The organism is Kitasatospora aureofaciens, assembly GCF_001188955.3.
Taxonomy (GTDB): domain Bacteria; phylum Actinomycetota; class Actinomycetes; order Streptomycetales; family Streptomycetaceae; genus Kitasatospora; species Kitasatospora aureofaciens.
Genome location: NZ_JPRF03000013.1, coordinates 115,344 through 171,863, shown reverse-complemented (window position 1 = coordinate 171,863; position 56,520 = coordinate 115,344). Strand labels below are relative to the sequence as shown.

General features: G+C 74.2%; 52 protein-coding genes (2 of these 52 running past the window's edge). 26 read left to right on the top strand and 26 right to left on the bottom strand.

The features are described 5' to 3' along the window. Positions 1-461 carry the 5' portion of an FAD binding domain-containing protein gene (locus HS99_RS06785; protein ID WP_030282937.1) on the bottom strand. 427 nt of this gene lie to the left of the window's left edge, so 461 of the gene's 888 nt are visible here — the first part of the coding sequence; its start codon is at positions 459-461; its stop codon lies beyond the left edge, outside the window. Between the two features lie 374 nt (positions 462-835). On the opposite strand from HS99_RS06785, the gene HS99_RS06780 reads away from it, so the two are divergent. Further along, entirely contained in the window at positions 836-2,455 is a 1,620-nt protein-coding gene (locus tag HS99_RS06780) for a PucR family transcriptional regulator (RefSeq protein WP_030282935.1), read from the top strand. Between the two features lie 277 nt (positions 2,456-2,732). On the opposite strand, the gene HS99_RS06775 is transcribed toward HS99_RS06780, so the two are convergent. Beyond that, positions 2,733-3,860, bottom strand: a complete 1,128-nt coding sequence (locus HS99_RS06775; RefSeq protein ID WP_030552175.1) for an alpha/beta hydrolase — start codon at positions 3,858-3,860, stop codon at positions 2,733-2,735. A 310-nt stretch (positions 3,861-4,170) separates the two neighbouring features. On the opposite strand from HS99_RS06775, the gene HS99_RS06770 reads away from it, so the two are divergent. Genes HS99_RS06770 through HS99_RS06755 form a run of 4 tightly spaced genes read left to right on the top strand, consistent with a single transcriptional unit; the run spans position 4,171 to position 8,193 of the window. Continuing rightward, complete coding sequence (locus HS99_RS06770) at positions 4,171-5,190, top strand: sugar ABC transporter substrate-binding protein (protein ID WP_046386853.1); 1,020 nt, start codon at positions 4,171-4,173, stop codon at positions 5,188-5,190. Beyond that, positions 5,187-6,227 carry an ABC transporter permease gene (locus HS99_RS06765; protein WP_030282928.1) on the top strand — a complete coding sequence of 347 codons (1,041 nt, stop codon included), beginning with the start codon at positions 5,187-5,189 and terminating at the stop codon, positions 6,225-6,227. The genes HS99_RS06770 and HS99_RS06765 overlap by 4 nt, the downstream gene beginning before the upstream one ends. Next, entirely contained in the window at positions 6,224-7,090 is an 867-nt protein-coding gene (locus tag HS99_RS06760) for an ATP-binding cassette domain-containing protein (RefSeq protein WP_046386851.1), read from the top strand. Before HS99_RS06765 ends, HS99_RS06760 begins: the two co-directional genes overlap by 4 nt. Continuing rightward, a complete protein-coding gene (locus tag HS99_RS06755) occupies positions 7,087-8,193 on the top strand; it encodes an ROK family glucokinase (RefSeq protein ID WP_030282924.1) in 1,107 nt (368 codons plus the stop codon). The genes HS99_RS06760 and HS99_RS06755 overlap by 4 nt, the downstream gene beginning before the upstream one ends. A 107-nt stretch (positions 8,194-8,300) precedes the next feature. Here the strand turns inward: HS99_RS06755 and HS99_RS46340 are convergent, their stop codons facing one another. Continuing rightward, positions 8,301-9,005 carry a hypothetical protein gene (locus HS99_RS46340; RefSeq protein WP_030552171.1) on the bottom strand — a complete coding sequence of 235 codons (705 nt, stop codon included), beginning with the start codon at positions 9,003-9,005 and terminating at the stop codon, positions 8,301-8,303. A gap of 308 nt (positions 9,006-9,313) precedes the next feature. Between HS99_RS46340 and ggt the strand changes: the two genes are divergently transcribed. From ggt to HS99_RS06735, 3 genes are all read left to right on the top strand, one after another. Continuing rightward, complete coding sequence (gene ggt, locus HS99_RS06745) at positions 9,314-11,107, top strand: gamma-glutamyltransferase (RefSeq protein WP_030552169.1); 1,794 nt, start codon at positions 9,314-9,316, stop codon at positions 11,105-11,107. Between the two features lie 134 nt (positions 11,108-11,241). Further along, positions 11,242-12,045: an exodeoxyribonuclease III gene (locus tag HS99_RS06740; protein ID WP_030282918.1), complete on the top strand. Its 804-nt coding sequence runs from the start codon at positions 11,242-11,244 to the stop codon at positions 12,043-12,045. Positions 12,046-12,218: 173 nt separating this feature from the next. Beyond that, entirely contained in the window at positions 12,219-12,806 is a 588-nt protein-coding gene (locus HS99_RS06735) for a hypothetical protein (protein ID WP_030552167.1), read from the top strand. A 73-nt stretch (positions 12,807-12,879) separates the two neighbouring features. Here the strand turns inward: HS99_RS06735 and HS99_RS06730 are convergent, their stop codons facing one another. After that, complete coding sequence (locus tag HS99_RS06730) at positions 12,880-13,596, bottom strand: lysoplasmalogenase (protein WP_046386641.1); 717 nt, start codon at positions 13,594-13,596, stop codon at positions 12,880-12,882. A gap of 234 nt (positions 13,597-13,830) precedes the next feature. Here HS99_RS06730 and HS99_RS46335 point away from each other — a divergent pair, with 234 nt between their 5' ends. Both HS99_RS46335 and HS99_RS44670 read left to right on the top strand, forming a co-directional pair. Next, positions 13,831-15,633: a DUF2398 family protein gene (locus tag HS99_RS46335; protein ID WP_079151517.1), complete on the top strand. Its 1,803-nt coding sequence runs from the start codon at positions 13,831-13,833 to the stop codon at positions 15,631-15,633. 172 nt (positions 15,634-15,805) lie between these two features. Then, positions 15,806-15,958, top strand: a complete 153-nt coding sequence (locus HS99_RS44670) for a hypothetical protein (RefSeq protein WP_157846539.1) — start codon at positions 15,806-15,808, stop codon at positions 15,956-15,958. Positions 15,959-15,992: 34 nt separating this feature from the next. Here the strand turns inward: HS99_RS44670 and HS99_RS06720 are convergent, their stop codons facing one another. The 3 genes from HS99_RS06720 to HS99_RS06710 form a co-directional block, all read right to left on the bottom strand. Continuing rightward, positions 15,993-16,172, bottom strand: a complete 180-nt coding sequence (locus HS99_RS06720) for a hypothetical protein (protein ID WP_030281081.1) — start codon at positions 16,170-16,172, stop codon at positions 15,993-15,995. A 193-nt stretch (positions 16,173-16,365) separates the two neighbouring features. Continuing rightward, positions 16,366-16,758, bottom strand: coding sequence for a MerR family transcriptional regulator (locus HS99_RS06715; protein ID WP_223885917.1), 393 nt, complete (start codon positions 16,756-16,758; stop codon positions 16,366-16,368). Between the two features lie 49 nt (positions 16,759-16,807). Further along, on the bottom strand, positions 16,808-17,593 hold the full coding sequence (locus HS99_RS06710; protein WP_030551415.1) for an alpha/beta fold hydrolase: 786 nt from the start codon (positions 17,591-17,593) through the stop codon (positions 16,808-16,810). Between the two features lie 216 nt (positions 17,594-17,809). Between HS99_RS06710 and HS99_RS06705 the strand changes: the two genes are divergently transcribed. Beyond that, a complete protein-coding gene (locus tag HS99_RS06705) occupies positions 17,810-19,069 on the top strand; it encodes a sulfite oxidase (RefSeq protein ID WP_050366444.1) in 1,260 nt (419 codons plus the stop codon). An 89-nt stretch (positions 19,070-19,158) separates the two neighbouring features. On the opposite strand, the gene HS99_RS06700 is transcribed toward HS99_RS06705, so the two are convergent. The 5 genes from HS99_RS06700 to HS99_RS06680 form a co-directional block, all read right to left on the bottom strand. After that, positions 19,159-19,809, bottom strand: coding sequence for a TetR/AcrR family transcriptional regulator (locus tag HS99_RS06700; RefSeq protein WP_030281094.1), 651 nt, complete (start codon positions 19,807-19,809; stop codon positions 19,159-19,161). 223 nt (positions 19,810-20,032) lie between these two features. Then, positions 20,033-20,944, bottom strand: coding sequence for an acyl-CoA thioesterase (locus tag HS99_RS06695; RefSeq protein ID WP_305953100.1), 912 nt, complete (start codon positions 20,942-20,944; stop codon positions 20,033-20,035). 139 nt (positions 20,945-21,083) lie between these two features. Then, the gene (locus tag HS99_RS06690; protein ID WP_078938782.1) at positions 21,084-22,262 is read right to left on the bottom strand and encodes an MBL fold metallo-hydrolase; all 1,179 of its coding nucleotides are present in this window, start codon (positions 22,260-22,262) and stop codon (positions 21,084-21,086) included. Between the two features lie 368 nt (positions 22,263-22,630). Next, on the bottom strand, positions 22,631-23,083 hold the full coding sequence (locus HS99_RS06685; RefSeq protein WP_030281102.1) for a MaoC family dehydratase: 453 nt from the start codon (positions 23,081-23,083) through the stop codon (positions 22,631-22,633). A gap of 101 nt (positions 23,084-23,184) precedes the next feature. Further along, the gene (locus HS99_RS06680; protein WP_063737795.1) at positions 23,185-23,658 is read right to left on the bottom strand and encodes a pyridoxamine 5'-phosphate oxidase family protein; all 474 of its coding nucleotides are present in this window, start codon (positions 23,656-23,658) and stop codon (positions 23,185-23,187) included. A gap of 173 nt (positions 23,659-23,831) precedes the next feature. On the opposite strand from HS99_RS06680, the gene HS99_RS06675 reads away from it, so the two are divergent. From HS99_RS06675 to HS99_RS06615, 13 genes are all read left to right on the top strand, one after another. Continuing rightward, the gene (locus tag HS99_RS06675) at positions 23,832-24,683 is read left to right on the top strand and encodes a hypothetical protein (protein ID WP_030551421.1); all 852 of its coding nucleotides are present in this window, start codon (positions 23,832-23,834) and stop codon (positions 24,681-24,683) included. A 353-nt stretch (positions 24,684-25,036) separates the two neighbouring features. Continuing rightward, positions 25,037-25,444, top strand: a complete 408-nt coding sequence (locus HS99_RS06670; RefSeq protein WP_030551423.1) for a hypothetical protein — start codon at positions 25,037-25,039, stop codon at positions 25,442-25,444. Continuing rightward, positions 25,438-26,367 (top strand): hypothetical protein, encoded by a 930-nt coding sequence (locus HS99_RS06665; protein WP_030551425.1) that lies wholly within the window; start codon positions 25,438-25,440, stop codon positions 26,365-26,367. Before HS99_RS06670 ends, HS99_RS06665 begins: the two co-directional genes overlap by 7 nt. Positions 26,368-26,628: 261 nt before the next feature. Continuing rightward, complete coding sequence (locus tag HS99_RS06660; RefSeq protein ID WP_063737796.1) at positions 26,629-27,309, top strand: SAF domain-containing protein; 681 nt, start codon at positions 26,629-26,631, stop codon at positions 27,307-27,309. Continuing rightward, entirely contained in the window at positions 27,309-28,625 is a 1,317-nt protein-coding gene (locus HS99_RS45760) for a CpaE-like family protein (protein WP_063737797.1), read from the top strand. The genes HS99_RS06660 and HS99_RS45760 overlap by 1 nt, the downstream gene beginning before the upstream one ends. Further along, complete coding sequence (locus tag HS99_RS06650) at positions 28,615-30,213, top strand: TadA family conjugal transfer-associated ATPase (RefSeq protein WP_030551427.1); 1,599 nt, start codon at positions 28,615-28,617, stop codon at positions 30,211-30,213. The genes HS99_RS45760 and HS99_RS06650 overlap by 11 nt, the downstream gene beginning before the upstream one ends. Next, positions 30,213-31,166, top strand: coding sequence for a type II secretion system F family protein (locus HS99_RS06645; protein WP_030551429.1), 954 nt, complete (start codon positions 30,213-30,215; stop codon positions 31,164-31,166). Before HS99_RS06650 ends, HS99_RS06645 begins: the two co-directional genes overlap by 1 nt. Next, positions 31,163-32,041 (top strand): type II secretion system F family protein, encoded by an 879-nt coding sequence (locus tag HS99_RS06640; RefSeq protein ID WP_050366441.1) that lies wholly within the window; start codon positions 31,163-31,165, stop codon positions 32,039-32,041. Before HS99_RS06645 ends, HS99_RS06640 begins: the two co-directional genes overlap by 4 nt. Positions 32,042-32,090: 49 nt before the next feature. Beyond that, positions 32,091-32,381 (top strand): hypothetical protein, encoded by a 291-nt coding sequence (locus HS99_RS06635; protein ID WP_050366440.1) that lies wholly within the window; start codon positions 32,091-32,093, stop codon positions 32,379-32,381. 35 nt (positions 32,382-32,416) lie between these two features. Continuing rightward, a complete protein-coding gene (locus HS99_RS06630; RefSeq protein ID WP_046386603.1) occupies positions 32,417-32,791 on the top strand; it encodes a TadE/TadG family type IV pilus assembly protein in 375 nt (124 codons plus the stop codon). Then, complete coding sequence (locus HS99_RS06625; protein WP_050366439.1) at positions 32,788-33,285, top strand: TadE/TadG family type IV pilus assembly protein; 498 nt, start codon at positions 32,788-32,790, stop codon at positions 33,283-33,285. Before HS99_RS06630 ends, HS99_RS06625 begins: the two co-directional genes overlap by 4 nt. A 167-nt stretch (positions 33,286-33,452) precedes the next feature. After that, the gene (locus HS99_RS06620) at positions 33,453-33,917 is read left to right on the top strand and encodes a TadE/TadG family type IV pilus assembly protein (protein ID WP_046387514.1); all 465 of its coding nucleotides are present in this window, start codon (positions 33,453-33,455) and stop codon (positions 33,915-33,917) included. Positions 33,918-34,009: 92 nt separating this feature from the next. Continuing rightward, complete coding sequence (locus HS99_RS06615; RefSeq protein ID WP_051835494.1) at positions 34,010-37,945, top strand: LysM peptidoglycan-binding domain-containing protein; 3,936 nt, start codon at positions 34,010-34,012, stop codon at positions 37,943-37,945. Positions 37,946-38,005: 60 nt separating this feature from the next. Here HS99_RS06615 and HS99_RS06610 read toward each other — a convergent pair whose 3' ends face one another. Both HS99_RS06610 and HS99_RS06605 read right to left on the bottom strand, forming a co-directional pair. Then, on the bottom strand, positions 38,006-38,317 hold the full coding sequence (locus tag HS99_RS06610; protein WP_050366437.1) for a hypothetical protein: 312 nt from the start codon (positions 38,315-38,317) through the stop codon (positions 38,006-38,008). Positions 38,318-38,332: 15 nt separating this feature from the next. Further along, complete coding sequence (locus HS99_RS06605) at positions 38,333-38,836, bottom strand: HAD domain-containing protein (RefSeq protein WP_030551435.1); 504 nt, start codon at positions 38,834-38,836, stop codon at positions 38,333-38,335. A 382-nt stretch (positions 38,837-39,218) separates the two neighbouring features. Here HS99_RS06605 and HS99_RS06600 point away from each other — a divergent pair, with 382 nt between their 5' ends. Then, positions 39,219-41,264: a hypothetical protein gene (locus tag HS99_RS06600; protein ID WP_030551437.1), complete on the top strand. Its 2,046-nt coding sequence runs from the start codon at positions 39,219-39,221 to the stop codon at positions 41,262-41,264. A 182-nt stretch (positions 41,265-41,446) separates the two neighbouring features. Here the strand turns inward: HS99_RS06600 and HS99_RS06595 are convergent, their stop codons facing one another. From HS99_RS06595 to HS99_RS06580, 4 genes are all read right to left on the bottom strand, one after another. Then, complete coding sequence (locus HS99_RS06595; protein WP_046386510.1) at positions 41,447-42,853, bottom strand: S53 family peptidase; 1,407 nt, start codon at positions 42,851-42,853, stop codon at positions 41,447-41,449. A 296-nt stretch (positions 42,854-43,149) separates the two neighbouring features. After that, on the bottom strand, positions 43,150-43,908 hold the full coding sequence (gene fabG / locus HS99_RS06590; protein WP_030281144.1) for a 3-oxoacyl-ACP reductase FabG: 759 nt from the start codon (positions 43,906-43,908) through the stop codon (positions 43,150-43,152). Between the two features lie 29 nt (positions 43,909-43,937). Then, positions 43,938-45,137 (bottom strand): thiolase family protein, encoded by a 1,200-nt coding sequence (locus HS99_RS06585; protein WP_030281146.1) that lies wholly within the window; start codon positions 45,135-45,137, stop codon positions 43,938-43,940. A 42-nt stretch (positions 45,138-45,179) separates the two neighbouring features. Further along, positions 45,180-46,343, bottom strand: a complete 1,164-nt coding sequence (locus HS99_RS06580; protein ID WP_030281149.1) for an acyl-CoA dehydrogenase family protein — start codon at positions 46,341-46,343, stop codon at positions 45,180-45,182. Between the two features lie 127 nt (positions 46,344-46,470). On the opposite strand from HS99_RS06580, the gene HS99_RS06575 reads away from it, so the two are divergent. Then, positions 46,471-47,121 (top strand): TetR/AcrR family transcriptional regulator, encoded by a 651-nt coding sequence (locus tag HS99_RS06575; RefSeq protein ID WP_030281151.1) that lies wholly within the window; start codon positions 46,471-46,473, stop codon positions 47,119-47,121. 47 nt (positions 47,122-47,168) lie between these two features. Here the strand turns inward: HS99_RS06575 and HS99_RS06570 are convergent, their stop codons facing one another. The 8 genes from HS99_RS06570 to HS99_RS06535 form a co-directional block, all read right to left on the bottom strand. Then, on the bottom strand, positions 47,169-48,254 hold the full coding sequence (locus tag HS99_RS06570; RefSeq protein WP_043387972.1) for a nitric oxide synthase oxygenase: 1,086 nt from the start codon (positions 48,252-48,254) through the stop codon (positions 47,169-47,171). 370 nt (positions 48,255-48,624) lie between these two features. Continuing rightward, entirely contained in the window at positions 48,625-50,049 is a 1,425-nt protein-coding gene (locus tag HS99_RS06565; protein WP_050366436.1) for a sugar porter family MFS transporter, read from the bottom strand. A gap of 199 nt (positions 50,050-50,248) precedes the next feature. Continuing rightward, positions 50,249-51,220 carry an L-histidine N(alpha)-methyltransferase gene (egtD, locus tag HS99_RS06560; protein WP_030281157.1) on the bottom strand — a complete coding sequence of 324 codons (972 nt, stop codon included), beginning with the start codon at positions 51,218-51,220 and terminating at the stop codon, positions 50,249-50,251. A 45-nt stretch (positions 51,221-51,265) separates the two neighbouring features. Continuing rightward, a complete protein-coding gene (gene egtC, locus HS99_RS06555) occupies positions 51,266-52,015 on the bottom strand; it encodes an ergothioneine biosynthesis protein EgtC (protein ID WP_030551442.1) in 750 nt (249 codons plus the stop codon). Beyond that, on the bottom strand, positions 52,015-53,367 hold the full coding sequence (egtB, locus tag HS99_RS06550; RefSeq protein ID WP_030281160.1) for an ergothioneine biosynthesis protein EgtB: 1,353 nt from the start codon (positions 53,365-53,367) through the stop codon (positions 52,015-52,017). Before egtB ends, egtC begins: the two co-directional genes overlap by 1 nt. Then, positions 53,364-54,668 (bottom strand): ergothioneine biosynthesis glutamate--cysteine ligase EgtA, encoded by a 1,305-nt coding sequence (gene egtA / locus HS99_RS06545; RefSeq protein WP_030281163.1) that lies wholly within the window; start codon positions 54,666-54,668, stop codon positions 53,364-53,366. The genes egtB and egtA overlap by 4 nt, the downstream gene beginning before the upstream one ends. A gap of 265 nt (positions 54,669-54,933) precedes the next feature. Further along, positions 54,934-56,184 carry an aminotransferase class I/II-fold pyridoxal phosphate-dependent enzyme gene (locus HS99_RS06540; protein ID WP_078958635.1) on the bottom strand — a complete coding sequence of 417 codons (1,251 nt, stop codon included), beginning with the start codon at positions 56,182-56,184 and terminating at the stop codon, positions 54,934-54,936. Further along, a protein-coding gene (locus tag HS99_RS06535) for an SRPBCC family protein (RefSeq protein ID WP_046387291.1) crosses the window boundary here: on the bottom strand, positions 56,181-56,520 show its 3' portion. It continues 155 nt past the right edge of the window; 340 of the gene's 495 nt are visible here — the last part of the coding sequence; the start codon falls outside the window, past its right edge; the stop codon is at positions 56,181-56,183. Before HS99_RS06535 ends, HS99_RS06540 begins: the two co-directional genes overlap by 4 nt.

Genomic DNA, 56,520 nt, shown 5'->3' with positions numbered 1-56,520 from the left:
CAGTTGCGCTTGACCCCGACGTAGAACTCGTCGATCGGGATCAGCCGGGTGCCGCGCACCGAGGCCGCCTCGACGTGGACGTCCCGTCCGGCCGCCAGCAGCGCCGGGTGGGAGTCACCGGCCGGGGAGGCCGCGCCCAGGTTGCCGCCGACGCCGCCGCGGTTGCGGATCTGCGGTGAGCCGACGGTGTGGGCCGCCAGTGCGAGCCCGGGCAGCGGCCCGGACAGCTCCGAGATGATCCGGGCGTACGGGACGGAGGCGCCGAGCCGGACGACGCTGCCGTCGTTCGTCCATTCGGTGAGCTCGGTGACGCGGTTCAGGTCGAGAATCGCGGATGGCCGGTGCACGTCGAAGTTCAGCTCGACCATGACGTCCGTGCCGCCCGCGATGGGCAACGCGGTCGGGTACTCAGCCTTCGCCGCGAGAGCCTCGTCCCAGGTGGCGGGCCGAAGGAACTCCATGCGGGTGTCTCCTCAAGTGTTCGCCGACCGGGTGTCCGGCGGCGTGTCGCCCAGTGAACCCCTGTGACCGGGGCCACTGGCAGTCACCGATGGCATGAAGCCCCGGCTGTGAGCCCGCCCGGCATCCTGTACGTTCCTCTAAGCAGGAGAATCCCGCAGCCCAGGTGTTGGCCGGGTGCTACCTACGACCGTAATCCGGCCGTGATTCGCGGGCTACGGCCCCGGGACCCGGTGAGCCGCTGGTACGTAACGCCGAGCACGGATGTTCGGGCACACTGTCACCCCCGGACCGCGTGTCCGGCCACCCCACCCCCTCGATCCGGCCCCCTTCCCCGTTCCACCCCCTGGTCCAACCCCCCGTAAGGAGTCCGCGGATGCGTGTCCGTGACCTGCTCGCCCCCGGCGCCCCACGACTGCGCCTGCTCGCGGCCGAGGAGGAGCTGGACCGGCAGGTCAGCGGTGTGATGACCACGGACCTGCACGACCCCGGCCGCTACCTGCACGGCGGCGAGCTGGTGCTCACCGGCATGCTCTGGCGCGGCGGCCCGGCCGACTCCGAACGGTTCGTCCGGACCATCGCGGCCGGCGGCGCGGTCGCCCTGGCGGCCGGCGAGGCCGAGGTCGGCCCGGTGCCCGAGGACCTGGTCGAGGCCTGCCGCCGGCACCGGATGCCGCTGCTGGCCGTCCCCGACGACATCGCCTTCGGCACCGTCACCGAGTTCATCGGCCGTCAGGTCTCCGCCGACCGCGCCGCCGACCTCGCCGCCCTGGTCGACCGCCACCGGCTGCTGGTGTCGGCGGCCGGCGGCGGCGGACTGGACGCCGTGCTGGACCTGCTGGGCGGCGACCTCGACCTGGACTGCTGGGTGCTCGCCCCCACCGGCGCGGTGATCGCCGGCCCGGCCGACCGGCTCACCGCCGAGGACCGCGACCAGCTGGTCCGCGCTCACCTCGCCGCCCAGCGCCAGCGCCGCCGCCCCCCGCACCGGGCCCGGCTGGCCGGAGGCGCCTACTCGCTGCTGCCCGCCGGCGCCTCCGCCGGCGCCTCCGCCGGGCCCGAGGCGCCGCAGACCGGTGCGCTGCTGGCCGACTGGGTGCTCGCGGTGGCCGGTGACGTCACCGAGTGGACCACCAAGCGCCAGCAGCTCGCCGAGAACCTGGCCCGTCTGGTCGCCGCCGAGCGCCACCGCCGCGACGAGGGCCGCCGGCTGCGCCGCCGACTGGCCGACGAACTGCTCGCCCTGCTGCGCCGCGACGCCGACCCGGGCGAGATCAGCCGCACCCTGTACGCCTCCTCGGCGATGGCCGCCCGCTACGAGAGCCCCGAGCCCAAGTCCCAGGCACAGGAATCCTCCTGGCTGGTGCTCAGCGCGGAGGGCACCGGCCTGCCGGAGGGCACGGTACGGGCCGTCCTGGAGGAGGCGCTCGGCGGCACCTCCGACCGCGCCCTGGTCGCCGGGGCGGGCAACGGCGCCGTGGTGGTGCTGCCTGCGCTGGACACCCCGGTGCCCGCCGACACCCTGCGCGAACTGCTCGCCCCGCTGGAGGCCGGGCTCGGCTCGGAGGGCCGGATCACCCTCGGCGTCTCCGCCCCCGCCTCCGAGGCCGGCGGCCTGCGCGGCGCCCTGGAGGAGGCCCGGCACGCCCGCCGGATCGCCGCCGCCCGGGTCGGCCGGGTCTGCGTGGCCGGTCCCGAGGAACTGGCCTCGCACGTGCTGCTGCTGGCCGCCGTCCCGGACGAGGTCCGCCGCGCCTTCCGCAGCAGGCTGCTGGACAAGGTGATCGCGTACGACATCGAGCACCAGGCGGACCTGGTCCGCACCCTGGAGGCCTTCCTGCGCTCGGACGGCTCGTGGACCCGCTGCGCCGGGCAGCTGCACGTCCACGTCAACACCCTGCGCTACCGGATCGGCCGGATCGAGGAGCTGACCGGGCGGGACCTTTCCCGGCTGGAGGACCGGGTGGACTTCTACCTGGCGCTGGAACTGGCCTGACCGGTGGACCGATCGCCGGTCTTGTCGCCGGTCTGATCGTCGGCCTGATCGGTGGACTGACCGCCTTCTGGCAGTCCCGGTCGGGCCCCGGTCGATCCTGACCGTGTCCGATCGGTTCCTGGGAAATCGCCGGGAGAACCGAAAACGGCCGAGGGCCCGCCGCCAACGCTCGCGGCGGGCCCTCGGCCGTGCCGACGGGTCTGACCACCGGTCGGTCTGACCACCGGTCGGTCTGACCACCGGTCGGTCGTGACGGCCGGTCGGTCGTGACGGCCGGTCACTGCACCGGGATGATCCCGGTCAGCCACTCGAAGGCGCTCGGGACCATCCGCTTCCACATGTCGGTGGTGTGCGGGCCGGTGCTCTCCTCGACCTGGACCTTGGTCGGCTCCTTGGCCACGGCGGCGATCGCCTGACCGTCCTCGTAGCCGTCGCCCTTGGCGCCGCTGACGAGCAGGGCGACCTTCGGCGGCTGCTGGGCGGACTTGAGGATGTTGACCGGGTTGCTGGCCTCGCGCAGCTTCGCGTCCTTGCCGACCAGCGAGTCGGGCTCGACCGCCGGGTCGTTGTAGCCGGACATCGCGATGCCGGCCCGGTAGCGGTTGGGGTGGGCCAGCGACAGCTTGGCCGCGCAGTGGGCGCCGGCCGAGTAGCCGGCGATCGCCCAGCGGTCCGCGGACGGGTCGGCGCGGAAGTTGTCCATCACCATCTGCGGGACGTCGCGGGTGATCCAGGCGTCCGCGTTGATCTTGCCCGGGATGTCGGTGCAGCCCGCGTCCTGGTGGCTGCCCAGCAGCAGGGTGCGCGGCGAGACCAGGATGAACGGCGCGACCTTGCCCTGCTGCATCAGCGGCTTGAGCTGCTCGGAGACCTTGAGGGTGCCGTACCAGGTGGAGGAGGAGCCCGGGTAGCCCGGGATCAGCTCGACCACCGGGAACTTCTTGTCCTTGAACGCCGGGTCGTTGTACTGCGGCGGCAGCCACACCAGAACCTCGCCGTCGACGCCCGACACCTGGCCCTTGAGCTCGGTCTTCTGGACGTCGCCGGGCACCGCCGGGTCGTTCACCCCGCCGAACTTCTGCAGCACCTTCGGGGGCTGCTTGGCGGCGTCGCCGGACTGGCCGTTGCCCGCCGGGTCCGCCGGCGGCACCGAGGGCACCGCGCGGACGTGGTCACCGGTCCCGAGCAGGTCGTCCCAGTTGCCGTAGATCAGGTTCGCGTTGTTCACCATCACGAAGACCATCAGCACGGCCGTGACCTGACAGAACATGATCATGACGATCCGGGAGAGAGTGCGCACGGGCTGCGGGCCGCGCACCTTCCCCCAGAACAGCAGCGCCACCGTGATGGACACCGGCACAAGGACGACGGTGAGGATGAAGAATGGCGTACCTGTCAGTTCCATCGAGTTCTCGTATCCGGGTCGCTCGCCGCTCGGGCCCCAGGCGCCCGAACGCACGTCAATGGCATCAGACGGCTGGGAACCGATGATCGGTTGCCGTCCGAATCTGTGCGGAACCTGAGAGGAACATCACGTTTCCGAGCTGTTCCTGCTTCGGGTCGGCGCCTAGTCTGTCACCCGGACGGCGGTGCTCCGGACCAGATGTTCAGCGAACTTCCAGGAAGGTCCCCCGGGGCACCTTACCTCCCGGCCCGTGCGCGCCGCCGGGCGAGGCGGTGCGATCCCGCGCAGCCGGGCCAGAGAGACTATGGGGATGAGCACAACCCGCTTTCGCCCGTCCCGCCGCTTCTGGCCCGTGTGCGCCGTCCTGGCCCTCGCGGTCACCGCGGCCGGTTGCAGCAGTACCGGAGGCAGACGCGCCGAGGAGGCCCGCGCCAAGGCCGTGGCCGCCGGTGGCAGCGCCGTCACCACCCCGCGCTGGAAGGTCGCCATGGTGACCCACGCGGGCCCCGGGGACGCCTTCTGGGACAGCGTGCGCAAGGGCGCCGAGCAGGCCGCCGCCAAGGACAACATCACCTTCCTGTACTCCAACGACGCGCAGACCCAGAACCAGGTCCAGCTCGTCCAGGCCGCCATCGACCAGAAGGTCGACGGCCTGCTGGTCACCCTCGCCAAGGGCGACGCGATGGCCGACGTCCTCGGCAAGGCCAGGGCGGCCGGCATCCCGGTGATCACGATCAACTCCGGTCAGGAGTTCTCCGCGAAGTTCGGTGCACTGACCCACATCGGTCAGGACGAGTCGGCGGCCGGTCAGGCGGCCGGGGCGGAGCTGGCCTCCCGCGGCCGCAGGAACGTGCTCTGCGTGATCCACGAGCAGGGCAACGTCGGCCAGGAGGAGCGCTGCTCGGGCGCCCAGTCCAAGGCCGGCGGCAGCTTCCAGGTGCTCTACGTCAACGGCACCGACATGCCCGACGCCCGGGCCGCGATCTCCGCCAAGCTCCAGGCCGACCCCTCCATCGACACCGTGCTCACCCTCTCCGGCCCGATGGCTGCCACCGGGATGCAGGCCGTCCAGGACGCCCACCGCGGCGTCGAGCTGGACACCTTCGACCTGGGACCGCAGGTGGTGGCCGGGCTCAAGTCCGGCACCGTCGGCTTCGCCGTCGACCAGCAGCCCTACCTCCAGGGCTACGAGGGCGTCGACCTGCTGTGGCTGTACAAGTCGAACCTGGACATGCTCGGCGGCGGCAAGCCCGTCGCGACCGGCCCGCAGATCCTGACCAAGGACAACGCCGACGCGCTCGCCGAGTACGTCGCGAGGGGGACCAGGTGAGCGCCTCGACCACCCCCGACCTGCTCGTCCAGGACCGCCCGGCGGCCCTGCGGCGGCTCCTCGCCCGCCCCGAACTGGGCTCGCTGATCGCCGCCGTGGCGGTGTTCGCGGTCTTCGCCGCCGCTGCCGAGCCCTTCCTGCGGGTCTCCTCGCTGGGCACCGTCCTCTACGCGGCCTCCACCATCGGGATCATGGCCGTGCCGGTCTCACTGCTGATGATCGGCGGCGAGTTCGACCTGTCGGCCGGAGTGCTGGTCACCACGGCCGCGCTGACCTCCTCGATGGTCTCGTACCAGTTCACCGCCGTCACCTGGGTCGGCGTCCTGGTCTCGCTGGCGACCACGCTGGCGGTCGGCTGGTTCAACGGCTGGATGCTCGGCCGCACCAAGCTGCCCAGCTTCATCGTCACCCTGGGCACCTTCCTGATGCTGACCGGCGCCAACCTCGGCGTCACCAAGGCCGTCTCCGGGACGGTCTCCACCAAGTCGATCGCGGACATGCAGGGCTTCGAGACCTGCCGACTGCTGTTCGCCTCCGAGGTGAACATCGGCGGGCTGACGGTCAAGGCCACCGTCTGGTGGTGGCTCGGCCTGCTCGCGGTCGGCAGCTGGGTGCTGCTGCGCACCCGCTTCGGCAACTGGGTCTTCGCCGTCGGCGGTGACGCGTCCGCCGCCCGCGCGGTCGGCGTGCCGGTCGCCCGGACCAAGACCGTGCTCTACCTGGGCGTCGGCTTCGGCGCCTGGGTGCTCGGGCAGCACCTGCTGTTCTCCTTCGACACCGTGCAGTCCGGCGAGGGCGTCGGGAACGAGCTGATCTACATCGTCGCGGCCGTCATCGGCGGCTGTCTGATCACCGGCGGCTACGGCTCGGTGGTCGGCTCCGCGCTCGGCGCGCTGATCTTCGGCATGGCCAGCAAGGGGATCATCTACGCCCAGTGGAACCCGGACTGGTTCAAGTTCTTCCTCGGCGCGATGCTGCTGCTGGCCGCGCTGCTCAACGCCTACGTCAAGCGCCGGGCCGAACGGGGGCCGCGATGAACGACGCACTCTCCCCGGGCGGCGAACTCCTCTCCCTGGTCGGCGTCGGCAAGTCCTACGGGACGGTCCGGGCCCTGGAGGACGTCTCGCTGACCCTGCGGGCCGGCGAGATCAGCTGCGTGCTCGGCGACAACGGGGCCGGCAAGTCCACCCTGATCAAGATCATCGCGGGACTGCACCAGCACGACGAGGGCACCTACACCGTCGGCGGCGAGGAGGTCCGGTTCGACTCCCCGCGCCAGGCCCTGGACCTCGGCATCGCCACCGTCTACCAGGACCTGGCCGTCGTGCCGCTGATGCCGGTGTGGCGCAACTTCTTCCTCGGCTCCGAACGCGGCATGCGCCGCTGGGGCGGCCTGCGGCTCGCCGCCGACGGCATGCGCGCCACCACCCGTGAGGCGCTCGCCAGGATGGGCATCGACCTGCACGACGTCGACCGGCCGATCGGTACCCTCTCCGGCGGGCAACGCCAGTGCGTGGCGATCGCCCGCGCCGTGCACTTCGGCGCCAAGGTGCTCATCCTGGACGAGCCCACCGCGGCGCTCGGCGTCAAGCAGTCCGGGGTGGTGCTCAAGTACGTCACCGCGGCCCGCGACGCCGGGCTCGGAGTCGTCCTGATCACCCACAACCCGCACCACGCCCACCTCGTCGGCGACCACTTCACCCTGCTCAAGCGGGGGCGGATGGCCGGCAGCCACCCGCGCGCCGAGATCGGCCTGGAACAGCTCACCACCGAGATGGCCGGCGGCTCCGACCTCGCCGAGCTCTCGCACGAGCTGGCCCGGCCGTCCGTCGCCGACCCGCTCGAGCCCCCTGTTTCCCGTGAGACCCGCGAGACCCGTGAGGAGCGTCCGCAGCCGTGACCAGCCCCCAAGGCACCACCCGGCCGGCCGTCCTGCCCACCCTGCTGGGCCTCGGCCCGCGCGCCGAGCGCCGCCGCCGCGCCCTGCCCGCGGGGATACTGCGGCTGCCCACCATCGGTGTCGACATCGGCGGCACCAAGGTGGTCGCGGGGGTGGTCGACGGCGAGGGCAAGGTGCTGGAGAAGCTGCGCACCGACACCCCGCACAAGAGCAAGAGCGCCAAGGTCGTCGAGGACGTCATCGTCGAGCTGGTGCTGCAGCTCGCCGACCGGCACGACGTCCATGCGGTCGGCATCGGCGCGGCCGGCTGGGTCGACGCCGACCGCTCCCGGGTACTCTTCGCCCCGCACCTCAACTGGCGCAACGAGCCGCTCCAGCAGGCGCTCAGCGAGCGGCTGCGCTTCCCGGTGATCGTGGAGAACGACGCCAACGCCGCCGCCTGGGCCGAGTGGCGCTTCGGCGCCGGGCGGGGCGAGGACCACATGGTGATGCTCACCCTGGGCACCGGCATCGGCGGCGCGGTCGTCCGGGACGGCTACGTCGACCGCGGGAAGTACGGCCTGGCGGGCGAGTTCGGGCACATGCAGGTGGTGCCCGGCGGGCACCGCTGCCCGTGCGGCAACCGCGGCTGCTGGGAGCAGTACTCCTCCGGCAACGCGCTGGTGCGGGACGCCCGCGAACTGGTCGCCGAGGAGTCCCCGGTGGTGCAGCCGCTGCTCGCCCGGGCCGGGGGGACGGTCGAGGGCATCACCGGTCCGCTGGTCACCGAGGCCGCCCAGGACGGGGACCCGACCGCCGTCGAGCTGCTCTACGAGGTCGGCACCTGGCTCGGCGTCGGCATCGCCAACCTCGCCGCCGGCCTCGACCCGGGGCGCTTCGTCATCGGCGGTGGTGTCTCCGAGGCCGGCGACCTCCTCCTCGGCCCGGCCCGGGACACCTTCCGGCGCACCCTGACCGGCCGCGGCTTCCGGCCGGAGGCCACCATCGTCCACGCCGCCCTCGGCAACGAGGCAGGCCTGGTCGGCGCCGCCGACCTGGCCCGCCAGGTGGCGCGGCGGTTCCGGACCATCAAGCGGCGACGGGTGGAGCGCAGCGCGCTGTAGCGGTGGGGCGCCGGGCGGCGGCCGGGCGCGGATGACAACTGACAGATTTCAGCGAACAGATGACGTCATCTGTTCGCTGAAATCTGTCATCTGAAAGTCCTCAGTCGTCAGCCCGCCGACTTCCAGCGGTCCCGCCCGTCGGTGCCGGGGCCGCAGACCATCGGGGTGCCCTTCGTGGTGACGCCGGTCGCGCCGGCCGGGGAGCAGAAGGCGCCCGGGTGGACGGTTCCGGCGGACCCGCCTGCCGAACCGGACCCACCGGCGTCGGACCCGCCTCCGGAGCCCGACCCGCCGGAGGTCGAACCCCCCGAGCCGGACGAGCCTCCCGTGCCGGACCCGCCCGAGCCGCTCCCGCCACCGCTGCCGGTGGACGAGCCGCTCCCGCCGCCCGTGTTTCCGCCGCCGCCCGGATCGGCCGGCCGGGCGGTGGGGTGCGGCGTGGGCCTGGGCGCGGTCGGGGCCGGTGGCTCGGTGTGGTTCTGCGGGGCCTGGGTCGGGGCGGGCGGTTCCGGTGCGGTGGTGGCCGGCGGCGTCTCGGCCGGCGTCGGCGTTGCCGTCGGTGTCGGGTCCGGGGCGGGCGTCGGCGTGGCGGTGGGCGTCAGGCCGGCGGACGGGCCGGTCGTCGCCGCGACCGGTGCGGGGGTGGGTGCGGTGGTGGCCGGCTGGGGGCCGACCAGCGCGCCGAGCCACACCAGGCTGCAGAACGCCGCGACGACCGTGCTGATGAGCCTGCGCCAGAGCGGTCGGGGCCGCCAGGTCCAGGCGATCGCGAAGGCCGCGACCGGGAAGACCAGGAAGCTGGCGGCGTGCACCCCGCGGCGCTGCCACCAGGGGCGGAGCGGCGGAACCGCCGGTGGCTGGGAGGGCGGGGGCGGGGGTGGTGGCGGATACACGGGGGAGCCGGGTCCTTCTCGTGGTGGGGACGTGGCGAACCCTCACACCGTATACAGATCGCATAAAGAGACGTTCCGAATCGTGCGGAACCGAATCCGGAACGTGACCTCCGATTGTCCTGGCCTGTCGGTACGTCAACTACCCATGGGTAGCGATGCGGTGTGGTTGTCGGATTGTCGCTCCTGTGGAACAACTGGTGAGTTGACGTCGAATCAGGAGGACTCGGATGAGGGCTCTGACCCGTCTCGCGCCACCACTGCTGCTCGCCACCGCACTGGTCTGGGCCACCACCGGTCCCGCCGGCGCCGCGGCACCGCCGACTAAGGCACCGGAGGCGGTGGGGTGGGGTGGGGCGGTGGCGTCCGTGGACGCGGACGCCACCGCCGCCGGGATCGAGGTGCTGCGCAAGGGCGGGAACGCGGTGGACGCGGCGGTGGCCGTCGCCGCGGCGCTCGGGGTGACCGAGCCGTACTCCTCCGGGATCGGCGGCGGCGGGTACTTCGTCTACTACGACCACGCCACCGGACAGGTGCACACCGTCGACGGCCGGGAGGTGGCCGGCCACACCGCCGACAGCGGACTGTTCCTGGAGGACGGCAAGCCGCTCGCCTTCGCCGACGCCGTGACCAGCGGCCTGTCCGTCGGCGTCCCCGGCACCCCCGCCACCTGGGACTCCGCCCTGCGCCAGTGGGGCACCCGCTCGCTCGCCCAGGCCCTGGCACCCGCCGAGCGGATCGCCGAGAACGGCTTCGTCGTCGACGACACCTTCCGCGGCCAGACCGCCGACAACTACGGCCGGTTCAAGGACTTCCCGGCCACCGCCAAGATCTACCTGCCGAACGGCAAGCCCCCGGAGGTCGGCTCCGTCCTGCGCAACCCCGACCTCGCCGCGACCTACAAGCTGCTCGCCAAGGACGGCGTGAAGGCCTTCTACCAGGGCGAGTTGGCCCGGGACATCGTCAACACCCTGCAGCACCCGCCGGTCGACCCGGCCTCCGGCCGCAACGCCCGCCCCGGAAAGGTCGACACCGCCGACCTGGCCGCCTACCAGGTCCGCCGCCAGGCGCCCACCCACGTCGCCTACCGCGACTACGACGTCTACTCGATGGCCCCTTCCAGCTCCGGCGGCACCACCGTCGGCGAGGCGCTCAACATCCTGGAGGACGGCGAACTCTCGGACTACAGCAGCACGCAGTACTACCACCACTTCCTGGAGGCCTCGCGGATCGCCTTCGCCGACCGCAACCGCTGGGTCGGCGACCCGAGCTTCAACGACGTCCCCACCAAGCAGCTGCTCTCCGAGCGCTACGCCGCCTCCCGGGCCTGCCTGATCAGCCCGGACCACGCCCTCAGCAGCCCGCTCGCCCCCGGCGACCCGCGCCACCCGGCCGACTGCGCCGACACCGGCCAGGCCGTCGCCGAGCCGTACGAGGGCCCCAACACCACCCACCTCACGGTGGCGGACCGCTGGGGCAACGTCGTCTCCTACACCCTCACCATCGAGCAGACCGGCGGCAGCGGCATCACCGTCCCCGGCCGGGGCTTCCTGCTCAACAACGAGCTGACCGACTTCGACTTCGCACCGCTCACCGCCGGAGTCCCCGACCCCAACCTGCCCGGTCCGGGCAAGCGGCCGCGCTCCTCGATGTCCCCGACCGTCGTGCTGCGCGACGGTGAGCCGCTGCTGGCCACCGGCAGCCCTGGCGGCGCGACCATCATCACCACCACCCTCCAGGTGCTGCTCGGGCGTCTCGACCGGGGGCTGAGCCTGGAGCAGGCCATCGCCGCGCCGCGCGCCAGCCAGCGCAACACCGCCGTCACCCAGGCCGAGCAGGGCTTCCTGGCGCTGCCGGAACGGGCCGGGCTGGAGGCCCTCGGGCACCGGTTCGCCAACGGCGGCGAGATCGGCGCCGCCACCGGGGTGGAACGGCTGCCGGACGGCCGCTGGGTCGCCGCCGCCGAACCGGTGCGGCGCGGCGGCGGCTCGGCCGCGGTGGTCCGGCCCGCAGGCTCGCGCTGACCCGGGCGGGCGCCCGTCCCGGAGGCTGACCGGGCCGGGTTGTCGGCGCCGGGCGGTATGTTCGGGGTGGGCCTCCCTCCGGGGCGGGCCCACCCCCGTCCGTACCGACCGAACCACCGGGAAGGCCGCCCGCCGTGACCGTCCGCATCGCCACCTGGAACATCAACTCCGTCACCGCGCGGCTGCCCAAGCTCCTGGAGTGGCTGGAGAGCGCCAGGCCCGACGTGCTCTGCCTCCAGGAGCTCAAGTGCGCGGCCGACGCCTTCCCGTACGAGCAGGTCCGGGAGCTCGGCTACGAGACGGCCGCGCACGGCACCGGCCGGTGGAACGGCGTCGCGATCGTCTCCCGGCTCGGCCTGGAGGACGTCGTGCGCGACCTGCCCGGCCAGCCCGGCTACCTGGCCGACGGCGCCCTGCTGCCCGACGTCGAGCCGCGGGCCATCGCCGCCACCTGCGGCCCGGTCCGGGTCTGGTCGGTCTACGTGCCCAACGGCCGCGAGGTCGACCACGCCCACTACCGCTACAAGCTGGAGTGGCTCGAGGCGCTGCGCAAGGCCGCCGCCGCCGACGCGGCCGGTCCGCGCCCCTTCGCCGTCCTCGGCGACTTCAACATCGCCCCCACCGACGAGGACGTCTTCGACGTCGCCGCCTTCGAGGGCCTCACGCACGTCACCCCGGTCGAGCGCGCCGCGCTGGAGGCCCTCGGCGAGATCGGTCTGCACGACGTGGTGCCGCGCCCGCTGAAGTACGACCGCCCGTACACCTACTGGGACTACCGTCAGCTGGCCTTCCCGAAGAACCGGGGCATGCGGATCGACCTCACCTACGGCAACAAGCCCTTCGTCGACGCCGTCACCGACAGTTACGTGGACCGCGAGGCCCGCAAGGGCAAGGGCACCTCGGACCACGCCCCGGTCGTGGTGGACCTGGACGTCTGAGGCAACAGGGCTCCACCCCTGGTCACACTAAGTGACGGGCCGTCGCTCGAACGGACCTGAGCGGTGGCCGCCCCCGGAGCCCCTGCCTACCGTCGGTGAATGACCGGGTGCAGTTGAAACACCACGTGGACATGGGAGTCCCCGGCTGCGCCCGAGAATCCCGGAGGTTCGGCATGCGCCCCATGCGTACGGCCGCCGCCGCCCTGATCGGCGCGACGGTGCTGACCGGTCTGACGGCCCCCCTCGCGGCAGCCAGGGACGGCGCGGCCTCGGTCAGCCCGTCCCAGGCCGCACCGGGCCAGACCGTGACGGTCACGGTCTCCTGCGAGAAGTCGGACAGGCCCGACGCCAAGACCGTCACCGCCCACTCCGCCGCCTTCGAGGGCGGCCCCGCGACCCTCACCCTGGGGTCCGACGGCAAGCACACGGGCTCCGCCCGGCTGGCCTCCCAGCACAACGGCAACAGCAAGGTCGACGGCACCTGCCCGGACGGCGCCGCCTTCTCCACCGGTGTCACCGTCACCACCGTCGCTGCCTCCGGCCCCGACAAGGGCCTCGGCGACTGGGGCAAGGCGGCCGGGGAGTGGGCCGGCTCGCTCGGCCAGTCCGGCGTCGGCAGCCAGCAGGTCGCCCCGCACGGCGCGGTGAAGACCGGCCTCGGCGGCTCGGTCGCGGCGGACCCCGCGGAACTGGCCGGAGGGCTGGCCCTGGTCGCGGGCGGCCTCGGCGGCTTCTGGCTGCTTCGGAGGCGCAGTGCCTGACGGCGGCCCCGTCCCCATCGCGCCCGCGCGACGCGCCGCCGGATCCTGACGGGACCGGCGGCGCCTCGACGCGTCAGAAAGCAGGTCGCTCCTGCAGCTCCTGTCGTTCCTCGTGCCGGAGGATGCCGCTGGCCAGCAGGTACTGGGCCAGCACGTACGTCGCCATGATCCAGAACTGATGCCCCGGAAGCTCGCGCCACTTCGCCAGCTGGGTGGCGATCAGCGTGTCGGACAGCAGGAACAGCGCCCCGCCCAGCCCGGTTCGCCAGCCCAGCCCGGCCGAGGTGACGGCCGTCGAGGTGAGCAGCAGGCTGTACCCGGCCACCGGGACCTTCAACTCCCCGAGGTCCGGCCAGAGCTGACCGACCAGGCCCGCCCAGGCCGTCGCGTACGCGGCCGCGACCACCAGTGCGCGCCGGCGGTCGGTGAACGCCCCGCGCTGGACGAACATCGTGACGTAGCAGACGTGCGCGGCCGCGAACGAGCCCATGCCGGCCAGGAAAGCGGTGTCGTCCTTCAGCTGCAGCAGCACGTCCCCGCCGGCGCTCGCCAGCAGCGCCGGGGCCAGCAGCTTCGGCGCCTCGCGCCCGGCGGTGGTCGCCGCCGACACGCTGTGCGCGGCCAGCAGCGGCATCAGGGCCGGCTTGGTGGCGTTCTGCAGCACCGAGGCCCCGGACAGGATCGAACCCAGGTGCGCCACCGAGGTGGCCGCGAAGCCGCCGAGCAGGCCGGTGGCCGAGCGCAGGCGCCCGCCGAGGCCGGCGGCGCGGGTGGTCGTACGGATGCTCATGCGGTGAATGCCTCCGAGGTCGCTCGGCTGGGGGACCAACCGACCCTACGGGAGCCGACCGGGCGGGGGAAGACCGGGTTACCGGTGCGTAACCCGCCCGGGGAACGGGCCGTGACGGACCGGGCCGGGAGAGCGGAGGGCCTGCGGCCGGTTCGAGGGCTCCTGCGGAGACTTCCTCAGGAGGACGGTTGCTGCCAGCGGGTGACCCGGCCACCGTCTAGTCTTGACCCCGACATGGAGCAGCAGGAGTACGCGGTCGGCGCCACCCGGGTGGCCGCCGGCAGACCGGACGGGCGCACGGGCGGGGCAGGACGGGGAACCGCCGACGCCGTCCTCGCCGTACGTGAAGCCGAACGCGAGGTCGAGCGCTCGGTCGAGCGCGGTGCCGAAGGCGAAGTCGAACGCGACTGCGAGGCCGACCCCGTGGGGGCCGTGGCCGGGAGCGGAGCTGACGACCCGCTGACCTCCGCCGAAGGACTCTCGCCCGACCCGGGACTGCTGCGGCTCGCCCACTGGTTCGCCGCCGCCACCCCCGGCACCGCGGACGACCTGTGCACCGCCTCCTTCGGCCTCTACCCCGCCCGCCACCTCGGCGCCGCCGCCGCCCCCGCCGACCCCGCCGTCAGCTGGTGGCACGGCCCGACCGCCCACGCCGCCGTCCCGCGCGCCCGCGAGGCCCGGACGGACGGCGGCCTGCGCCGCGCCCGCCGAGACGCCGCCGCACTGCCCGTCGTCCGGTCGGGCGCCAAGCAGGGCGGCCCCGGCAGGCACCGCAGGCCGGAGCGCAGCCGTGCACTGCCGGATGCCCCCCGTGACGTGCAGGATCGTTCCGGTGAGGAACTCCCGGACGCCGAACGCCGCATCGCCGCCCGGCTGCTGCTCGCCCACCCGCTGGTCACCGCCTCCGGCCCGCACGCCGACGGCTTCCCCCTGATCCGCCGTCACCGCGACTGGCTCACCGAACGCTTCGACACCCTGCTCGGCTACCGCCTCGTCATCGGCCCCTGGCACGCCCGGCTCTTCAAGGCAGGCCTCGGCCCCGGCGCCGCCCGCCGCCTCGAACACCCGGCCACCGGCGCCCCGTTCACCCCGGCCGGCTACGCCCGGCTCGCGCTCGCCCTGGCCCTGCTCGTCGACGCCCCCGAGCAACTCCCGTACGGGAGACTGGTCCAGGCGATGCGGGCAGCCGCACCCGACCTCGCGGCGGAAGGGGCGCCGACGGGCACGGCGGCGCTCGACACGTCCCTCGGTGCGGCCCTTGACGCGTCCCTCGACATGGCGCTCGCCGCACTGGCCGACTGGCAGGTGCTCGGCGAACTGCCCGCCGACCCGGGCGACACCGCCTTCGTCCTGACCGTCGACCGCGAACTCGCCCGCGCCGTCCCGGCCGGCCCGCCCGCGCTCGCCGATGACGCCGCCGACCTCATCCGCCGCGCCGCCGAGGCCGAGCCCGGCACCGCAGTGCGCCGCCTCCTCGCCGAGACGCCCGCCGTCCTCACCACCGACCTCCCCGAGGACCAGCGCGAGTGGCTGCGCGAGCACCGGCTCAGCGGCCCGGCCGCGCTCGCCGAGTTCCTCGGGCTGGAGGCCGAACTGCGTGCCGAGGGCGTCGCCCTGCTCGACCCGGCCGCCGAACTCACCGACCTCGCCCTCCCCGGTGCCGGCACCCTCGCCCAGGCCGCCCTGCTGCTGGTGGAACGCCTGGTCGAGGAGGTCCGCCCGCTGCCGGGTGAGGACCCGGGCGGCGACGTAGCGATCCCCGACGCGCTGATAGACGGGGTCCTCGGCGACATCGCCGACGACCACGACCTCCCCGCCCGCTACCTCGCCGACCGCACCGCCCTGCGCCGCGACGCCCTCGACCTCCTCCACCGCCTCGGCCTGATCACCCCGACCCCCCGGGCCACCTGGCTCCTCCGCCCCCCGGCCGCCCGCTACGCCCCGGCCCCCGACCTCCGCCCCACCCCCGGCACCGGCCGCCACTCCCGCCCCACGACCCCGACTCCGCCCCCGCCCCGCGAGGGCCCGCACACCTAGCGACGCCCCTGGCCACCGGCACGTCGCTCCGCCCCGGCCCCGACCTTCCGCGCCGCCCCGGCACCTGCCGCCACCACCGACCCGCGCGGCCGGTGCAGCTGGCGCCGTGACCGCACGGGGTTCGCCGGGCTGCCGAGTGGGACCCTGTGGCCCGGTGCGCTCCCGTCCCACCATGGCGACCAGCAGCGGCGTAGTACAACAGGTCGTCGGCGAGGTGCTCGACGGTCGGATCGGCCCTCGCGAGGCGGCGGTGCTCGCCCGGGGTGCCGGCGGAGGCCGGGCCCGGCTCGGCTGGGGCCGCGGGCCGAGCCGGGCCAGGGGTTAGCCGGGACCCCGGACCGGGCGCCGGGAGGTGGCGGTTACCTGCTGGCGGTGGCGGTGGCGAGCGGGCCGTGCTGGACGGTCTCCACGGTCGCGCCGACGCCGAGGGTGCCCAGGGCGATGGAGGCGAGGACGGCGGTGCAGGCGAGAAGGCGGCGGTGGCGCTGGGGGAGCGGGAAGCGCGGTTCCTGGTAGGGCGCCTGAGTGCTGGCGTTCATGACAGGGAGGCTTCCAGGGCGGTGTGAACGGTCGGTACGCGCGGGTGAAGTCCGGACGGGGGTTGGGCGTCGGTTGGCCGCATACGCCCCACCCGACCCGCGGGCGGGGCATATGCGCTGGTCAGCGGGGCCCTCCGCGGCCGGCGAGGGCCAGGCCGACGGCGACCGGTACGGCGTCCCGTACGGCGTCCCGTCAGGCCGCCTGTTCCTCGCTCGGCGCGTGCGCCGTCGCCAGGTAGTGGGAGAGCACCCGGCGGCTGCGGGTGAGGTCCTCGATCCGGGCGTCCAGGTCGGCGAGTTCGTCGCGCAGGGTGGCGAGCAGGTTCGGACAGGCCGTCAGGGCGGGCACCGGGCCGGTGGCGCAGGGCAGGATCCCGGCGATGATCCGGGTGGGCAGACCGGCCGCGAGCAGGCTGCGGATCTGCCACACCCGTACGGTGTCCTCCTCGCCGTACTCGCGGTAGCCGGCCGCGGTGCGCGCGGGCCGGAGCAGGCCCTGCTCCTCGTAGTAGCGGAGCAGGCGGGCGGACACCCCGGTCACGCGGGCGAGTTCTCCGATGCGCATGATCGGGTCAACGCGGTCCACCGCGGGGCTGTTCCCGCTCGGGCCGGTGCCCGGGTTCGGGTTCCCCGGCTCAGCCCTTCACGAACTCCATGACCACTTCGCGCAGTTGGGGCAGCGCCTCGACCATCGGCAGGTGTCCGGAGGGGAGTTCGACGAAGCGGGCGCCCGGGATGCCCTCGGCCAGCAGGCGGTGCTGGGACGGCTGGACGAGCATGTCCTCGGCGGCCCCGACGACCAGGGTGGGCACGGCGATCGAGGCCAGCTCGGCGCGGACGTCGGTCCGGGCGGCCAACCGGAACTGCTGCGGGAACCCGGCCGGCAGCGGGGACCTGAGCCCCTCGCGGAGCGCCGCGAGCTGGTCCGCGGGCAGGGCGTCCACCCAGCTGTGGCCGAGCACGACGGTGAGCATCAGGTCGGCCAGCTCGGCGGGCCGGTCGCGGAGCCCGACCATGAGCTCGGTCAGGGTGCTCTGCCGCGCCGACCCGCCGGCCACGCCCGCGATCAGGAGCAGCGAGCGGACCCGCCCGGGGTGGCGGTTGGCGATCCGGACGGCGACGGCGGCGCCCAGCGAGAAGCCGGCCAGGTCGAAGGTGTCGAGGCCCTCCTCGTCGGCGGCGGCCACCAGCCGGTCGGCGTACTCGTCCAGGGTGGGTTCGCCCGGCTCGTACGGGCTGTCGCCGGAGCCGGGGTAGTCCGGGGCGACGACGGTGCGGTGCGCGGCCAGGTCGGCCAGCAGCGGGCCCCAGTTGTCCCGGGCGCTGCCCCCGGCGCCGTGGGCGAGCAGCAGGCCGGGGCCGGAGCCCTGGACGATCCGGGCGAGCGGGGCGACGGCGGGGGCGGGGACGGTGGACGGCACGGGTGCTCCTCGGGTCGTGGGTTTCCTGGTCGTACGGCGGGCCTGGTCGTACAGGTGCCTGGCCGTGCGGTGGCCTGGTCGTACGGGCCGCCCGGCTGGGCCGGGGCTCGATTCCGACACCGGGAACGCTAGGGATTCACACCGGTGAGAAGGTCAAGTGGAGAGCCCGGGGGTTCGCCCTGGTCACGGAAAGCGCCGGAGCGCCTACGCTGGGGCGTGGAGCGCCATCCGGACAGTGCCGTCCGGATACCGCTGCGCTCCGCCGCCGGGGCGCTCACCGTGCCCGCGTCGGCCGCTCCGGTGTTCGCCCCGGGCCGGGCGGCCGCCGAGGAGGTGCCAGGCCCCGTGCCCGAAAGCGTCAACATCCCCGGAATCGTCAAGCCGCTGCCCGCCCAGTGGTTCGTCCAGCGCGACACCAACGCCGAGATGCGGTGGGAGTCGCTGCGCGACGCCGACGGCGAGGCCGTCGTCGGCCGTCATGTTCCGGTGGAACGGTTCTTCGTCCGCAACCACACCAGCACCCCGCTGATCGACCCGGTCGGCTGGCGGCTGAAACTGTTCGGCAGCGGCCTGCGCGGCGCCCCGTCCCCGGAGCGGGCGGTCGAGTTCGCCCTGGACGACCTGCGGGCGCTGCCCGCCACCGGCATCCACGCGCTGATCGAGTGCGCGGGCAACGGTCGCAGCTACTTCCACCGCCAGCAGGGCCGGCTCACCCCCGGCACGCCGTGGACGCTCGGCAGCATCGGCTCGGCGAGCTGGCGGGGCGTCCGGCTGGCCGAGGTGCTGCGGGCCGCCGGGCTGACCGACGCGGCGGTCGACGTGCTGCCTACCGGACTGGACCCGGACTACGTCGTCGACGGCACCGACTACGGCCCGGTGCGCCGCCCGCTGCCGATCGCCAAGGCGCTGGACGACACGCTGCTCGCGTACGAGATGAACGACGAGCCGTTGACCCCCGACCACGGCGCGCCGGTGCGGCTGGTGGTGCCCGGCTGGGTCGGCATCGCCTCGATCAAGTGGGTCGGCAGCATCGAGGTCGCCGACCACCCGCTCCACTCACCCTGGAACACCGTCTTCTACCGGATGTACGGCCCGGGTCACCCGCCCGGCGGCGGGCCCGCGCTCACCACCCAGGTGGTCAAGTCCGCCTTCGAACTGGCCGAGGGCGCGCGGCTGGAGGCCGGCCGCGAGCACCGGCTGCACGGGCGGTCCTGGTCCGGCACGGCACCGGTGCGGCAGGTGGAGGTGAGCACCGACGGCGGCCTGAGCTGGCGGACGGCCGAGCTGGCCGAGGAGCCGTGCGCCGGTGACTGGACGCGCTGGAGCACCGTCTGGCGCCCCGAGAGGCCGGGCCGCTACGAGCTGCGCGCCCGCGCGACGGACCGCCAGGGCGCCACCCAGCCCGAACGGGAGGCCTTCAACCGTGAGGGCTACCTGTTCGGCGCGGTGGTGGCGCACCCGGTGACGGTGGTCTGAGAGCCCCCGACGAGAGCTCCCGACGAGAGCTCGCGGTGAGAGCCTGAGGCGAGCCCCCGCTGAGCCCCCGACGGGCCTCCCGATCCGGCTCAGCCGGTGGACTGGACCTCGTACGGGGCCGGATAGTGGGTCTCGTACGGGGTCAGCACCAGCCGCACCACGTCCTCCAGCCGCCGCCGGGCGTCCCCGAGCGTGGTGCGGCCGGTCACCCAGGCGGTCAGCTCGCCCTGCCAGGCGTGCGCGACGATGTGCCGCACCAGCTCGCTGGCGGCGGCCGGCACCTCGGCCGTCACCGCCTGGAGGGCGGCGCTGTCGGCCCGGGCCATGCCCTGCAGCGCCTCGCTGGCGAAGGGATCGGTGGAGGCGGCGACGGCCACCCGCAGACGGGCCAGTTCGGGCTGGCGCTGGTAAGCCCGCATCCCGCCCCGGACGAACCGCACCGCCCGGTCCGTGGCCCCCAGTCCGGCGCGCGGCCCCCGCAGTTCGGCCACCAGGTCCGCCAGCAGCAGCCGGTGCCACTCGGCGATCGCCGCCGCCAGGAGGTGGTCCTTGGAGGAGAAGTATCGGTACGCCGTCCCCAGGGCGACTCCGGACCGCTCGCAGACCTGCTTCATCTGCAGCCGCTCGACGCCGATCTCGTTCACCAGGGCGAGCGCGGCCGCGATCAGGCTTTCGCGGCGTTCGAGCTGACGCGGAGACATCGCCTCCACCGGCCGTGGTGACAGGTCAACCTTGGTCACCCGCACCATGATACGGGCCGGGGCCGCTCAGGAGTATGACGCCGACCGGCCCCCTTCCGTTCGCCCGGCGGCAACCGGGCTTCCTCCGGGGGCTGCCGGGGCGTGCCGGGGCGCCCCGGCAGCTCCTCGGGCGGCGGTCGGAGCGCCGGGGTGTCGGGGTGTCGGAGCGCCGGGGCGGCGAGCGCCGGGGCGTTGGGGTGTGGCAGCGCCGGGGCGGCGAGCGCTACGGCAGCCTGCGGATCAGCGCCTCCTGGACGGCCGAGGCCACCAGTCGGCCGTCGCGGTCGTAGAACTCGCCGAGCGCCAGGCCGCGGCCGTCCGAGGCGGACGGGCTGCGCTGGGCGAACAGCAGCCACTCGTCGGCCCGGAAGGGGCGGTGGAACCACATCGCGTGGTCCAGTGAGGTCATCAGCAGCCGGGGCGGCTCGGTGCGCTGGAAGAAGTTCGGCTGTTCGTGCAGGCCCGCGGTGGAGGCCAGGGTGAGGTCGGACAGGTAGGTGAGGGCGCAGGTGTGCAGCAGCGGCTCGGTGTCCGGCAGCGGGGTGGCGATGCGCAGCCAGACGAACTGCTGAGGCATCCCGGGGACGGCCGGCGGCACGCCCGGGGCGTCCGGCGGCACGAAGCGCAGTTCGAGGTCGCGGAAGCCGTCGGAGCTCCTGACCGCGGCGCGCAGTTCCTCGTCCCGGTGGGAGAAGGCGTCGGGCAGGCACTCCGGGCCGGGCAGCGGCGGCATCGCGCGGTGGCGGTCGCCGGCGGTCGGCTCGGGGAGCTTGAAGGAGGCGGTGAGGTTGAAGATCTCGTTCCGCTCCTGCACCGCCCGGACCCGGCGGGTGGTGTAGGTGAAGCCCTCGCGCAGCCGCTCGACCTGGTAGTCGATCGGCCGGGTCGGGTCGCCGGGCAGCATGAAGTAGCCGTGCAGCGAGTGCACCGCGCGCTTCGTGGCGCAGGTGCGGCCGGCGGCGGCGAGGGCCTGGGCGGCGACGTGGCCACCGAAGGTGCGCATCGGGGCGCCGGCGTGGCAGTGGCCCCGGAACGTGTTCTCGTCCAGCTGCTCGATCGCCAGCAGTTCGGCGAACGGGGCGGCCGGGTCGGGCGCCTGTTCGGTCGGCCTCTGCTGTTCTGTCAGGTCGGTCACGGGCCCATAGTGGCAGAAGCCAACCGTGCGGTGGTGTGACCTGGGTAACGCTCCAGGGGGATAGAACGTGTTCCATTGCGAGCGTCGGCGACATCGAACGGACGACAGATAACAGATGACAGAATTCAGCGAACGGATTTCAGATGACAGAGTTTGAAATCTGTTCGCTGACACCCGTCACCCGTTCCCGCGCCTCCGGCCGCCCCGCGACCAGCGGTTCGATGCCGCGCGGCTTCGCCGCGACGGCGCGCCACCACAGCCGCAGGGCCGGTGGGTCGACGGGCTCGAAGGGCTTGCCCGGGCGGGGGACGGCCAGGTGGACGCCGAGGGCCTGGGCGGCGGCGACCACGCGTTCGGCGGGCTCCTCCCAGGGATGGAGCGCCAGGTTGAAGGTGCACCAGTGGATCGGCAGCATCAGCTGTCCGCCCAGGTCCAGGTGCGCCTGCACGCCCTCCTCCGGGGTCATGTGCACCTCGGGCCAGAACTCGCTGTACGCGCCGACCTGCACCATCGTCGCGTCGAACGGGCCGAGCCGGCGACCGATCTCCGTGAAGCCGGGGAAGTACCCGGTGTCCCCGCTGTGGAAGATCCGGTGCCCGCCGCCCGCCACCACCCAGGACGCCCACAGGAACAGCGCGCTGGTGCGCGGACCGCGGCTGCAGTAGTGCCGGGCCGGGGTGGCGGTCAAGGTCAGCCCGGTGACCTCGGCCGACTCCCACCAGTCCAGCTCGACGATCCGCCGCGCGGGCACTCCCCAGTGCTCCAGGTGTGCCCCGACCCCGAGCGGTACGGCGAACACCGCGCTGCGGTCGATCAGGGCCCGTACGGTGCGCATGTCGAGGTGGTCGTAGTGGTCGTGCGAGATCACCACCACGTCCACCGGCCCGAGTTCGGACAGCGGCAGCGGCACCGGGTGCAGCCGCTTGGGCCCGGTCCAGTCGAACGGGGAGCAGCGCTCGCCCCAGACCGGGTCGAGCAGGATCCGCCGTCCCCCGATCTCGGCGAGCACGGTGGCGTGCCCGAGCCAGGTGAGCCGCAGCCCGGAGGCCGGCGGGGCCGCCAGGTCGACCGGGAGCAGCCGGTGCACCGGCACGGCGGCGGCCGGGGCCCGGCGGGTCTTGTCCGCGCTCAGCTGGGCGCGGGTGATCTCCAGCGGGGTCCGCTCGTAGACCAGTCGGCGGGTCGGCACCGGGTTGCGGAAGGCGCCGTCGGCGAACTGGGGCGAGCAGCGGATCCGGGCCAGCCGTTCGCCCCTGGGCTCGGCCCCGAAGGCGTCGGTGCGGACCCGGTGCCAGGCGGCGCGGGGGAGTCCGGCCAGGCCGGGGACGGCCCGTTCCGGTACGGCCCGGACCGGGAAGGCGGGTTTCCCGGCGGGTGGCGGGGCGAACTGCGAGGCCAGACCGGCGAGACGGGAGAACCACGGGGCGGGGCGGGGCACGGCTCCTCCAGGGACGGTCACGGCTACCGGGCAGGCCGGGGCGCGTACCTCGGAGGCTCATGAGGCCGCTGGGGTACGACAACCATCTCGTCGGACGTTACTCGCCGTGGGCCGTTCGGACCCGGTGGAGGGCCCGGCACGGTGCAATCGGCGTACCCGATGCCTGCCCGGTCGCCGCGGTGGCGACTCCGCCGCAGCCGCTGCGCCGCGCCACTCCGCCGCGCCACTCCGCCGCAGCCGCTGCGCCGCTACGCGTAGAAGCGGGTGATCGCCTCGGCGACGCAGTGCGGCTTGGTGCTCTGCTCACTGGTGATGGTGAACCGCACCACGGCCTGGACCCCGCCCGGGACCTCGGTGGCCGAGAGCAGTTCGGCCGTGGCCCGGATCGCCGTGCCCACCGGCACCGGGGCCGGGAAGCGCACCTTGTCCGAGCCGTAGTTCAGTGCCATCCGCACGCCCTCGACGCCGTAGCACTCCTTGGCCAGCACCGGGATCATCGACTGGGTCAGATAGCCGTGCGCGATGGTCGAGCCGAACTGGCTCTCCTTCGCCCGCTCCGGGTCGACGTGGATCCACTGGTGGTCCCCGGTGGCCTCGGCGAAGAGGTCGATCTTCCGCTGGTCGATGGTGTGCCACTCGCTGGTGCCCAGTTCGGTGCCGACGGCGGCGGTCAGTTCGGCGAGGGACGCGAAGGTCGTCACGGTGCGCTCCTGGAGGGGGACGGGCCCCGCGGAGGGGCCGGACGCGGGAAGCGTATGCCTACCCACCGGTACCTGTCAGGAGCGGAACGCGAAGCGCCAGTTCAGGGCCGCAGCAGCGGCCGCCCGGCGGCCCCCTGCCCCACTGGCCCCTGGCCCAGTGGACCCTGCCCGGTCGGGAACAGCCGGCGGCCGCTGACCAGCTCCGGTACCAGCGCGACGAACAGCGGCTCCGGGTCCCCCACCCACGGGCGAAGCCCGGACCGCAGCACCCGGCGTACCTGCTCGGGGTCCCTCACCGCGTCCGCCCGCCCGTGCACCAGCACGCTCCAGCCGGTGCGGGTGACCGGGTCCAGCAGGTCCGCCTGGAAGGCCACCACCGTGCCGTCGAGCCCGCGCGCGGTGGCACTTCCCCGGCGCACGGCGAGCACCAGCCGCCCGTCCAGGACCTCGAAGGAAACCGGCAGGACGGCCGGCAGTGCGTGCTCGGTGTACACCACGCGCCCGACGGGCACGGTGCTGAGCAGCCGCAGGCACTCGGCCTCGCTCAGGGTCTCCACACCGTCCTCACGCTCCATGCGTTCGATCGTCCTCGGTCGGCGCGTGCGTCGATAGGGCCCATGGTCCCTGGGCGGACGGGTCGGGAGCCCCGTCGGCGGCCGCCCGGCGGGGTAGCCTGCCCGGCGGCGGAACCGATGGCTGAATCGGTGGCGGGATCGGTGGCGGGGCGGGTGCAGGAGGGGGCGGACGGATGGCCGGCGGAGTCGATCTGGTGGTGATCGGGGCGGACGGCGGGCCCGACCGGGCCTTCGGTGGTTCGGCGCACGCCCCGGCGGGCGCCCGGCTGCTGGCCGAGGTGCTGCCCGGGATGTGCTTCGACACCGGGGCCGCAGGCTGCCGGGTGAGCGCCGTGGCGCCGGACGCGGACGCCAACGCGATGCTCACCGCCGTCCGCGCCGCCGCCCAGCACCCCGGCCGCTGGCTGGTGGTCTGCCTGGTCGGCCAGTTGGTGGCGGACCCGCGCGGGCGCCGGCTCGCCCTGGTCACCGGCGGCAGCACCCCCGACAACGCCTACCGGCGGGGCCTGGCCTGGGACTGGGTGGTCAGCGCGATGGTGCACGGCGACCAGGAGGAGGCGCTGCTGCTGGTCGACGCGGTGGCCGACCGGGACGCCTGGACGGCGCTGGAGCGCACCGGCGAGGACACCGCCGGCGAGCTGCTCAGCTACTCCAGGGTCCCGCTGTGGGGCCGGATCGGCCGGTACGCCCCGGGCAGACGCGGCCGGGGCGCCGTACTGCCGGGTGACGAGGGCTCGTTCAGCCGGGCGCTCACCACCGTCCTGCGGCAGGGCGTCCCGGGTGCCCCCGCGGCCGTCGCCCCGTCGGACCTCCAGCCCGCCGTGGCCGGTCTGCTCGACGGGGGAGATCCGCCCGGTAGTTCGGGTGCGCCGGGCGCGCGCCTGCTCGTTCCGCCGCAGGGCGGGCGCCTGTTGATGCGCAATCGGGCCGCCGTTCGGGGCGCATTGGCCGGATTGTCGCTTTCCGAAGAACTGTTGGCCGTCCTGTGGCGGGAAAGCGCCCCGACGGAACCGCCTTCCGCGTAAGGTCAGGGGGCCTGAGGTGTTGCCGTGATGGGGTGGGTTGGCGAAGAATCGATCCCCAGCGGAAACATCGGCGGGACGGCGGAATTCTCCTGGCGGCCGTGGATCACGGATCGGCTCGGTCGCGACGAGGTGGGGCCATGCGACAGCGCGGAAATGTGTTGCGCCCTGGGGCGGTTGGGACTGGCGGGGCGGTTCTGGTGTTACTGCTCGGCGGGTGTGCGAGTGGTGGTGCGAGTGGTTCCGTCGATCGTCTCGGTTCGCCCGCGCCCACGGTTGCGGGAGTGGGTCCGTTAACTCCTTCGGGTGGTTCGGTAAACGCCACGATCGCGCCGACCGACGGCCCGGAGGGAGCCATGGGGCGGCTGGCCGTGAAGACCTATCAGGACTGGTGGCAGGCCCAGGCCGAGGCGTTCGGGCGTCCGGATTCGGACGGTTCGGCGCTGGCGCAGTACTCCTCCGGGCGCGCCCTGTCCGACACCCTGGTCGGGCTGCGCCAACTCCACGACGCCAAAGTGGTGATGACCGGAACACCGCGCAATTCCGCGCTGGTGAAGGCGATTGATCTGAAAGCCGATCCGCAGACCGCCGTGATCGAGGACTGCGTCGATCTCTCGGACTGGCACCGGGTCGACGCCGTCACCGGGGCGGCGAAGGATCCGGGCGGGCGCTTGAACCGGTACGTCGCGACCGCTTCCCTGCGCAGGTTCCAAGCACATTGGCTGATCTACGAGTTCACTCGGGAGGTGGACCGGACATGCTGAGCGCGCGGAAACCGGCCGGACGATTCGCGGCCGTCGCATCCCTGTCGGCCGGCTTGTTGCTGACCTCGGCGGTGACCGCGACGGCGGACGAACCGCCGAGTGGCGGCGCCGAACAGTGTTTCCCCAACGTGATCTGCGCCCACGCCGGTTCCGGCGGAACGACCGCCACCCCGAATCCCGGCGGAAACGGCGGAGGATCGGACGGCGGCCCGGAGCTGTGCAGCTACCACGGCGTGCAGTGGGCGTGCTACGACCCTCAGTGGGGCTCCTTCGACAGCGGCGAGGGCTGCTACTACCGCGAACTGGACAAGCAGCCCCCGGCGGACGACTCGGCCTGGGGCACGAACAAGCCCTCGGACGGTTCGATCTACTCGAAGGTCTGTCCGCAGACCAACGGGGGCCAGGACGGCGCCCAGTTCGTCTTCGTGCCCACCGGGCAGCGGGCGAAGAGCGTGGCGGAGCTCAAGCAGGAGGCGAAGGACCGGGTCCACCTCCCGGCGCCGGTGGGCCGGGTCGCGCCGAGCGGCACGGCGGTGGTCAAGGCTCCGGTGTGGCTCTGGGCGGAGAACGCGACGCCGCCCAAGCCGGGGAACGCGACATCCGGCGGCGTCAGCGTCACCGTCACGGCCCGACTGACCGGTGCCACCTGGGACTTCGGCGACGGCCGCACCAAGGAGTGCGCGACGGCCGGGACGCCGTACGACCCCAAGTACGGCGGCACCGCGTCCCCCGACTGCGGCTACGAGTTCACGGTCGGCTCGGGCACCAAGCAGAACGGCGCCTTCACCGCCACCGTCTCCACCCACTGGGTGGCCGACGTGGTCGTGACGGGGCCGAAGCCGGAGAAGTACACGATCTCGATGCCCCCGCAGGACAGCGAACCCTTCACGGTCAAGGTCGCCGAGGTGCAGGTCCTCAACTGACGCCGCCACGGCGACGATTCGACCACTGACGATCCGAAGAGCGAACGAGGGAAGGGCGGAACCCGGTGGAGAACCGTACATTCGCGACGCCGGGATCCGGCACACCCGCCGGCGCCGCGGTCTCCGTGGCGCTGCCGGAGCAGCAGGAGCCGGGCGCTGGAGGCGGCGGCCGGGGCCGGGGACGGGCGGTGCCGCACGCGCCCGGCCCTTGGTCCACTTGCCGTTGGGCAGCTCCGGCGGCGGCGCCCCGCGGTGCTGGCGATGGCGGTCGCGCTGATCGCGGCTGGCGGGCTCGGCGGCGCCGCCCTCTACAACAGCACCGGCCAGCGGGTCGCGGTGCTGGCGCTGGCCCGGGATGTGCCCTGGGGGCAGGTGATCACCGACGACGACCTGGTGGTGGCCCGGATCGCGGGCGACCCGGCGCTGCACCCGGTCTCCGCCCAGGACCGCTCCAAGGCCGTCGGCATGCGGGCCGCCACCGACCTCAAGCGCGGTTCCATGCTGACCGGTTCGGACCTGGCGCAGGGCCAGACCGTACAGCCGGGGCAGATCGTGGTCGGGGTGTCCGCCAAGCGCACCCAGCTGCCCGCGAGCCGGCTCCAGCCCGGGGTGCAGATCGTCGTGGTCAACACCCCCGACAACGGCAGGCCCGACTCGCTGGCCGCGACGGTCATCACGGTCGGCAGGGTGGACACCGACGGCAGCCAGGTGATCGACGTGGCCGTCGGCTCGGCGGACGGGCCCCGGCTGGCCCAGTGGGTGGCCGGCGGGCGGATCCAGGTGCTGCTGGCCCCGCGCGGGTCCGCCGCGGGCGGATCCGGTCCGGCCGGATCCGGGGCCCCGGCCTCCCCCTCGGCCGCGCCCTCCGCTGCCTCCACCGGCACGGCACCCTCCGGAGGGGCCGGCGCGCCGGCGGCCCCGGCCGGAACGGGTGGTGCCTGATGGCGGTGATCGCGGTGGTCGGCGGCCCGGGCGCGCCCGGCGCCACCACCACCGCCCTGGCCCTGCTGCTGGCCTGGCCGCTCCGGCCCGGCCGGCGGATCCTGCTGGTCGAGGCCGACCCGGACGGCGGCGCGGTGCTCGCCGGTGCCCTGGAAGGCCGGGTGGAGGCGGTGTACGGGCTGCGCAACCTGGCCGTCGCCGACCGGCGCGGGCTGCTCGCCCAGACCATCTGGGAGCAGCTGATCGACCTGTCGCCCGAGGGCAACGCCGAGCGGCTGCTGCTGCCCGGCCTCACCGACCCGGCCCAGGCACCCGGCCTCGCCTACACCTGGGAGCCGCTCGCCGAACTGCTGCACGGCATCGAGCAGCAGGGCTACGACGTCATCGTCGACCTCGGCCGCTCCGGCGCCACCGGGACGAGCGCGGTGCTGGCCCGCCGCGCGGACGTCGTGGCCGTGACGGTCCGCAGCACGTTGCGCGGGCTGAGCGCGGCCCGCCCCCGGCTCGCCGCGCTCGGCGAGGACCTGGCCGCGGCCGGGACCGGGGCGGACGCGCTCGGACTGCTGCTGGTCGCGGAGGGGCCCTACTCGGGGGCGGAGGTGTCGCGCGAGTTCGGCCTGCCGCTGCTCGGAGTGCTGCCGTACGCCACCCGCACGGCGCGGGTGCTCTCCGACGGCGGGGACACCACCGACCGGCGGTTCATCCGCTCGGAGCTGATGCGCACCGCGCGGTCGGCGGCGGACGAGGTCCAGCTGCTGGTCCGGCGCCGGCGGCAGCGGCTCGCGCCGAACGCGGCGCCTGCGGGTGCGCCCGCGGTCGCGCCGGCGGTCGCGCCCGCAGCCGCCGCTCAGCTCTCGGCACCGGGTGGACCGGGGCCTGCTGCAGCCGGGCCCGTGGCCGTGCCTGTGGCGCCGCCGTCCGTTCCGGTGCCGCAGGCGTCGTCGGCGCCCGGTCCGGCACCGTACGGGCAGCCCGCTTACGGGCCGACGGGCCAGGGGCAGGGCCAGCCCGGCTACGCCCAGCCCGGCTACGGACAGTTCGGCTACGCCCAACCCGCCCACGCGCATCCGGCCCACGGCCAAGGCGAGGCCGAGCCGCCCTCCTACGCCCCACCGGTGATCACCACCGGACCGGTCGCACCGCTCGCCGGGCTGGCGCCGCAGCCCGCAGCCCCGGCGCCGTTCCCGGCGCACGTCCAGGCGGCTGGACCGACCGAGGACGAAGGCCAGTACCGCCTGCAGCAACCGATGGTGACGAACGATCAGATCGAGGACCGGTACCCGTACAACCCCGGGGAGGTGCTCCGTGCGCGGTAGCCCCCTGCACCAGCACCCGACGGCCGACCCGGCCGCCCTGCCCTGGGCCGCGCCCGTACCGGCCGCCGCCCAGCCGCAGCCGCAGGCGTACCGGCCCGGCCCGGTCGCGCCCCAGCCCGTAGCATCCGGCGGTGAGGCCGCCGGGCCCACCGCCGTGCCCTCCCAGCTGCCCTCGCTGGACGTGCGCGGCGCCGCCACCCGCCCGGCCGTCGACCCGCAGGTCGCCCGCGAGCTGAAGCGCCAGGTCGCGGCCGAACTGCACCAGCAGATCACCCGGTTGACCACCGCCTCCGGCTCAGAGCCGGACCGCGCCACCCGCCGCCAGCGCGGCCGGGCGTTGATCGAGGAGTCGGTCGCCCGCTGGTCCGACGCCTACGCGCAGACCCACGGCATCCCACCCACCCGGGAGCAGGACCGCGCCCTCGCCGAGGCCGTCTTCGACCTGCTGTTCCGGGCCGGCCGGCTCCAGCCCTACCTGGACGACCCGGAGATCGAGAACATCCTGATCAACGGCTGCGACGACGTCTGGGTCTCCAAGGTGCACCAACCCCTGCGCCAGGTGCCGCCGGTGGCCGACAGCGACGCCGAACTGGTCGAACTGCTCCAGGACCTGGCCCGGCAGCACGGCGGAGGCGAACGCAGCCTCTCCACCGCCAGTCCGACGCTGGCGCTGCGCCTGGAGGGCGGCATGCGCCTCCAGGCGCTCACCGAGGTGACGCCCCGCCCGTACGTGGCGATCCGCCGCCACCGGGTGGCCTCCGCGACGCTGCCCGAGATGGTCGAACTCGGCACTCTGGACACCACCTTGGCCGCCTTCCTGGCCGCCGCGATCCGGGCCAGGAAGAACGTGATGATCACCGGCACCCAGGGCGTCGGCAAGACCAGCCTGCTGCGCGCGATGGCCGCCGAGATCCCGCCGGACGAGCGGATCGGCACCCTGGAGTCGGAGTTCGAGCTGTGGCTGCACACCCTCGGGCACCTGCGCCAGGTCGTCCCGATGGAGGCCCGCGAAGGCAACGGGGAGCGCGTCGAGGGCCGTCTGGCCGGGGAGTTGAGCATCGGCGACCTCATCCCGGCCGCGCTGCGGATGACGCTCTCCCGGATCATCGTCGGCGAGGTCCGCTCCGGCGAGGTCGTCCCGATGCTGCGGGTCATGACCAACGGCGAGGGCGGCTCGATGTGCACCCTGCACGCGCGTGGTCCGCACATGGTGGTCGACCGGATCGCCGAACTCTGCCTGGAGTACGGCTCGCACATGACCGACGCGCTCGCCTATCGGCTCACCGCCAACGCCCTGGACCTCATCGTGCACGTCAGCATGGTCGACGAGACCGCCGTCGGCGGGCGCCGGCACCGCTTCGTCTCCCACGTCCTGGAGGTCACCGGCCTCGGCGAGAGCGGCCGGCCCGCGCTGAACACCGTCTTCGGCCCCCGGCCGGACCTCGGCGAGCCGCGCGCCGTCCCGCACACCCCGCCGCAGTGCCTGGACGACCTGCGCCGGGCCGGCTTCGACGCCTCCTTGCTCGGCTCCCGTTACGGGAGTTGGGCCACCCCGCTGCAACTGCGGATCGGCGGTGGCGCGCGGTGATGCTGCTCCTCGCCCTGTGCGGGCTGGCGGTCGCGGGCGGCCTGGTCGCCCTGGTGGCCTGGGCCCGCGGCAGCGAGCCCGACGACGGGGACGGGCCCGCCCGCCGGGAGAACCCGCTGGCCGGCCGCGCCCACGTCTTCTGGTACGGCGCCCCCGGCTCGGCCTCGCTGCGGATGGTGCGGCTGCGCCGGATCCAGCTGCCGCTGGCGCTCGTCGGCGGCCCACTGGCCTGGCTGTTCACCGGCATCCCGCTGACCGCGCTGCTGGTGCCGCTGGCCGTCTTCGGCCTGCCCTGGCTGTTCGACACCACCCGCCCGGACACCCACCGGATCGAGCGGCTGGAGGCGCTGTCCGAGTGGACCCAGCGGATCGCCGACGTGCTGCTGCTCGGCGTCGGCCTCAACCAGGCCATCGTCACCAGCCGCCGCACCGCCCCCGCCGCCCTGGAGGACGAGATCGGCGAGCTGGCCGCCCGGCTTCAGGCCCGCTGGCGGCCAGAGGAGGCGCTGCACGCCTTCGCCGACAGCCTGGCCGACGCCACCGCCGACAAGGTGCTCGCCGCCCTGGTGCTGCGGGCCGGGGACAGCGGCCCGGGCCTGGCCCGGACGCTGTCCGACATGGCCGACTCGGTGCGCGAGGAGGTCCGCCAGCGCCGTGCCATCGAGGCCGACCGGGCCAAGCACCGCACCACCATCCGCTGGCTGGTCGGCATCATCGTGCTGGTCGTCACGGTCGGCTCGTTCAACACCGAGTACACCCGCCCGTACGGGACCTTCCTCGGGCAGGTCGTGCTCGCCGTGGTCGCCGCCCTGTTCGTCGCGATCATCGCCTGGATGCGCGCCCTGGCCTCGCACCCGCCGGTGCCCCGGCTGCTCACCCCGGACCGCCGCAGCAAGGGCGGCCGCCGCGGACCCGTGCAGGAGCCGGTCGAGCAGCTCGGGGAGGTCCGGTGATCTCCCCCTGGCCCGTGCTGGCCGGCGCGGTCGCGGCCGGCGGCCTCGCCCTGCTGATCGCCGAACTGCGGCCCGCGCCGCCGGACCTCGGCCAGGCCCTGGACCGGCTGCACCGCGCCCCGGCCGACCGCGGGCAGGACCCGGACGAGCGGCCGCGCTGGTACGACCGGATCGGCGAGCGCTCTCTCACCCTGCGCGGGGTGACGATCCCGCGCCGCGAACTCGCCCTGATCGGCCGCACTCCCGCCCGGTTCATGGTGCACAAGCTGCTGTTCGCCGCGCTGGGCCTGGTGCTGCCCGCCTACCTGGGCGCGATGGCCGTGCTGGTGGACGTCGGCCTGCCCTTCGCCCTGCCGCTGGTCGTCGGGCCGTTGCTGGCCGGGCTGCTGTGGTTCGTCCCGGACGCCGTGGTGCGGGGCGAGGCCAAGGAGGCCCGCACCGAGTACCTGCACGGCATCGCCGCCTACCTGGAACTCGTCGCGCTGGAGCGGGCCGCGGACTGCGGCCCCGCCGAGGCGCTGCGCCGCGCCGCCTCGGTCGGGCAGGGCGCGGTGTTCCGGCGGATCCGCGACGCGCTGGAGCGCGCGGCCACCGACCGGCTCCCGCCCTGGGCCGGACTGGACGCACTGGCCGAGGAGTTGGGCCTCAGCCCGCTCCAGGACGTGGCCGACATCATGCGGCTGTCCGGCACCGACGGCGCCGCCGTGTACGACACCCTGCGGGCCCGCGCCAAGGGCCTGCGCGGCGAACTCCTCGCCGAGGACCTGGCCCGCGCGAACGCCGACAGCGAGCGGATGGTCGCGCCGGGCGCCGCCCTGACCCTGCTGATGACCGTCCTGATCGTCTTTCCGGCACTCCACCAGATGCTCAACTGACTTATGTCACCGAGCAGCTGACACCACACATCACCCCCCGGAGATCCCGATGACCGTACGACTTGCCCAGCTGGCAGGACGGGTGCTGCGGCCCGTGCTGCTGCCCGTGCAGTTCGCCCTGCTGCTCTTCACGCTGCGGCTGGGCCGGCTGCGCGCCGCCCGGGCGCGCGGCGACCGCGGCGCCATCAGCATCGAACTCGCCCTCGCCATCATCGCGCTGGTGTTCGTCGCGGGTGCCGTCGCGACCGCGCTGTACCTGCTGAAGGACAAGGTGGTCACCAAGGTCGAGCAGGACCCGAACCTGCCCGGCGGTGGCGGCGCGGGCGGCGCCACCAAGTGACCGGCCGGCTTCGCCGCCGCGGCGACCGGGGATCGATGAGCATCAGTCTGGCCATCGTCTTCCCGGTCGTCCTGCTGCTCCTGCTGCTCGTCGTCCAGGCCGCGCTGATCTGGTACGACCGGCAGGTCGCGCTCACCGCCGCCCGCGAGGGCGTGGACGCCGGGCGGGTGCAGGCGAAAGCGACGGAGGCGGAGGCGGAGGAGGCCGCCCGGCGGCAGGCCCGGGACTTCCTGGACCGGCAGGGTGTGCACGCGTACCAGGTGGAGACCGGCGACAGCACGGCCGACACGATCAAGGTCACGGTGGAACTGACGCCACCGCTGCTGATCCCCGGGCTCACCGGGCCCAGCGTCCGCCAGTACGCGGAGGCGCCGCGCGAGCGCTTCGTCCCGCCGGCGGTGACGCCGTGATAGCGGGCGCGAGAGGGGCCGTCGACGGCCGGCGCCGACGGCTGCGCCGGCCGGACCGGCCCGACCGTTCGGACCGTTCGGACCGCGGCGGGATCGCGATCGAGGCGGCGATCGTCGTCCCGGGCGTCATCGGGCTGGTCCTGCTGGCGATCGCCGCCGGTCGGGTGCAGACCGCGGCCGGCACGGTGGAGGCCGCGGCCCGCGCCGGGGCCCGGACCGGCTCGCTGCAGCGCAGCGTCGCCGGGGTGGACAAGCCGGCCAGGGACTCCGCCCTCGCGACCCTGCACCAGCAGGGCGTCACCTGCCGCCACGAGGACGTCCGGGTCACCACGGACGAGTTGACGCTGGACGACGGCCCGGTGGTGACCGTCAAGGTCACCGTCGACTGCGACGTCGAACTCGCCGACCTGCTCGGCGGACCGTCGGGACTGCCCGTGACGAAGCACCTCAGCGCGGAGTTCATCTCCGTGATGGACCGCTACCGCGGCACATGACGGCGGCACCGGACGGCACCCGGCCCGTAACGGGCCCGGCCGGGGGATTGGGGACGGCCCGTGCGGGGGAGACGCAAGCGGAGAGCGCTCGGGGGATGACGCAACGGCACCGAGTGGCGCCCGGTGGGGAGCCGGTGGGGAGGCATCGTGCGGATCGGGGGGAGGGGATGCGAGTGCTGAGCCGACTGCGACGCCTCGGCCACCGTCCGGCCGGGCGCCGTTCCGATCGCGGCGCGGTCGCCCTCTTCGTGGCGATCTGCGCGGCCTACCTGGTGCTCGTCGTCGCGCTGGTGATCGACGCGGGCGGCCGACTGCGGGTCGCCGAACGCACCGACGCCTACGCCCAGGAGGCCGCACGGGTCGGCGGACAGCAGCTCGACCGGGCGGCCGTGCTGCAGGGGAAGGGCTTCAAGGTCCAGCAGGACTACGTCCGGCAGGCCGCCGCGACCTACCTGAACCTGTACGGCCTGCAGGTCGACGACGTCACGTTCTCCGGCGACGGCAAGGTCGTCACCGTCACCGTGCGGGCCGACTACCGGCCGGTCCTGCTGGGCGCCCTCGGGCAGCGGAAGGTTACGGGCAAGGGCAGTGCGACCCTCGTCCACGGAGTCAAGAATGCGGAGACCGACTGATGGCCGCGCCACGTGCCAAGGACCAGGCCCGTTCCGCCCAGGCCCGTACCGGTGGGCCGGGATCGGGGTCCGGGGGAACAGGGAAGGACGGGATGCGAACGGTGAGGGGGCACGCCCGGAGCGGTCGCCGCGCCGGGGGCGGCCGTGGCGGCGGGGGCGGCCGCGGCGGCGCACTGATCACCGCGCTCGCCGCGCTGGTCACTCTGCTCGCCCTGCTGTTCGGCGTTCCGGCGCTGCTGCTGTACGGCACCCAGGCGGTCGCCTCGATGGGCGAGGTCGCGTCCGGCGGGGTGGGGGAGGCGCTCACCGGTCCGGACGACGGGCGGCTTTTCCTCTGGCTGCTGGTGGTGGTCGGCTGGCTCGCCTGGGCGTGCTTCGCGCTCTCCGTCCTGCTGGAGGTACCGGCGCAGCTGCGCGGCCGGATCGCCCGTCGGATCCCGGCCTTCGGCTGGAGCCAGCGAATCGCGGCCGGGCTGGTCGGCTCGGTGCTCGCGCTGGTGCCGGTGGCCGGTTCGGCCTTCGCGGCGGTGCCCGAGGCGGCCCATGCCCCGTCTGCCCAGGCGCAGTTGACCCCGGGCGTGCAGCGCGCCGCGCTGCCCGCCGCCCGGCCGGCGGCGGCACCGACCCCGGCGGCGGACCAGCACCCCACGTACACCGTGCGGGACAGCCGCCCGGCGGACAGCCTCTGGTCCATCGCGGAGCGCCAACTGGGCTCCGGGGAGCGGTGGGAGGAGATCGCCAAGCTCAACAACGGCCGGGTGATGGACGATTCCGGCATCCGCTTCGACGCGGAGCGGCCGATCCAGCCCGGGTGGGAGCTGCTGATGCCAGCGGACGCCAAGCCGGACGAGGCGAAGGCGCCCGCGCCGACGCCCGATCCCGCCCAGGCCCAGGCGCAGACGCCGGCTCCGGCGCAGACGCCGCAGTCCGGGACGGAGCCGACCGCAGGCGGGCAGAAGACGGTGACCGTGCAGTCCGGGGACAGTCTGTCGGCCATCGCCCAGCGGGAGTTGGGGGACGCCGAGGCCTGGCCGAAGCTCTTCGAGGCGAACAAGGGCGTGCAGGCGCCGGGCGGGGAGCGGCTGACCGATCCGGACGTGCTGGAGCCGGGGATGGTGCTCACCGTGCCGGGCGCGGCCGCCCCGGCCGCGCAGACGCCCGCTCCCGCGCCCGGTTCCGAGCAGGCCCCGGCCACCCCGGCCCCGGCCGCCGAGACCCCGGCTGCCCAGACCCCGGCCACCCAGGCGGCCCCAACCACCCAGGCCCCGACCACCGCGCCGTCCCAGGCCGCTCCGGCGCCGGGGGCGCCCAGCCAGGGCGCCCCGAGCCAGGGTGCACCGCAGACGGCCCCGGCGCCGACCCGTGCGCCCGCCCACGCACCCGTGCCCGCCCCCGCCGCGCACGCCGACCCGGCGCCCAGCGACGACTACCGCATCGCCCTCGGCGCCTCCACCGTCGGCGTGCTGCTCGCCGCCATCATGGTCGGCACCGTCGCCTACAAGCGCGGCACCCAGCAGCGCGCCCGCCGCCCCCGGCACCGCATCGCGATGCCCGACGCCGAGGCCGCCGCCTTCGAGAACGAACTGATTGTCCGTCAGGACCAGGAAGGGCTGGAGCTGCTGGACCGTGCCCTGCGCACCCTGGCCCGCAACACCGTGCGCGGCGGCAAACGGCTGCCCGCGATCGTCGCGGCCCGGATCACTCCCGACCACACCATCGAGCTGCACCTGTCCGGCCCGGCCACCCCGATCGCCCCGTTCCGCGCCGCGCACGCCGCCAACGTCTGGTGGTGCAGCGACGAGTCCGGCGACCTGCTGAGCCCCGCACAGGCCCGCAAGACCGCCGCGCCCTACCCCGCGCTGGTCACCCTCGGCACCTCGCCGGACGGCTCGGTGGTCCTCGCCGACCTGGAGGCCGTCCGGCTGCTCCACCTGTCCGGGCACCCCGACGACGCCCGCGACGTGCTGCGCACCCTCGCCATCGAGCTCGCCCACAGCCCGCTGGCCGACCGGCTCCACCTGCACCTGGTGGACCTCGCCGAGGAGGTGCCGATCAGCGGACCGGCCGCCGAGCGGATCCACCGACACCCCACCCTGGAGGCCGCGCTGGCCGCCCTCGGCCCGCGCACGGCCAAGGCCCGCGCCACCCTGATCGCGGCCGAGGCCGCCAGCCCGCGCGAGGCCCGCAGCCGGGGCCGGGCGGACGAGTCCTGGGTGCCGGAGATCGTGCTCTGTGCCCAGCAGCCCGGCGGCGACGTGCCCGCCGAGCTCGGCCGGCTGCTGGACGCCCGCCCGCGCACCTGCGTCGCCGTCGTCACCCGCGCGCCCGAGCGCGGCGCCGGACCGGTGGCCCGTTGGACCCTGCCGACCACCGGCCAGGCCGCCATCCCCGGCCTGCACCTGACCGTCGAGCTCCAGCGGCTGGACGACCGCCAGTACGACCAGGTCGCCGAACTGCTCCGGGCCGCCGACGACACCACCCAGCACCCGGCGCCCGCCTGGACCCTGGACGGTCCCGGGCTCGACCCGGATCCGGACGAGGACACCGACACCACCGAACTGCCCGTCGCCGTACCGGTGCTGGCCGCGGTCGGTGCTCCGGGCGCGACGGCGGCGGAGGAGGCGGATGCGGCCGCCGGGCCCCGGCTGCTGACCCGGGTCATCGGGACCGGTGCCAGCCCGTTCGCGGGCACCGACCCGGTCGCGCCCGCGCCTGCTCCTGCCCCGCTGCCGGTTCCGGCTCCGCCGTCGGCCGGTCCGACACGGTTCGCGGTAAACGGGCAGGGGCGGCAGGCGGCCACCGGGCCGGAGCAGCCCGCCGACGAGGCCACCCGCGACCTGCGGCTGCCCGGCGGACCCGCCGAGCCGGCCGAGGCGGCCGAGGCGGGTGCGGAGGACGCGGCCGGAACGGACGAGGAGGCGGCACCGGCGGACGCCCCGGCGACGGTGCTTCCGGTGCCGCCCGTCCAGCCTGTGCCATCCGTGCAGCCTGTGCAGTCCGTCCAGCCTGTGCAGCCCGTACGGCCCGTCGAGCCGGCGCCGACGCACCAGAGCGCGCCCGCGCCCACCGGCGCCGACCCGCGCGTCCCGGCCAGGCCCGAGCCCGGTACCGGCCCCTCCGGTCCGAGCGGCTCTTCCGGCTCCGAGACGGGGGCGACGGTCGAACCCGGCCCGGCCGCCGTGGCCCCGGTCGCCCGGACCGCCCCCGGCCGCAGCGACAGCGACGACCTGCTCGCGATCCTGCGCTCCCCGGAGGCGCACACCCCGCGCAACGCCCCCCGGATCCGGCTGCTCGGCCCTGTCGACGTGGCCGGTACCCCCGGTGCCGTCGAGCCCGGCGCGCTGCCCAGGCTCACCGAGCTCGCCGTCTACCTGGCGCTGCGCCCGGGCGCCGACCACCACGCGCTCGACCACGACCTGCACCCCGGTGCCGCCCACCTCGACCCGCACCCCACCGCGTCCGACGCCAAGAGCCCGCTCCCGGCCAAACTCGCCGACCTGGCGGCCTGGTTCGGCACCTCGCCCGACGGGCGCGCCTACCTGCCCACCGAGACCACCGACGGCTACGCCTTCACCCCGGCCGTCACCTGCGACTGGGACGAGTTCCGCAGCCTGTACCGGCGCGGCATGCGCAGCACCAGCGCGACCGCCGACGCCGCCCTCGCCCACGCCCTGGCGCTGGTGCGCGGAGCCCCGTTCGCCGAGGCCCCGCCCGCCTCGTACGGCTGGGCCGAGTCGGAGCGCCAGGACATGATCGCCGCGATCGTCGACACCGCTCACGAACTCGCCGCCCGCCGTCTCCAGTACGGCGACCACCGCAGTGCCGAGGCGGCCGTCTTCCGCGGCCTCGCCGTGGCCCCGGACGTCGAACTCCTGCACCGGGACCTGTTCTACGCCTACGCCTCGGCCGGCGCGCGCGACCAGCTCCTGCGTGCCGTCAACCGCCTCGACGCGTTGAGCCGCCGTACCGGCCGGGACCTGGACGCGGACACGGTCGCCCTGCTGCGGGACCTGCTCGCGGGCTCCTGAGCAGGCGGGCCGCCCGCCCGGTCACTCCCGGTCCGCCGGGCGGTGGCCGGGCGGGCGCGCTCATTCCCCGGCGGAGGATCCGGGGAGCCCGGGGCAGACGCAGGCGCCGTCGTGCGAGGGCCGGGAGGCGGTGTGGACGTCCTGGACGGATCCTGTCGCCAGCCGGGCCACGGCCACCATGACCCGGTGGGAGTCGGACGGGGTCCGGGCCAGGACGTGGGCCTGCCCCTGCTCCTCCTCCGTCGCCCGGACGAGCGCGCTGAACTCGTACGCCCCGTTCACGATGCCGTACCCGTCCGCCCACAGTTCGAGCAACGTCCCGTCCTTCAGGGTCAGATGCCAGCGGGCCGGCGGTCCGGCGACGAACTCCATGGCGGTGGAGTGTAGTCAGACCGTGCGCAGCCAGGCGTCGAGGGCGGTGAAGTCGGCCTCGGTGAGGCCCACTCGGGGGTCGACGCGGTGGAGCAGCGCGGGGCCGGGGGAGTGGGCGTCGACCCAGCGGCGGTCGGCGGGGGAGATCTCGTCGTCCACCCAGGCGAACGCGCGGCCGGCCGCGCGGGCGACCAAGGTGCGGGTCTTCCAGTGCAGTTGGCCGTCGCCCTTCGTTCCGTCGACCACCGGCCAGTCCACGTAGGGCAGTTGCGGCAGGCCGAGGCGGGGCGAGAGGCAGTCGTTGGCGTCCGCCAGCCAGGTGGTGGCCCAGACCAGTTCGCAGGGCAGGCCCAGCAGTCGACGCCCGAGAGCCGGGTCGACCCGGGCCACCAGCGGATTGCCGGACGGCCCCGAGCCCGGGCCCGGATAGGTGGGGTAGCCGGCCGGGGGCGGAGCACCGAAGGGAATGAGCGGACCGTCGACGTCGAGGAACAGCAGGGGCGGGCCGGAACCGGTCATGACGGCATGATAGCGGCCGGTGCCGACGGCCTGGCACGCCGATCTCCCACCCGGCCTGGCTCGGGCGTGCCGGGATCTCGTAGGGTGGCGCGCACGGGTTGTGGTGGCAGGCACCACGAAGGCAAGGGCATCAGACGCCGTGGAAGCGGCGGGGCGGGGCGGTGACCAGAAGATGGCGGAGACGACAGCTGTTTCCGGAGGTCCCGAACCGGCAGCGGACTCGGGCCCCTGGGACGCCGTACCGCCGCTGTCCGCAGGCCGGCCCGCCGAGGAGCACCCGCCCGGGCCCGCCGCGCTGTACGAGCCGCCGCCCGCGCCTCCGGCGCCCCCGGTGGCGCCCCCGGCCCCTGCCCCTGCGCCGGCCCCGACCCCCGCCGCTTCGGTGCCGACGGCTCCGCCACCGGCCGCGTCCACCGGATGGACCCTCACCGGCCTGCCCGCCGCGGGTGCTCCGTCCCCGGCGGCCGCTGCCGCGGCTCAGGCCCCGGGCCCCGGCGGGCTGGGCGCGGCGCCGCGCGGCCGGATCCTGGTGATCGAGGGCGGCTACGGCAACTCCGGCCGCCGCACCTGGGGCCGGGGCGGTCCCGCCCAGGCGCCGGTGCTGTCGGCGATGCTGGCCGCCGTCTCGCCGCAGGTGCTGCTCGCCGCGGACGCGGTGGACGCCGTCCACCTGCCGGGCGCCAGCGACCCGCACACCGTCCTCGCCCACCTGCGCGCGGCCTCCCGGCACCCCGGACCGCTGCTGGTCCACCTGGGCGGACACGTCGTCGCCGACAAGCGCGGCGGCCAGCTGCAGCTCACCCTGCGCGACGCCAAGCAGGACGGCCTGCCCTGGCAGGCCATCGCCGCGGAGCTGAGCCACCGTCCGGCCGAGTGGCAGACGCTGGTCATCGCCGACCTGAGCGCCGACCAGAACGCCTGGCCGTACCTCCAGGGCACCGTGTCGCCGCTCAGCGAGGGCATCCCGCTGTGGGCCGTCGTCAGCCCGGACCCGGAGCAGATCGGCACCTTCACCCGCGCCCTGATCGAGGCGCTGCACGGCGGCCGCCCGGGCGCGGGCGACGTGCTCGCCCCCGAACAGCTGCGCCAGCAGGTGTACTCGGTGCTGCGGCCGGACGTCGTCATCCTGGCCACCCACACCCCGGACCGGCCGGTCTTCCGCAACACCGCTCGCCGGGGCGAGGCCCAGCCGGCGGACGTCGTGCTCCCGGTGACGGACGCGCTGCCCCTCCGGGACGCGGCGTCGGCCGGCCCGGCTCCCTCCGCGGCCCCGCCGCTGCCGTGGCAGGCGGAGCCGCGGGAAGCCGTGGTCGCGCGGGACTCGGCGGGTGCGAGTGCGGGTGCGATTGGGGCTGCGGTGCCGGTGCCGGTGCCGGTCACGCCGGCCGGTGGCCCGGTGAACCTGATCAAGCCCGGCGTGCCGCCCACACCGCCCCGACCGGCTCGCCCGGTCAGCCTGCTGAAGGCGGGCGAGGAGCCGGCGGAGGCGCCGTCGAGCGTGAGTCTGCGCAAGGCCGTTCCGGCCGGTGCGGGGATGGAGCCGGCCGACGCCGTGCCCTCGGTGGGCGTCACGCTGCGCAAGGCCCGGCCGGAGGCCCCGGAGGCCGGTACGGTTCCGTCGTCGCAGGCTGCCGAGGACGAAAGCGTGCCCGCGGTCGTCGAGGATGTCGTCGTCGAGGAGCCCGTCGGCGTCACCGAGCAGGCGGCCGACGGGGTCGTGGAGGAGGTGGAGGACGCGGTCGCGGAGGAGGCCCACGACGCCGTCCCGGCCGACCTCCAGCCGACCGCCGAGCTGGCGCAGGACCAGGCGCCCGCCGATGCGGTGCCGTCCGACGTAGTGCCGACCGATGCGGTGTCGTCCGATGCGGTGCCGACCGATGCGGTGTCGCCCGACGGACCGTCCGCACCGGCCGATGCCCCGACGGCTCCTGTCGCCCCGCAGGCCGACTCCCCGGACTCCCACGCGCCGCGCGCGGACTACCGTGAGGTCATCGGACGGATCGTCCGCAGTGCCGACGCCGGGGACCACGCCGCCGCCACCGATCTCGCCTTCGCCCTCGAACTGGAGGCGATCGCCGAGCACGGCGCCGTCTCCGAGACGGTGCTCCAGGTGCGCCAGGTACGGGCCCACGTGTGCCGACTCGCGGGCCGACCGGTCGACGCCGCCGAGATCTACCGCGAGGTGGCGATGACGCTGCTCCGCTCGCAGGGCGCGGACCACCCGGAGACCCAGCGTGCGGCCACCAATGCCGAGGCCTGCTGGCGCGCGATCACCGACCGGGCCGAGGCCATCCGCATCGCTCCGGAGATCATTGAGCTGCGTGCCTTCCTCCCGGGCCCCGACAACCGCAAGCTCCGGGCCGCCGAGCGCTACCTGACCCAACTGGCCGCCTCCCCGGCCCCCGTCCCGGCGACCGGCCAGGCCTGACAGCCGGTCGGTCCCGGGCCTCGGGCACCGGGCAAGGGCCGAACAGATGACAGCAAACAGAAAACAGCGAACGGATAACAGATGATGAAATCTGTTATCCGTTCGCTGTCACTTGTCAGTTGTCAGCCGCCAGCGGTCCCTTGTCGGACACCGACCGCCGCACGCCGACCACCCGCGACTGCTTACTGCTCGTCACCCTGGCTGTTGTCGTTGCCCAGCACGTCACCCGCGATCGCGTGGACGAACTTGGTGCCGTCGATGGTGCCGAGGCCGCTCGCGAGGTCGTAGCCCTGGGTGGCGTTGTTGCCGGTGACGCCGCCCCAGCTGTTGTCGCCCTCCTTGACGTCCACGATGCCGCTCCAGTTGCTCGGGAGCAGGCTCAGGCCGTACAGGCTCGGGTTGAGCTGGCCGAGGCGGTGGCCGGCGAGCTGGTCGGCGAGGGCGACGATGCCCGAGAACAGCGGGGTGGCCTCGCTGGTGCCGCCGGTGAGGTGCCAGCCGACCGCGGTCGGGTCGTAGGACTCGTAGGTCCAGGCGGCGCCGTCGACGGCCGCGCTCATGCTGATGTCGGGGGTGCCGCGGTGGTTGCCGGTGACGTCCGCGACGCCGGCCTGGTACCACGGGCGGGAGAAGATGCCCGACACGCCGCCGCCGCCGGCGCCGGACTTGTCGTGCCAGACCTTGTCGGGCGCGGTGCGGTTGCCCTTGTCGTCCAGGGTCAGCTGGGTGCCGCCGATGGAGGTGACCAGCGGGTCCGAGGACGGCCAGGAGTTGACCTTGAACGGGTACAGGTCGGTGCCGTTGGACTGCGAGTCGGTCGCGCCGTTGTCGCCGGAGGCGGCGAGGACGGTGACGTTGCGGTCGGCGGCGGCCTTGAAGGCGTAGCGCAGGTCGGTCAGCGACTTGAAGTCGCCCTTGTCGTAGCCCGGGAAGGTGTTCTCGGTGGCGCCGAAGCTCTGCGAGATGACGTCGCCGACGCCCTTCTTGATGAGGTCCTTCTCGGCGTCCATCATCTCGGGCAGGCCGGTGGTGCCCTCGGTCTCGGCGACGCCGGTCTCGACCAGGACGATGTGGGCGTCGGGGGCGATCGCGTGGGCGTACTCGACGTCCAGGGTGGTCTCGCCGGCCCAGCCGGTGTGGTCGGGGTTCTTCGGGTCGAAGGCGGGAACGTTGCCCCACTTCCGGACCTCGACCTGGGTGTCCTTGAGACCCCACTGCTTGTCGAAGACCTCCAGGTCGTGCTGGATGGTCGGCGAGCCGAAGGAGTCGACGATGACGATCGTGCGGCCCTTGCCGGTGATGCCCTCCTTGTACAGCGGCGCCAGGTTGTAGGCGGCCTGGTACTGGACGGGCGAGTAGCAGTGGATGCCGATCTGGCTGACGCACTGGGTGGTGGTCAGCGGCGCCGGGCGGGTCGTGGCGAGGTGGTGGCCGAAGGAGGCCGGGCGGACGTGCACGCCGGAGAGGTCGTGCGCGGGGGCGGCGGTCGCGGCGCCGACGGCCGGAACGGCGATGGTGCCGGCGGTGAGGGCGGTGGCCCCCACGGCGAGCAGAGCCAGGGCGCGGCGGAGGGTGGCGGGGCTGCCCATGGGACTCCTTGGGACGCAGAGGGCCCGACCAGGTCCGGTCGGGTCGGTTTGGACATCCCATCGAGCGCCGCATGATCATGCCATAGTCATTTGGTGGGGTCGTCCGACCAGGTAGATGGTCATGATCGGCCACGCGAAAAGGTAAAGGCCGTCCCAGGAAAAAGTAACCACGCACCTGGGACGGCGATGTGATGACACGTCAGTAACATTCAATGAATATTAACCGTATCTACCCAGCGCTCACCCATTTCAATCCGGAGCCACCGGAGTCGTCGGAATCGCGCCGGCTGCCGGGACTACCGGGCCCCGCCGTTGACGTACAGCGTCTGCCCGCTCACGTACGAGGCCTCCTCGCTGGCCAGGAAGGCCACCACCGAGGCGATCTCCTCCGGCTGCCCGACCCGGCGCAGCGGAGTGCGGGCGGCCACCTCGGCCTGGTGGTCCTCGGCGGTGGCGCCGACCCGCTCGGCGGTGGCCGCCGTCATCGCGGTGGCGATGTAGCCGGGGGCGACGGCGTTGACGTTGATGTTGAACGGACCGAGCTCGATCGCCAGGGTCGCGGTGAGTCCCTGGATGCCGGCCTTGGCGGCCGCGTAGTTGGCCTGGCCCCGGTTGCCGAGCGCGGAGCGCGAGCTGAGCGAGACGATCTTCCCGTACTTCTGGGCCACCATGTACTTCTGCGCCACGTGGCTGCAGTTGTACGCGCTGGTCAGGTTGACGGTCAGGACGGTGTCCCAGTCGGCCTTGGGCATCTTGAAGAACAGGTTGTCCCGGGTGATCCCGGCGTTGTTCACCAGGATGTGCAGCCCGCCGAGCTCCTCCACCACCCGCGCGAACACCGCGTCCACGGCCTCGTAGTCGGCCACGTCGCAGCCGTAGGCCTTGGCGGTGCCGCCCTTGGCTGTGATCTCGGCGACCGTCCCGGCCGCCCGCTCGGCGGTCAGGTCGACCACGGCGACCGTCGCGCCCTCCTCCGCCAGCCGGCGGGCGGTGGCCGCGCCGATCCCCTGCGCCGCGCCGGTCACCACGGCGACCTTCCCTGCGAAACGCGCCATCTCAGTTCCTCCGCTCACTCGAAAATCCGTCAGACGTTCTCGACCAGCACGGCCGTACCCTGCCCCACGCCCACGCACATCGTGGCCAGGCCGCGCCGGGCGCCGGTGCGGCGCATCCGGTGCAGCAGGGTGGTGAGGATGCGGGCGCCCGAGCCGCCCAGCGGGTGGCCGAGGGCGATCGCCCCGCCGCTCGGGTTGACCACCTCGTCGGCCCGCTCCGGGCTGAACCCGATGCCGTCGGCGGAGGCCAGCGCCTGGGCGGCGAAGGCCTCGTTCAGCTCGGCGGTGTCCAGGTCGGCGAGGCTCCACCCGGCCCGGCCGAGCACCTTGGCCGTGGCCGGCACCGGCCCGATGCCCATGACGTCCGGGTGCACTCCGGCCGAGGCCCCGGCCACGTACCGGCCGAGCGGCTGCAGCCCGAGGTCGCGCAGCGCCTCCTCGCTGACCAGGACCAGTCCGGCCGCGCCGTCGTTCATCGGCGAGGCGTTCCCGGCGGTGACGGTGCCGCCCTGGCGGAAGGCCGGCTTGAGCCTGGCGAGCTTCTCCAGGCTGGTGTCCTCGCGGACGCCCTCGTCCTGGGTCACCGTCACCCCGTCCGGCCGCTCGACCGGGATCAGCTCGGCGTCGAAGTGCCCGTCCTTGCGGGCGGCCGCGGCCCGCTGGTGGCTGCGCAGCGCGAAGGCGTCCTGGCGCTCGCGCCCGATGCCGTACCGGCCGGCCACCTCCTCGGCGGTCTCGCCCATGCTGAGCACGCCGTGCAGTTCGGCCATCCGCGGGTTGGTGAGCCGCCAGCCGAGCCGGGTGTCGTGGGTCTCGATCCGGTGCGGGAGCGCCTCGTCGGGGCGGGGCAGGACGAACGGCGCGCGGGTCATCGACTCGCAGCCGCCGGCCAGCACCACCTCGGCCTCGCCGGAGCCGATGGCCCGGGCGGCGAGCGTGACGGCCTCCAGGCCTGAGGCGCAGAGCCGGTTGACGGTGGCTCCGGGGACGGTCTCCGGCAGCCCGGCCAGCAGGACGGCCATCCGGGCGGCGTTGCGGTTGTCCTCGCCGGCCTGGTTGGCGGCGCCCCAGTAGACGTCGTCGATGCGGGCCGGGTCGAGGGCGGGTACGTCGGCGAGCAGGGCGCGCAGCACGGTGGCCGAGAGGTCGTCCGGGCGGACCGTGGCGAGCGCTCCGCGCAGCCGGCCGATGGGTGTGCGGCGGGCTGCGGCGAAGTAGACGGGACGCACGTCGTGCTCCTTGTCGAGAGGGGTGGGATGCGCTTGCGGATCTCAGAAGGCGTTGACGCCGGTCAGGGCACGCCCGATGAGCAGTTGGTGGATCTGGCTGGTGCCCTCGTAGAGGGTCATCACCCGGGCGTCGCGCAGGTACTTGCCGACGGGGTACTCGTCGATGAAGCCGTAGCCGCCGAAGACCTGGAGCGCGTTGTTGGCGGCCCGGACGGCGGCCTCGCTCGCGTAGAGCTTGGCGACGGAGGACTCGGTGGCGAACGGCAGGCCGCGTTCGATGTGGTCGGCGACCTTCCAGGTGAGCAGCCGGGCGGCCTCGACGTCCACCGCGATGCCGGCCAGCAGTTCCTGGACGAGCTGGTGCGAGGCGATCGGCTTGCCGAACTGCTCGCGTTCGCCCGCGTACCGGACGGCGGCCTCCAGGCAGGCGCGGGCGATGCCGACGCAGCCGGCCGCGACCGACATCCGCCCCTTGGCCAGGGCCGCCATCGCCACCGTGAAGCCCTTGCCGACCTCGCCGAGCCGGGCGCTGTCGGGCACCCGGACGTCGTTCAGGGCGAGTTCGGCGGTGGCCTGGCCGCGCAGGCCGAGCTTGCCGTGGACCTCGGTGCGGCCGAAGCCGGGCAGGTCGGTGGGGACCAGGAAGGCGGTGATGCCCCGGTGGCCCCGCTGCTCTGGGTCGCTGCCGCCGGTGCGGGCGAAGACCAGGGCGACATCGGCCCAGGTGCCGTTGGTGATGAACATCTTGGCGCCGCTGATCAGCCAGTCGTCGCCGTCCCGGACGGCCCGGGTGGTGAGGTTGGCGGCGTCCGAGCCGGTGCCAGGCTCGGTGAGCGCGAAGCAGGCGAGCGCCTCGCCCGAGGTGAGCCGGGGCAGCCAGTGGCGCTTCTGCTCCTCGGTGCCGAAGCCGTTGATCGACTTGCCGACCAGGCCGAGCGAGACCGAGACGATCCCGCGCACGGCCGAGTCGCCGCGCCCGAGCTCCTCCAGCACCAGGCAGTACGACAGGTGGTCACCGCCGCTGCCGCCGTACTCCTCGGGGATGGTCAGGCCGAGGAACCCGACCTTCCCGAGCTTGCCGATGATCGCGCGGTCCACCGACTCGGCGCGGTCCCACTCGGCGGCGTACGGCACGACCTCGCGGTCGGTGAAGGCGGCGGCGAGGTCCCGGACGGCGCTCTGCTCCTCGGACAACTCCAGGTTCACGGCGGTGGCCACCTCGTTAAACTAGCGCTGTAAGTTTTACGAGGGGACTGTAGCTCCGACCCGCCGCGCTGGGAAGGGGCACCTGCCAGAATCGGTCCCCACCCACCCGACCGGAGGTAGCGACCCGATGGCCCGCCCGCGCACCCCGCTCCTCAGCCGCGACCGGATCGTCGCCGCTGCCCTGCGGCTGATCGACGGCGAAGGGCTGGAGGTCCTCTCCACCCGCCGCCTCGCCGCCGAGCTCTCGGTCAGCGGGCCGTCGCTCTACAACCACTTCGCCACCAAGGACGAACTCCTGGACGCGGTGGTGGACAGCGTCATCGGGGAAGTCGACCTGTCGATGTTCGGCCGCCCGGACACCCCCTGGCCCGAGGCGCTGCGGGCGTGGGCGCGCTCCTACCGCGCCGCGCTGGCCGCCCACCCCAACATCGTCCCGGTGCTCGCCCAGGGACCGGGGCGGCGGCCCAACGCGCTGCGCCTGGCCGACGCCGTGTTCGGTCACCTGGTCGACTCCGGCTGGCCGCGCGGCCAGGCCACCCGGATCGGCGCGCTGATGCGCTACTTCGTCACCGGCTCGGCACTCGCCTCCTTCGCCGCCGGCTTCCCGGCGGACGCCGAGGTCTACGACGCGGCCGACTACCCGCACCTCGGCGAGGCGCACCGGCTCGCGGGGCACCGGGGGACGGTCGACGAGGGCGCCTTCGAGACCGGGCTGGAGGCGCTGCTGGAGGGGCTCGTCCTGCGCTTCGAGCGCCTCGCCGCGCGGCCGGTCCGGTAGCTCCGTACGGCGCCGCTTCCGACCCGGCGCAGGCGCTCCGCGTCGTCCTACCAGGGCTCGCGGGCGAGGAAGGCCGGCCGCTGCTCCGGGTCCACCGGGTCGTAGTACCGGTGGTAGACCGGTGTCAGCCCGCCGGAGACCGGGGGCACGATCCAGCTCCATTCCGCCGGGGTCGGGCGGCCGAGCCGCTGCTCCTGGGCGACGTGCCTGAGGAAGCGCTCCGACTCGGTGTGGTGGTCGGCTACCGTCACCCCGGCCTCCTGGAACGAGTGCAGCACCGCGAGGTTGAGCTCCACCAGGGCGCGGTCGCGCCAGAGCGTGCGGTCGCTGGAGGTGTCCAGGCCCAGTCGTTCGGCGACGGTGCCGAGCATGTCGTAGCGGTCGGCGTCGGCGAGGTTGCGGGCGCCGATCTCGGTGCCCAGGTACCAGCCGTTGAACGGCGCGGTGGGGTAGCGGACGCCGCCGATCTCCAGCGTCATGTCGCTGATCGCGGGCACCGCGTACCAGCGCAGTCCGAGCTCGGCGAACCACGCGTGGTCGGGGTGGCTCAGCGGCACCTCCAGGGTCGTGTCGTCCGGGAGTCCGTACCAGTGCGGGCGCTCGTCCGGGCGCTCCTGGATCAGCAGCGGCAGTGGCTCGAAGCGGTCCTCGGCGCACTTCCAGCCCAGTTCGCGGGCCCGGGCGGCGAGCGCGGCGCCGGCCGGGTCGCCGATGACGGCGCCGTCGACCCGGTGCCCGGCGTAGCGGACCAGCTGCTGGTTGAGGATCCGCGCGGCCGGGCGGCCCGGGAGGTCGGGGGCGAACACCGAGACCACCGGGCGGATCCGCCCACCGTTGCCGGCCAGCCGCAGGTGCTCGAAGCACTCGGCGGCGATGTCGTCCGCGGCGGACAGGTGGCGCAGGTCGCGGACCACCAGGCTGCGCCAGTACAGCCGGCCGATGCAGCGGGCGGCGTTGCGCCAGGCGAGCTTGGCGCCGTAGGCGAGTTCGGCGGGGGTGTGCCGGTAGCTGCCGGTGCGGCCGATCTCCTCCCGGACGGCGCGCAGCCTCGACTCCGGGGTGCCGGCGGCGGGTTGCTCGCGGTGGAACTGGCGGATGAACTCGGCGGCCCGGTCGGGATCGGTGAACGGCATTGGCACCGACGGAAGTCGGGGGCCTGGGCGGTGCGATGCAGGCGGCTGGGGGTCGGGGCGCTGCGGTACGGACTGCTGCGGTACGGGTGGCTGCGGGTCGGGGCGCTGCGGTACGGGCTGCTGCGGGAGAGCGCCCGGCGCATGGGCCGGGTGGCCGTGGGCGTACGGACAGCCGCCGCTCGGGGCGGTGGCGGTTCTGCGGGTGCGAATCCGGTCGAAGATCAAGGACACATCCCTCCTGTCGCACAGGAGTACCGGAGGTCGCGGACCCGGCACAGGGAGTGAACGATTCGGCCCCCGCATCGGCGCTCAGCGCGCTAGGGTGCGGGGGCCGAAGGCCTGATCGTCGGATCAGCCGATGGGCGGCTGGTCAGCCCATGTCCTCCAGGCGGACGCCCTTGGTCTCCTTCATGAACTTCGCCACGAAGACGATCGACAGCGCCGCGAAGGCCGCGTACACCAGGTAGGTCGCCGAGAGGTTCCAGCGCGAGAGCGACGGGAACGACACGGTGATCACCCAGTTGGCGATCCACTGGGCGGAGGCGGCCACGGACAGCGCGGCGGCGCGGACCCGGTTGGGGAACATCTCGCCGAGCATGACCCAGACGACCACGCCCCAGGACATCGCGAAGAACAGCACGAAGGCGTTGGCGGAGATCAGCGCGACGGTGCCCTGGAGGTCGGGCAGCGAGACGTTGTCGCCGGAGCCGGTCGCGGAGGAGAACGCCCAGCCGGCTGCGGCAAGGGTGACGGCCATGCCGGCCGAGCCGATCAGGGCGAGCGGCTTGCGGCCGACCCGGTCGACCAGCAGGATCGCGATCACGGTGCCGAGGATGTTGATGACCGAGCCGATGAAGCTGATCAGCAGCGAGTTGCTCTGGTCGATGCCAACGGACTGCCACAGGATCGACGAGTAGTAGAAGATCACGTTGATGCCGACCAGCTGCTGGAAGACCGACAGGCCGATGCCGACCCAGACGATCGGGAGCAGGCCGAAGCGGCCGCCGAGCAGGTCGCGGAAGCGGGGGCGGTGGTCGGAGGCGATCAGCGACTGGATCTCGGCGATCCGGGCGTCGGTGTCGATGCCATCGCCCTCGACCTCGGTCAGCACCTTGCGGGCCTCGTCCAGGCGCTCGGCCTGGATCAGGTAGCGCGGGGACTCGGGGATCACCGAGGACAGCACGAAGTAGACCACGGCCGGGACGACGCAGATGCCGAGCATCCACTGCCAGGCCTCCAGGCCGAGCAGGTGGCCGCGGGTGTCGCCGCCGGCGGCGTCCGCCAGCACCCAGTTGACCAGCTGGGATATCGCGATGCCGAGCACGATCGCGGCCTGCTGGAAGGAGGCCAGCCGGCCCCGGTACTTGGTCGGGGCGACCTCGGCGATGTAGGTCGGGGCGATCACCGAGGCGATGCCGATGGCCGCGCCGCCGAGGACGCGCCACAGGGCGAGGTCCCAGGGGGAGAAGGGCAGCATCGAGCCGACGGCACTGACCGCGAACAGCAGCGCGCCCGCCTTCATGACCTTGATGCGGCCGTAGCGGTCCGCGAACCGGCCGGCCAGGGCGGCGCCGACCGCCGAGCCCAGCAGCGCCGAGGAGACGATCAGGCCGGTCTCGCCGCTGCCGACTCCGAACTTCCCCTGGATGCCGGAGACGGCACCGTTGATGACGGAGCTGTCGTAGCCGAACAGGAAGCCGCCGAGGGCTGCGGCGGCGGTGATGAAGACGACGAACCCGAGGCGGCCGGGCGCGGTGGCCTCGGCCGCCCCGGAGGGCTTCTGGGTGACACTCACGATCTTGACTCCTGGTACTCAACGCTGAGCGGTAGTCGAGATCGTAACCCGTATTCGTTCAAGCCTTGTATGCGGGGAGGCTCAGGTCCAGCTCGGAGAATTCGTAAGGTGAACAAGCAAATTGAACCCCTTCCCGACGGCTGCGGCTGCGGCCTGCGGCTGCGGCCTGCGGCTACGGCCTGTGGCTGCGGCCCGCGGCTCACGCCGGGGCGGACAGCGAGAGCCCGAACCGGCCCTCGGGGTCGGTCCACCAGTGGGTCAGCCGCAGCCCGGCCGCCGTCAGCTCGTCGGCCACCCGCTCCCGGCGGAACTTGGCCGAGACCTCGGTGCGCAGCTCCTCGCCCCGGTCGAAGTGCACCGGCAGGTCCAGGGCCGGGATCTTCACGGTCTGCGCGCGCAGCGAGCGCAGCCGCATCTCGATCCACTCCTGCTCCGGATCCCAGAGCGCGACGTGCTCGAAGGCGGTCGGGTCGAAGTCGGCGCCCAGCTCGCGGTTGAGCACGTTGAGCACGTTGCGGTTGAACTCGGCCGTCACCCCGGCGCGGTCGTCGTAGGCGGCCACCAGCACCGCGGGGTCCTTGACCAGGTCGGTGCCGAGCAGCAGGAAGTCGCCGGGGTCCAGGGTGGCGCGCAGCCCGCGCAGGAAGGCGGCGCGCTCCTTCGGCAGCAGGTTGCCGAGGGTGCCGCCGAGGAAGGCGACCAGGCGGGGGCCGCCCTCCGGGGGGAGGCCGAGCCGGGAGGTGAAGTCGGCCAGCACGCCGTGCACGGCCAGTCCGGGGTACTCGGCGGCGAGCGCGGCGCCGGCCGAGGTCAGCGCGCTCTCGCTGACGTCCACCGGGACGTAGTCCTCCAGGGTGTCGAGCGAGCGGAGCGCGTCCAGCAGCAGCCGGGTCTTCTCGGAGGAGCCGGAGCCCAGCTCGACGAGCGTGCGGGCCCGGGTCGCGGCGGCGATCTCGCCGGCCCGGGCGGTGAGGATGGCCCGCTCGGCGCGGGTCGGGTAGTACTCGGGCAGTCGGGTGATCTCCTCGAACAGCTCGCTGCCCCGCGCGTCGTAGAACCACTTCGGCGGCAGCCGCTTGGGGTCGGCGGTCAGCCCCTGCCGGACGTCGTGGCGCAGGGCGGTGCTGAAGTGGTCGGCGGGCAGCAGTCGGGTGAGATCGAAAGTGTCCATGACAGGGTGGTTCCTCTGTTCAGAAGATGAAGGGAGAGCGGAGGGTCAGTAGTGGCTGGGGAGCTGTCGGACGCGGACGCCCCCGGCATCGGCCAGCAGCAGGGAGCCGTCCGGGACGGACGTCCAGCCCGGGTCGTCGTCGTACGGCTCCGAGGCCACCACCGTGCCGAGGCCGGGCAGGCCCCGGTGGTGCAGGTCGTCGCCCCAGGTGGTCGCGGCGAGCGAGGTGCCGTCGGTGAGCAGCAGGTTGAGCCGCCCGGTGGTGTGCGCGGCGACGTCGGCCACCGTGCCCGCCAGCGCCTCGCCGAGGTCCGCGCCCCGGCGCAGCCGGTGCAGGGTCAGGGCCCACAGCAGGGCGGAGTCGCTACGGGCCTCCAGCTCCAGCAGCTCGGCGGGCGGCAGCAGGGCGGCCAGTGCGTCCAGCTTGCCGGGCCAGCCCGCCACTGCGCCGTTGTGACTGAACAGCCAGCGACCGGCGGCGAACGGCGCAGCGGCGCCCTCGCCCGCCGCGCAGCCCTCGGTGGCGGAGCGGACGGCCGCCAGCAGTGCCCCGGTGCGGATCACCCGGGCGAGGTCGGCGAAGGTCGCGTCGGCCCAGATCGGCCCGGCCCGCCGGTAGCGGGCGGGCAGTTCGTCACCGTCCGCGTACCAGCCCAGGCCGAAGCCGTCCACGTTGACCGTCCCGTACTGCTGGGTCCGGGGTGCCCAGGACTGCCGGTACAGTGCGTACGGCGGGTGCACCAGCAGCTCCTGCGGCGCCAACGGCTCGCCCAGGTAGGCGATATGACGGCACATCAGGACTCCTCCGCGCTACGGGCGGTACGGAAGCCGGAGAAGATCTGCCGACGGACGGGGTAGTCCCAGTTGCGGAAGGTGCCCCGGCAGGCGACCGGGGCCACCGCGAAGCAGCCGCCGCGCAGCACCTTGTACTCGGGCCCGAAGAAGACCTCCGAGTACTCTTTGTACGGCCAGGCTCGGAACCCCGGGTAGGGGTGGAAGTCGCTGGCCGTCCACTCCCACACGTCGCCCATCAACTGCCGTGCCCCGTACGGTGACCGGCCTTCCGGGTAGCTGCCGGCGGCGGCCGGGCGCAGGTGGCGCTGGCCGAGGTTGGCCTGCTCGGGGCCGGGCGGGCCGTCGCCCCAGGGGTAGCGGCGGGAGCGGCCGGTGGCCGGGTCGTGCCGGGCCGCCTTCTCCCACTCGGCCTCGGTCGGCAGCCGCCGCCCGGCCCAGCGGGCGTACGCGTCCGCCTCGTACCAACTGACGTGCAGCACGGGCTCGTTCGGCGGGACGGGCTCGACCGTGCCGAAGCGGCGGCGCAGCCACTGGCCGTCCTGCTGCTTCCAGAACAGCGGGGCACTCAGCTCGGCCCGCAGGCGGTGGTCCCAGCCCTCCTTCGTCCACCAGCGCGGGTCGTCGTAGCCGCCGTCGGCGATGAAGCGCTGGTAGGCGGCGTTGGTGACCGGGGTGGTGTCCAGGAAGTACGCCGGGAGATCGACGGTGTGCGCCGGGCGCTCGTTGTCCAGCGCCCACGGCTCGGTGTCCGTGCCCATGGTGAACGGGCCCGCCGGGATCAGGACTTCGGCCGGCAGGGTGGCCGCGTCGGCGGGGGCCGGCGGTGGCGGGGGAGCGGCCAGGGCGGGTTCGCCGCGGCGGAGCTGGTGGGTGATCAGCATCGTCTCGTCGTGCTGCTGCTCGTGCTGGGCGATCATCCCGAAGGCGAATCCGGCGTCCAGCAGCGGCGCCCCCTCCAGGGGGCTGGCAGCCAGCAGGTCCAGTACCCGGCCGCGCACCTCGTGGGCGTAGCCACGGGCCTCGTCGGGCGGCAGCAACGGCAGGGCGGGACGCTCGGCCCGGGGGTGCTGGAACGCGTCGTAGAGCGGGTCGATCTCGGGGTGCATCGGGTCGCGGCCGCCGACGTTGCGCAGCAGCCAGAGCTCCTCCTGGTTGCCGATGTGCGCGAGGTCCCAGACCAGCGGCGACATCAGCGGAGAGTGCTGGGCGGTGAGGTCGGCGTCCTCGACGCAGTCGGTCAGCGCGGCGGTCCGGGCGCGGGCGGCCAGCAGTTCGGCGGCGATGGCCTCGCGCAGCGCCTCGGTGCCCGTCGTGCCCGTGTCCGGGGCGGCGGGCGGTCGGACGTCGGTCATGATGCCTCCTCCGGCGGAGTGCGTCGGGTGCCGGAGCGCAGGGCGTCCAGCTGGTCGTCGGCCGGGCAGCGGCCGCGCGCGGGGTAGCGCTCGGCGAACTCGGCGACGGTGGCGCGCAGCCGCCCGGCGCCGGGCAGGCGGCCCAGCGCCGCGTCGGCGGCGTCGAAGCAGGTGAGGGCGGCGCGGCGCAGCTCGGGGTCGGCGACGCCCAGGGTGGCGGCGCGGCGCCAGGCCGCGCTGCGCGGGGGGCGCGGGGCGGCGGCGCCCTGCTGCCGGTCGAGGGCGTCCAGCGGCTCCAGGGCGGCGAACGCGGCGTCGGCGGCCACCGGGTCGTCCAGCAGCGCGGTGACCAGTGCGGTGACCACCATCCAGCCGTCTCCGGGCTGGGCGTCGATCATCCGCAGCTCCAGGTGGCCGCGCGGGCGCACCGGCGGGAACAGGGTCGTGCAGTGGTACTCCAAGTCGGCGAGTGTGGGCGGGCGTTCGCTCCCGCCGCGGATCCAGTCGCGGAAGGTCAGATCGGGCGGGGCCGTCCAGGGCAGTCCCTCCGGCCGTCGCACGCACACGACTTGGGCGTCCAGCACGTACCGGGCCCAGGCCTCGCGCGGGTCGCCGTGGTCGGACTCGGGGGCGAGGGTGCGGGACGGGTCCATCCGGGACCAGACGGTCTGCCTGGTGGACCGGTGGCCGGTCGGCTTGCCGTCCAGGACCGGGGAGTTGGCGAAGGCGGCGACCAGCACCGGACCCAGCCGGTGGACCAGCTGCCAGCGCCGTTCGGCCGCGTGCGGACCGTCCGCGTCGCCGGCGTCCAGGCATACCTGCACGGACGCGGTACCGGTCATCATGACCCGGCCCCAGGGGCCGGCCGATTCGAAGAAGCGCTCCATCGCGAGGTAGCGGGGGTGGTCCAGCACCATCCGGCGCGGGCGGGCGAGCGGGTCGGTGCCGGTGCCGGTGAGCCGGAGGCCCTGCGCCGCGAAGGCGGCCCGCAAGGCGGTCAGATCGCGACGGGTGTCGTCGACGCAGGCCAGGAGGCCGGTGGCGGGCGGGGAGCTGAGCTCGACCTGTCCGCCGGGTTCGAGCGTGAGGCGCGAACCGGAGGGGAGCGAGGTGCCGTCGGGGCCGCCGAGAGGCAGCGACTCCAGCGCCGCGTGGAGCAGTTCGGGCTGGACGGGACGAGTGGGACATCGGTCGTCATGGACGAACCACTCGACCTCGACACCCACCAGACTGGGCGGTCCGATCTTGAAACAGACGCCCGACACGTGGCTGAGCGCCCCCGATTCGGTCAGCGGGGTCACCCCCGTGGGGGGAGGCGGCGCGCTCTGCCGGTCGGGCGGAGTGGTGCGGGACGTCGGTATCACCGGACTCACCATCCTCGGGATCACGATTGCGGCCCGGTCTACCCTGCCCAGTCTGCTACGGAGCATGCCGGGCCGCTCCGCAAATATCGCGTGAATGTTCGTTCCGGCAGGTCAGGAACGTGGCGAACGGGTGAATGCGGGGGTCCGGAGGTGGTGCGGCGAGGAGCGGGGGCGGCGTGTCCGGCAGGGGCACATGCCCCGGTCACAGCCGGTCCAGCCGCTCCAGGACGGTGTCCAGCACGGGGCCCGGCAGGGCGTAGTTGAGGCGTAGCGAGCCCGTGCCGCCCGGGCCGAACTCGGCGCCGTCCGAGGCCTCCAGGCCGCAGCGCTCCAGCAGCGCCGCGCGGGCGGTGGCGGGCGGCAGGCCGAGGGCGGCGGCGTCCAGCCAGAGCAGGTAGGAGGCGTGCGGGGTGGAGCGGACGGCGGGGCCGAGGCGGTCGGTGAGCCGGGTGCGGGCGGCGGCGAGGTGGGCGAGCAGTGCGTCCAGCCAGGGGCCGCCCTCGGCCAGTGCGGCCCGCTGCACGGTCTGCTCCAGCAGGCCGCCCTCCCAGAGGCCGTAGCCGGCCAGGGTGTCGGTGAGGCGGGCGCGCAGCCCGGGATCCGGGACGAGGGCGAAACTGCTGGGAATGCCGGAGCAGTTGAAGGTCTTGCCGACCGAGTTGAGGGTGACCACGCGGCGGCGTAGGGCGGGCTCGACGGTGGTGACGGCGACGGGGTGGGCCCGCCCGGGGTGGGTGAGGTCGCCGTGCACCTCGTCCGAGACCAGCAGTGCGTCCGCCTCGGCGGCGTACTCGGCCAGGGACCGCAGCCGGCCGGGCGGCCACACCGTGCCGGAGGGGTTGTGGGGGTTGCTGAGCAGCACGGCCGACGCGGGGCCGGCGAACGGGCCGCGCGGGAGGCGGTAGCCGTCGAGGCCGAGGGGCAGCGGCAGTTCGAGGTACGGGAGGCCGGCCGCGCGGCAGAGCTGGGCGAAGCCGCCCCACTCGGGGGTGGGGAAGAGGACGGGGGGCTGCGGCTGCGCGGCGTCCGTCCGTACGGTCTCCAGGAGGTGGCGGAGGGCGGTGCGCGGGCCGCAGGGCAGCAGCAGGACCCAGTCCGGGTCCACCTCGGCACCGTGCCGGGTGCGGTACCAGTCGGCGACCAGGGTCCGCCCGGCCGGGTCGCAGACGGTGTAGCCGTAGGCGCGGTGGCGGGCGCGCCGTTCCAGCGCCTCGGCGACGGCGGGCGGGCCGGGCAGGTCCATGTCCGCCAGGCCCATGGGGATCACCCCGGGGGCGGCGGCCCGGGCCCACTTGCTGCTGCCGGTGCCGGTGCGGTCGAAGGGGGCGTCGAAGGCGAACGGCACGTCGAAGGCGGCCGGGTCGTCGCAGGCGGCGGTGGAGGCCGGCGGACGGCTGACAGCTGACAGATTTCGAAAGGTGTCATCTGTTCGCTGAAAGTTGTCAGCTGTCATCTGTTCGCCGCCTCCCGCTCGCCCGTTCCGTGGGTGCCGCTGCCCGCCAGGTACGCCGCCAGCCCGCGGCGCCCCCGGCGCATCATCACCGCGTGGTTGGCCCGGAACACGGGGTGCAGCGGCAGGGCGAGGCGTCGCAGCAGGGGCTTGCCGGGCCGGGTGTCCTCCTCGAACAGCACCCGGCACGCCGCGCCGCCCGGCCCGTCCGCCGTGACGGTGAACCGCGACCACCCGTCGAGGTCGCCCCGCATCGCGGCCTCCAGCACTCCGGCCGCGGGGTCGCGCCGCCGGGTCTCCAGACCGATCACCAGCCGGTACGGCAGCAGGGCGCGGATC

Excerpts from the sequence above, each read along its gene's own strand:
- HS99_RS06780 (WP_030282935.1), top strand. The coding sequence starts at position 836 with ATGCGTGTCCGTGACCTGCTCGCCCCCGGCGCCCCACGACTGCGCCTG.
- HS99_RS06775 (WP_030552175.1), bottom strand. The coding sequence starts at position 3,860 with ATGGAACTGACAGGTACGCCATTCTTCATCCTCACCGTCGTCCTTGTG.
- HS99_RS06770 (WP_046386853.1), top strand. The coding sequence starts at position 4,171 with ATGAGCACAACCCGCTTTCGCCCGTCCCGCCGCTTCTGGCCCGTGTGC.
- HS99_RS06760 (WP_046386851.1), top strand. The coding sequence starts at position 6,224 with ATGAACGACGCACTCTCCCCGGGCGGCGAACTCCTCTCCCTGGTCGGC.
- ggt (WP_030552169.1), top strand. The coding sequence starts at position 9,314 with ATGAGGGCTCTGACCCGTCTCGCGCCACCACTGCTGCTCGCCACCGCA.
- HS99_RS06735 (WP_030552167.1), top strand. The coding sequence starts at position 12,219 with ATGCGCCCCATGCGTACGGCCGCCGCCGCCCTGATCGGCGCGACGGTG.
- HS99_RS06730 (WP_046386641.1), bottom strand. The coding sequence starts at position 13,596 with ATGAGCATCCGTACGACCACCCGCGCCGCCGGCCTCGGCGGGCGCCTG.
- HS99_RS46335 (WP_079151517.1), top strand. The coding sequence starts at position 13,831 with ATGGAGCAGCAGGAGTACGCGGTCGGCGCCACCCGGGTGGCCGCCGGC.
- HS99_RS44670 (WP_157846539.1), top strand. The coding sequence starts at position 15,806 with ATGGCGACCAGCAGCGGCGTAGTACAACAGGTCGTCGGCGAGGTGCTC.
- HS99_RS06720 (WP_030281081.1), bottom strand. The coding sequence starts at position 16,172 with ATGAACGCCAGCACTCAGGCGCCCTACCAGGAACCGCGCTTCCCGCTC.
- HS99_RS06680 (WP_063737795.1), bottom strand. The coding sequence starts at position 23,658 with ATGGAGCGTGAGGACGGTGTGGAGACCCTGAGCGAGGCCGAGTGCCTG.
- HS99_RS06675 (WP_030551421.1), top strand. The coding sequence starts at position 23,832 with ATGGCCGGCGGAGTCGATCTGGTGGTGATCGGGGCGGACGGCGGGCCC.
- HS99_RS06670 (WP_030551423.1), top strand. The coding sequence starts at position 25,037 with ATGGGGCGGCTGGCCGTGAAGACCTATCAGGACTGGTGGCAGGCCCAG.
- HS99_RS06665 (WP_030551425.1), top strand. The coding sequence starts at position 25,438 with ATGCTGAGCGCGCGGAAACCGGCCGGACGATTCGCGGCCGTCGCATCC.
- HS99_RS06660 (WP_063737796.1), top strand. The coding sequence starts at position 26,629 with ATGGCGGTCGCGCTGATCGCGGCTGGCGGGCTCGGCGGCGCCGCCCTC.
- HS99_RS45760 (WP_063737797.1), top strand. The coding sequence starts at position 27,309 with ATGGCGGTGATCGCGGTGGTCGGCGGCCCGGGCGCGCCCGGCGCCACC.
- HS99_RS06645 (WP_030551429.1), top strand. The coding sequence starts at position 30,213 with ATGCTGCTCCTCGCCCTGTGCGGGCTGGCGGTCGCGGGCGGCCTGGTC.
- HS99_RS06635 (WP_050366440.1), top strand. The coding sequence starts at position 32,091 with ATGACCGTACGACTTGCCCAGCTGGCAGGACGGGTGCTGCGGCCCGTG.
- HS99_RS06630 (WP_046386603.1), top strand. The coding sequence starts at position 32,417 with ATGAGCATCAGTCTGGCCATCGTCTTCCCGGTCGTCCTGCTGCTCCTG.
- HS99_RS06620 (WP_046387514.1), top strand. The coding sequence starts at position 33,453 with ATGCGAGTGCTGAGCCGACTGCGACGCCTCGGCCACCGTCCGGCCGGG.
- HS99_RS06615 (WP_051835494.1), top strand. The coding sequence starts at position 34,010 with ATGCGAACGGTGAGGGGGCACGCCCGGAGCGGTCGCCGCGCCGGGGGC.
- HS99_RS06610 (WP_050366437.1), bottom strand. The coding sequence starts at position 38,317 with ATGGAGTTCGTCGCCGGACCGCCGGCCCGCTGGCATCTGACCCTGAAG.
- HS99_RS06605 (WP_030551435.1), bottom strand. The coding sequence starts at position 38,836 with ATGACCGGTTCCGGCCCGCCCCTGCTGTTCCTCGACGTCGACGGTCCG.
- HS99_RS06595 (WP_046386510.1), bottom strand. The coding sequence starts at position 42,853 with ATGGGCAGCCCCGCCACCCTCCGCCGCGCCCTGGCTCTGCTCGCCGTG.
- fabG (WP_030281144.1), bottom strand. The coding sequence starts at position 43,908 with ATGGCGCGTTTCGCAGGGAAGGTCGCCGTGGTGACCGGCGCGGCGCAG.
- HS99_RS06575 (WP_030281151.1), top strand. The coding sequence starts at position 46,471 with ATGGCCCGCCCGCGCACCCCGCTCCTCAGCCGCGACCGGATCGTCGCC.
- HS99_RS06570 (WP_043387972.1), bottom strand. The coding sequence starts at position 48,254 with ATGCCGTTCACCGATCCCGACCGGGCCGCCGAGTTCATCCGCCAGTTC.
- egtD (WP_030281157.1), bottom strand. The coding sequence starts at position 51,220 with ATGGACACTTTCGATCTCACCCGACTGCTGCCCGCCGACCACTTCAGC.
- egtC (WP_030551442.1), bottom strand. The coding sequence starts at position 52,015 with ATGTGCCGTCATATCGCCTACCTGGGCGAGCCGTTGGCGCCGCAGGAG.
- egtB (WP_030281160.1), bottom strand. The coding sequence starts at position 53,367 with ATGACCGACGTCCGACCGCCCGCCGCCCCGGACACGGGCACGACGGGC.
- HS99_RS06540 (WP_078958635.1), bottom strand. The coding sequence starts at position 56,184 with ATGACAGCTGACAACTTTCAGCGAACAGATGACACCTTTCGAAATCTG.